General features: G+C 30.3%; 56 protein-coding genes and 1 pseudogene. 45 read left to right on the top strand and 12 right to left on the bottom strand.

All coding sequences use genetic code 11. The features are described 5' to 3' along the window. Positions 1 to 183: 183 nt before the first annotated feature. The 10 genes and pseudogenes from KPL51_RS18745 to KPL51_RS18705 all read left to right on the top strand — a co-directional run. Positions 184 to 714 (top strand): annotated as a pseudogene (locus KPL51_RS18745) (CatB-related O-acetyltransferase); the annotation flags it as partial. A 6-nt stretch (positions 715 to 720) separates the two neighbouring features. Further along, entirely contained in the window at positions 721 to 1458 is a 738-nt protein-coding gene (locus KPL51_RS18740) for an iron chelate uptake ABC transporter family permease subunit (protein ID WP_224854468.1), read from the top strand. Beyond that, the gene (locus KPL51_RS18735) at positions 1442 to 2083 is read left to right on the top strand and encodes a FecCD family ABC transporter permease (RefSeq protein ID WP_224854471.1); all 642 of its coding nucleotides are present in this window, start codon (positions 1442 to 1444) and stop codon (positions 2081 to 2083) included. Before KPL51_RS18740 ends, KPL51_RS18735 begins: the two co-directional genes overlap by 17 nt. After that, complete coding sequence (locus KPL51_RS23710; RefSeq protein WP_224854475.1) at positions 2053 to 2268, top strand: iron chelate uptake ABC transporter family permease subunit; 216 nt, start codon at positions 2053 to 2055, stop codon at positions 2266 to 2268. The genes KPL51_RS18735 and KPL51_RS23710 overlap by 31 nt, the downstream gene beginning before the upstream one ends. Before the next feature lie 492 nt (positions 2269 to 2760). After that, positions 2761 to 3330: a flavodoxin family protein gene (locus tag KPL51_RS18730; RefSeq protein WP_216164871.1), complete on the top strand. Its 570-nt coding sequence runs from the start codon at positions 2761 to 2763 to the stop codon at positions 3328 to 3330. A gap of 304 nt (positions 3331 to 3634) precedes the next feature. Continuing rightward, on the top strand, positions 3635 to 4165 hold the full coding sequence (locus KPL51_RS18725) for a sigma-70 family RNA polymerase sigma factor (RefSeq protein WP_216164868.1): 531 nt from the start codon (positions 3635 to 3637) through the stop codon (positions 4163 to 4165). Continuing rightward, positions 4166 to 4315: a hypothetical protein gene (locus KPL51_RS18720; RefSeq protein WP_216164864.1), complete on the top strand. Its 150-nt coding sequence runs from the start codon at positions 4166 to 4168 to the stop codon at positions 4313 to 4315. A gap of 61 nt (positions 4316 to 4376) precedes the next feature. Further along, entirely contained in the window at positions 4377 to 4565 is a 189-nt protein-coding gene (locus KPL51_RS18715; RefSeq protein WP_216164862.1) for an aspartyl-phosphate phosphatase Spo0E family protein, read from the top strand. A gap of 267 nt (positions 4566 to 4832) precedes the next feature. Then, complete coding sequence (locus KPL51_RS18710) at positions 4833 to 5294, top strand: hypothetical protein (RefSeq protein WP_216164858.1); 462 nt, start codon at positions 4833 to 4835, stop codon at positions 5292 to 5294. 222 nt (positions 5295 to 5516) lie between these two features. Beyond that, positions 5517 to 5711, top strand: a complete 195-nt coding sequence (locus tag KPL51_RS18705) for a hypothetical protein (RefSeq protein ID WP_216164855.1) — start codon at positions 5517 to 5519, stop codon at positions 5709 to 5711. A gap of 145 nt (positions 5712 to 5856) precedes the next feature. Here KPL51_RS18705 and KPL51_RS18700 read toward each other — a convergent pair whose 3' ends face one another. The 4 genes from KPL51_RS18700 to KPL51_RS18685 are packed head-to-tail and all read right to left on the bottom strand — an operon-like array spanning position 5857 to position 13653. Continuing rightward, complete coding sequence (locus KPL51_RS18700; RefSeq protein WP_216164852.1) at positions 5857 to 10257, bottom strand: coiled-coil domain-containing protein; 4401 nt, start codon at positions 10255 to 10257, stop codon at positions 5857 to 5859. Further along, the gene (locus KPL51_RS18695) at positions 10250 to 10966 is read right to left on the bottom strand and encodes a DUF6063 family protein (protein ID WP_244998139.1); all 717 of its coding nucleotides are present in this window, start codon (positions 10964 to 10966) and stop codon (positions 10250 to 10252) included. The genes KPL51_RS18700 and KPL51_RS18695 overlap by 8 nt, the downstream gene beginning before the upstream one ends. 12 nt (positions 10967 to 10978) lie before the next feature. Continuing rightward, positions 10979 to 12595, bottom strand: a complete 1617-nt coding sequence (locus KPL51_RS18690; protein ID WP_216164849.1) for a hypothetical protein — start codon at positions 12593 to 12595, stop codon at positions 10979 to 10981. 50 nt (positions 12596 to 12645) lie between these two features. Then, a complete protein-coding gene (locus KPL51_RS18685) occupies positions 12646 to 13653 on the bottom strand; it encodes a Wadjet anti-phage system protein JetD domain-containing protein (RefSeq protein ID WP_216164846.1) in 1008 nt (335 codons plus the stop codon). 216 nt (positions 13654 to 13869) lie between these two features. Here KPL51_RS18685 and KPL51_RS18680 point away from each other — a divergent pair, with 216 nt between their 5' ends. From KPL51_RS18680 to KPL51_RS18645, 11 genes are all read left to right on the top strand, one after another. Next, complete coding sequence (locus KPL51_RS18680) at positions 13870 to 14049, top strand: hypothetical protein (RefSeq protein ID WP_216164843.1); 180 nt, start codon at positions 13870 to 13872, stop codon at positions 14047 to 14049. Positions 14050 to 14144: 95 nt separating this feature from the next. After that, positions 14145 to 14387 carry a hypothetical protein gene (locus KPL51_RS18675; RefSeq protein ID WP_216164840.1) on the top strand — a complete coding sequence of 81 codons (243 nt, stop codon included), beginning with the start codon at positions 14145 to 14147 and terminating at the stop codon, positions 14385 to 14387. A 160-nt stretch (positions 14388 to 14547) separates the two neighbouring features. Then, positions 14548 to 14844, top strand: a complete 297-nt coding sequence (locus tag KPL51_RS18670) for a VOC family protein (RefSeq protein ID WP_244998138.1) — start codon at positions 14548 to 14550, stop codon at positions 14842 to 14844. Next, the gene (locus KPL51_RS23705; protein ID WP_224854479.1) at positions 14768 to 14926 is read left to right on the top strand and encodes a hypothetical protein; all 159 of its coding nucleotides are present in this window, start codon (positions 14768 to 14770) and stop codon (positions 14924 to 14926) included. Before KPL51_RS18670 ends, KPL51_RS23705 begins: the two co-directional genes overlap by 77 nt. A gap of 177 nt (positions 14927 to 15103) precedes the next feature. Next, entirely contained in the window at positions 15104 to 15238 is a 135-nt protein-coding gene (locus tag KPL51_RS24150; protein WP_263628384.1) for a hypothetical protein, read from the top strand. Positions 15239 to 15336: 98 nt separating this feature from the next. Then, a complete protein-coding gene (locus KPL51_RS23700; protein ID WP_224854482.1) occupies positions 15337 to 15594 on the top strand; it encodes a hypothetical protein in 258 nt (85 codons plus the stop codon). 149 nt (positions 15595 to 15743) lie between these two features. Continuing rightward, positions 15744 to 15986: a DUF4351 domain-containing protein gene (locus KPL51_RS23695; protein ID WP_224854485.1), complete on the top strand. Its 243-nt coding sequence runs from the start codon at positions 15744 to 15746 to the stop codon at positions 15984 to 15986. A gap of 558 nt (positions 15987 to 16544) precedes the next feature. After that, complete coding sequence (locus tag KPL51_RS18660; RefSeq protein ID WP_216164837.1) at positions 16545 to 16748, top strand: hypothetical protein; 204 nt, start codon at positions 16545 to 16547, stop codon at positions 16746 to 16748. 175 nt (positions 16749 to 16923) lie between these two features. Then, entirely contained in the window at positions 16924 to 17574 is a 651-nt protein-coding gene (locus tag KPL51_RS24395) for a DUF5412 family protein (RefSeq protein ID WP_216164834.1), read from the top strand. Between the two features lie 430 nt (positions 17575 to 18004). Continuing rightward, complete coding sequence (locus tag KPL51_RS18650; RefSeq protein WP_216164831.1) at positions 18005 to 18532, top strand: GNAT family N-acetyltransferase; 528 nt, start codon at positions 18005 to 18007, stop codon at positions 18530 to 18532. Between the two features lie 66 nt (positions 18533 to 18598). Further along, positions 18599 to 20581, top strand: a complete 1983-nt coding sequence (locus tag KPL51_RS18645) for a molybdopterin-dependent oxidoreductase (RefSeq protein WP_216164827.1) — start codon at positions 18599 to 18601, stop codon at positions 20579 to 20581. 491 nt (positions 20582 to 21072) lie between these two features. Here KPL51_RS18645 and KPL51_RS18640 read toward each other — a convergent pair whose 3' ends face one another. Continuing rightward, positions 21073 to 21471: a hypothetical protein gene (locus KPL51_RS18640; RefSeq protein WP_216164824.1), complete on the bottom strand. Its 399-nt coding sequence runs from the start codon at positions 21469 to 21471 to the stop codon at positions 21073 to 21075. Positions 21472 to 21840: 369 nt separating this feature from the next. Here KPL51_RS18640 and KPL51_RS18635 point away from each other — a divergent pair, with 369 nt between their 5' ends. From KPL51_RS18635 to KPL51_RS18610, 6 genes are all read left to right on the top strand, one after another. After that, positions 21841 to 22023, top strand: a complete 183-nt coding sequence (locus KPL51_RS18635) for a hypothetical protein (RefSeq protein WP_216164821.1) — start codon at positions 21841 to 21843, stop codon at positions 22021 to 22023. 31 nt (positions 22024 to 22054) lie between these two features. Beyond that, complete coding sequence (locus KPL51_RS18630; RefSeq protein ID WP_216164818.1) at positions 22055 to 23476, top strand: alpha/beta hydrolase; 1422 nt, start codon at positions 22055 to 22057, stop codon at positions 23474 to 23476. 208 nt (positions 23477 to 23684) lie between these two features. Beyond that, positions 23685 to 24545, top strand: a complete 861-nt coding sequence (locus KPL51_RS23685) for a tetratricopeptide repeat protein (RefSeq protein WP_224854491.1) — start codon at positions 23685 to 23687, stop codon at positions 24543 to 24545. Between the two features lie 44 nt (positions 24546 to 24589). Beyond that, positions 24590 to 24871 (top strand): hypothetical protein, encoded by a 282-nt coding sequence (locus KPL51_RS18620; protein ID WP_216164815.1) that lies wholly within the window; start codon positions 24590 to 24592, stop codon positions 24869 to 24871. An 80-nt stretch (positions 24872 to 24951) separates the two neighbouring features. After that, the gene (locus KPL51_RS18615) at positions 24952 to 25503 is read left to right on the top strand and encodes a Uma2 family endonuclease (RefSeq protein WP_216164812.1); all 552 of its coding nucleotides are present in this window, start codon (positions 24952 to 24954) and stop codon (positions 25501 to 25503) included. Positions 25504 to 25967: 464 nt separating this feature from the next. Further along, a complete protein-coding gene (locus KPL51_RS18610; protein ID WP_216164809.1) occupies positions 25968 to 26945 on the top strand; it encodes a DUF6155 family protein in 978 nt (325 codons plus the stop codon). A gap of 19 nt (positions 26946 to 26964) precedes the next feature. On the opposite strand, the gene KPL51_RS18605 is transcribed toward KPL51_RS18610, so the two are convergent. Both KPL51_RS18605 and KPL51_RS18600 read right to left on the bottom strand, forming a co-directional pair. Further along, positions 26965 to 27348, bottom strand: a complete 384-nt coding sequence (locus KPL51_RS18605; protein ID WP_216164806.1) for a polysaccharide deacetylase family protein — start codon at positions 27346 to 27348, stop codon at positions 26965 to 26967. 68 nt (positions 27349 to 27416) lie between these two features. After that, positions 27417 to 29444 (bottom strand): sigma-54 interaction domain-containing protein, encoded by a 2028-nt coding sequence (locus tag KPL51_RS18600; RefSeq protein ID WP_216164803.1) that lies wholly within the window; start codon positions 29442 to 29444, stop codon positions 27417 to 27419. 310 nt (positions 29445 to 29754) lie between these two features. On the opposite strand from KPL51_RS18600, the gene KPL51_RS18595 reads away from it, so the two are divergent. Both KPL51_RS18595 and KPL51_RS18590 read left to right on the top strand, forming a co-directional pair. Continuing rightward, entirely contained in the window at positions 29755 to 31116 is a 1362-nt protein-coding gene (locus KPL51_RS18595) for an NCS2 family permease (protein WP_216164800.1), read from the top strand. Positions 31117 to 31149: 33 nt separating this feature from the next. Further along, complete coding sequence (locus KPL51_RS18590) at positions 31150 to 32865, top strand: adenine deaminase C-terminal domain-containing protein (protein WP_216164797.1); 1716 nt, start codon at positions 31150 to 31152, stop codon at positions 32863 to 32865. 391 nt (positions 32866 to 33256) lie between these two features. Here KPL51_RS18590 and KPL51_RS18585 read toward each other — a convergent pair whose 3' ends face one another. Then, on the bottom strand, positions 33257 to 34087 hold the full coding sequence (locus KPL51_RS18585) for a MalY/PatB family protein (protein ID WP_224854506.1): 831 nt from the start codon (positions 34085 to 34087) through the stop codon (positions 33257 to 33259). Between the two features lie 366 nt (positions 34088 to 34453). Here KPL51_RS18585 and KPL51_RS18580 point away from each other — a divergent pair, with 366 nt between their 5' ends. The 9 genes from KPL51_RS18580 (at position 34454) to KPL51_RS18540 (ending at position 44200) form a co-directional block, all read left to right on the top strand. Then, on the top strand, positions 34454 to 34753 hold the full coding sequence (locus tag KPL51_RS18580; RefSeq protein WP_224854494.1) for a MarR family winged helix-turn-helix transcriptional regulator: 300 nt from the start codon (positions 34454 to 34456) through the stop codon (positions 34751 to 34753). A gap of 224 nt (positions 34754 to 34977) precedes the next feature. Further along, positions 34978 to 37062: a PD-(D/E)XK nuclease family protein gene (locus KPL51_RS18575; protein WP_216164791.1), complete on the top strand. Its 2085-nt coding sequence runs from the start codon at positions 34978 to 34980 to the stop codon at positions 37060 to 37062. Then, positions 37046 to 39280: an ATP-dependent helicase gene (locus tag KPL51_RS18570; protein WP_224854511.1), complete on the top strand. Its 2235-nt coding sequence runs from the start codon at positions 37046 to 37048 to the stop codon at positions 39278 to 39280. The genes KPL51_RS18575 and KPL51_RS18570 overlap by 17 nt, the downstream gene beginning before the upstream one ends. Further along, the gene (locus KPL51_RS18565; protein WP_216164785.1) at positions 39267 to 40016 is read left to right on the top strand and encodes a PD-(D/E)XK nuclease family protein; all 750 of its coding nucleotides are present in this window, start codon (positions 39267 to 39269) and stop codon (positions 40014 to 40016) included. The genes KPL51_RS18570 and KPL51_RS18565 overlap by 14 nt, the downstream gene beginning before the upstream one ends. Positions 40017 to 40291: 275 nt before the next feature. Continuing rightward, on the top strand, positions 40292 to 40624 hold the full coding sequence (locus tag KPL51_RS18560) for a DUF3784 domain-containing protein (protein ID WP_216164781.1): 333 nt from the start codon (positions 40292 to 40294) through the stop codon (positions 40622 to 40624). A 96-nt stretch (positions 40625 to 40720) separates the two neighbouring features. Beyond that, positions 40721 to 41404 (top strand): response regulator transcription factor, encoded by a 684-nt coding sequence (locus tag KPL51_RS18555; RefSeq protein ID WP_216164778.1) that lies wholly within the window; start codon positions 40721 to 40723, stop codon positions 41402 to 41404. Positions 41405 to 41525: 121 nt separating this feature from the next. Further along, on the top strand, positions 41526 to 42452 hold the full coding sequence (locus KPL51_RS18550) for an ABC transporter ATP-binding protein (RefSeq protein WP_216164775.1): 927 nt from the start codon (positions 41526 to 41528) through the stop codon (positions 42450 to 42452). Further along, complete coding sequence (locus KPL51_RS18545; protein WP_216164772.1) at positions 42449 to 43225, top strand: ABC transporter permease; 777 nt, start codon at positions 42449 to 42451, stop codon at positions 43223 to 43225. Before KPL51_RS18550 ends, KPL51_RS18545 begins: the two co-directional genes overlap by 4 nt. Before the next feature lie 33 nt (positions 43226 to 43258). Beyond that, complete coding sequence (locus KPL51_RS18540; protein WP_216164769.1) at positions 43259 to 44200, top strand: sensor histidine kinase; 942 nt, start codon at positions 43259 to 43261, stop codon at positions 44198 to 44200. 162 nt (positions 44201 to 44362) lie between these two features. Here KPL51_RS18540 and KPL51_RS18535 read toward each other — a convergent pair whose 3' ends face one another. Continuing rightward, complete coding sequence (locus tag KPL51_RS18535) at positions 44363 to 45043, bottom strand: hypothetical protein (RefSeq protein WP_216164766.1); 681 nt, start codon at positions 45041 to 45043, stop codon at positions 44363 to 44365. A 147-nt stretch (positions 45044 to 45190) separates the two neighbouring features. Between KPL51_RS18535 and KPL51_RS24145 the strand changes: the two genes are divergently transcribed. From KPL51_RS24145 to KPL51_RS18530, 3 genes are read left to right on the top strand one after another with little or no spacing between them, the layout of a single operon-like run. Then, positions 45191 to 45313 carry a hypothetical protein gene (locus KPL51_RS24145; protein ID WP_263628386.1) on the top strand — a complete coding sequence of 41 codons (123 nt, stop codon included), beginning with the start codon at positions 45191 to 45193 and terminating at the stop codon, positions 45311 to 45313. Continuing rightward, entirely contained in the window at positions 45300 to 45479 is a 180-nt protein-coding gene (locus tag KPL51_RS23680) for a PD-(D/E)XK nuclease family protein (protein ID WP_224854497.1), read from the top strand. The genes KPL51_RS24145 and KPL51_RS23680 overlap by 14 nt, the downstream gene beginning before the upstream one ends. Further along, positions 45442 to 45822, top strand: a complete 381-nt coding sequence (locus KPL51_RS18530; RefSeq protein WP_224854500.1) for a PD-(D/E)XK nuclease family protein — start codon at positions 45442 to 45444, stop codon at positions 45820 to 45822. The genes KPL51_RS23680 and KPL51_RS18530 overlap by 38 nt, the downstream gene beginning before the upstream one ends. A gap of 115 nt (positions 45823 to 45937) precedes the next feature. Here the strand turns inward: KPL51_RS18530 and KPL51_RS18525 are convergent, their stop codons facing one another. From KPL51_RS18525 to KPL51_RS18515, 3 genes are all read right to left on the bottom strand, one after another. Beyond that, entirely contained in the window at positions 45938 to 46153 is a 216-nt protein-coding gene (locus KPL51_RS18525) for a hypothetical protein (RefSeq protein ID WP_244998137.1), read from the bottom strand. 52 nt (positions 46154 to 46205) lie between these two features. Next, positions 46206 to 46571, bottom strand: coding sequence for a type II toxin-antitoxin system prevent-host-death family antitoxin (locus KPL51_RS18520; protein WP_216164760.1), 366 nt, complete (start codon positions 46569 to 46571; stop codon positions 46206 to 46208). A gap of 481 nt (positions 46572 to 47052) precedes the next feature. Continuing rightward, the gene (locus KPL51_RS18515) at positions 47053 to 47445 is read right to left on the bottom strand and encodes an RNA-guided endonuclease TnpB family protein (RefSeq protein ID WP_224854514.1); all 393 of its coding nucleotides are present in this window, start codon (positions 47443 to 47445) and stop codon (positions 47053 to 47055) included. 200 nt (positions 47446 to 47645) lie between these two features. Here KPL51_RS18515 and KPL51_RS18510 point away from each other — a divergent pair, with 200 nt between their 5' ends. The 4 genes from KPL51_RS18510 to KPL51_RS18495 all read left to right on the top strand — a co-directional run bounded on the left by KPL51_RS18510 (position 47646) and on the right by KPL51_RS18495 (position 50915). Next, on the top strand, positions 47646 to 47867 hold the full coding sequence (locus tag KPL51_RS18510; protein WP_216164754.1) for a hypothetical protein: 222 nt from the start codon (positions 47646 to 47648) through the stop codon (positions 47865 to 47867). Between the two features lie 229 nt (positions 47868 to 48096). Next, positions 48097 to 48507: a cell wall-binding repeat-containing protein gene (locus KPL51_RS18505; RefSeq protein ID WP_216164751.1), complete on the top strand. Its 411-nt coding sequence runs from the start codon at positions 48097 to 48099 to the stop codon at positions 48505 to 48507. A 201-nt stretch (positions 48508 to 48708) separates the two neighbouring features. Continuing rightward, positions 48709 to 49905, top strand: a complete 1197-nt coding sequence (locus KPL51_RS24390) for a DUF5050 domain-containing protein (RefSeq protein ID WP_216164748.1) — start codon at positions 48709 to 48711, stop codon at positions 49903 to 49905. A gap of 353 nt (positions 49906 to 50258) precedes the next feature. Beyond that, positions 50259 to 50915: a hypothetical protein gene (locus KPL51_RS18495; protein WP_216164745.1), complete on the top strand. Its 657-nt coding sequence runs from the start codon at positions 50259 to 50261 to the stop codon at positions 50913 to 50915. The last annotated feature ends 85 nt before the right edge of the window (positions 50916 to 51000 follow it).

The raw sequence follows: 51000 nt of genomic DNA, 5'->3' as shown, positions 1-51000 counted from the left end.
CAAAAATTCACCTTGGCTAATAAGTTCTTTTGGACATTAGTATAATCATACAATATGTACTTGCAAACGGATAGTTCGCAATCTTCATATAATATTCATCTATCGCAAAACTAAGATTGATGAACAATCGTTAGAAATGACGATATAAAATATGTGAACTTAATTATACAGGAGGTAAAATGCATTAAGAAAATTGGACCAAATCCAAATAGCATTTATCCTAATGAAAACATAAAACAAATTTGTTATATTAAAAATGTTATTAAGAATCCAAATATCCAAGTTGGAGATTACACTTACTATGATGATGTAAATGGTGCAGAAAAATTTGAGAAATACGTTACACATTATTATGATTTTTTAGGGGAGAAACTGATTATAGGAAAGTTTTGTGCAATTGCTAATGGTATTGAATTTGTAATGAATGGTGCTAATCACCGAATGTGTTCTGTTACAACATATCCTTTTAATATTATGGGAAATGGTTGGAAAAAAGCTACACCGAATATTGTTGACCTACCACTAAAAGGAGATACCATTGTCGGTAATGATGTTTGGATAGGACAGCATGTAGTTATAATGCCGAGTGTGCATATTGGTGACGGTGCAATTATTGCCGCCAACTCTGTTGTTACAAAAGATGTTCCTGCTTATAATATAGTTGGTGGAAACCCTGCTAAAGTCATAAGGAAACGCTTTGATGATAATTTAATCTAATATATGCTAGACTTAAAGTGGTGGGATTGGTCAGCAGAAAAATCAGGCTACTATGCAATATCTTCAGAAGTGCTTCCACAATATGCCGGCGATTATATGGTATTTTGTAAGAATTCTACAGGAGATAATTCATTCCAGAAAACAGATACTTATAAAAATATTCCAGTAGTTAAGAATAATGCAATAACTATCGTATTTATGCCTTCTGCCAATTATGTGGTGATTTTAATTTCCTGCTTTGTAGGTGCAGCAGTAGCAGTGCTTTTAGTTTTTGGTATAAGTGCTTCAAAAAAAGGCGGGTTCTCTTCCATTAGAATAGTTTTGGCAGGCTCAGCAATATCCACATTTCTATATGCAGTTGCCCAAGGGATACAGATTTATTTTAAAGTTTCAAGGGATGTATCGATGTGGACATCTGGGGGACTTGTAGGTACCTCATGGGAGCAGCTTGCTATAATTGTTCCATTTATTTTAGTTGGTATAACTATAGCCATAGTACTTTCCAGGCAACTTACCATATTATCATTAAGTGAAGAAGTTGCAATAGGGCTTGGACAAAAGACTGCCACAGTGAAAGCTGTTTTTTTCGTTGTAGTAATACTGCTGGCAGGTGCGGCTGTAGCCCTTGCGTCAAATTTGGTATTTATAGGACTTATAGTTCTTCACGTTGCTTATTTTGTTGTTGGAAGGGATTATAGATTTGTGATTCCTATATCCGCTGTATTTGGAGCTACACTTTGATACATTAGGTCGTATAATAAGTGCACCTTATGAGACTCCTGTGATTGCAATAATACTTAGTATGGGCATCGGAGCTTCCTCTCTTTCTTATGACAGTTTAATCCCAACTCTTTTAGGACGAGGCACCATAAAAGACCAGTTAGTATTATTTGAACTAAGACTTCCTAGAATAGCAATAACGGTACTAGCTGGTATGGTACTAGCATTATCTGGTTCAATTTTACAGGGCATAACTCAAAATGACTTAGCTGACCCTGGCATCATTGGAATAAATGCCGGTGCAGGAGTTGCAGTGACAGTCTTTTTCTTATTTGTACCAATAAATGCAAATGACTTCTCTTATTTGATTCCTTTTGTAGCCTTCATTGGAGCACTGATTGCAGCGGTAATTATATATGTACTATCTTATAAAAAAGATGAGGGGGTACAGCCCATAAGGTTAGTATTTTTAGGCGTTGGATTTTCAATGGCTTTATCAGGACTGATGATTGTTATAATATCATCGGCGGAAAGGACAAAAGTTGAGTTTATTTCTATGTGGTTATCGGGAAATATATGGGGAGTTGACTGGGTTTTTGTGCTGGCAATTCTCCCATGGTTATTGGTCTTATGTCTCCTCATATAGCAAAAGCTTTAGTTGGACATAGAAATCAAATGTATATTCCAATAGCAATTTTAGTAGGCGGTTGGCTGCTTTTATTTGCAGACACTCTTGGTCAGCATTTAATAGAACCTAACGGAATACCGGCAGGAATTGTTGTATCTATAATAGGGGCACCATATTTTATATATCTTCTGATGAAAAAGTAATTTACAAAACCCTAGAGATAAAATTTATAGATTTTTATGTTGATACGTTTCCTCTGCATTTTCTGGATACCATATTTACACGTTTAGCTTCTAAAGTATGTTAAATAATAGTAATATTACATAGAGAGTTATGACGTAGTTGTAAAAAAAATGTGTACTAAGAGGGGGCGATAATCTTGAAATTTCTTAAATCCTTCATCATTGTCTCCTTATATAAGCTGGTGTCGCTAAATTTAAAACTATATTCATTGTTTTTATATCTCATTTATAGTTTAATATATTTCTCATGTCGCAAACAAAATCTTTAAAAATATGAGTTGTTCATGAATTTTATGTAATATATGTAGGGTAAGGTTTGACGCTTACTACGCAACATTCTTACAGTATTCATCTATCACAAAAGATTCATGAACAATCGTAAAAAAAAATGCAAGTTAAGGGTCCAAAGGTGTATATTTTGAATCAGATATTTACTATAAATGGAGGTATTAAATGAAATATTGTATTCTTGTGGGAAGCCCACATAAAAATGGAAATACATCTAAATTATTAAAGCCGTTCATTGAGGAAATTGAACTTCAACAAGTCCAATATGATTTGATTTCGCTTTATGATAAACATATTGAACCTTGTACTGCTTGTCGGAACTGTCAAAAAGACTGGACGATTTTTGGTTGTGGACATGTCGATGATATGCAGGAAATTTTCGATATAATATATGGGTGTGATGTTATTATTTTAGCTACACCTATTTATTCATGGTACTGTACGCCACCCATGAAATCAATGTTGGACCGTTTGGTGTATGGAATGAACAAGTATTATGGTGATGAAAAAGGTCCCTCTCTATGGAATGGCAAAAAGTTAGCTATTATAACTACTTGTGGGTATAGACCAGAAGTAGGAGCTGATTTATTTGAAGAAGGCATAAAAAGGTATTGTAAGCACTCTCAATTAAAATATGTTGGAATGCTTGCTGAGAGAGATTTAGGGTATAAATCTGTCTTTATAACGGATGATAAAATTCAACATTCAAGGTCGTTTGCTCGACAATTAATATAAAATAGAGAGTAATATAATATGCTTCTCGACTCATAACTCAATTACTATTGTGTTACTTTCACTTTTGTTTCAAAAAAAGTCTAACAAAGACACTAGGCTATTTTATTTTACTTATCATATTCTATTACAAATTCAGACATATTTCTACACTTCCTCTTTATTACCTAAAATACTGTATAATAAAGCAAAATACAACAATTTTTTTGAATAAATTGTTGTAAAATAATCCTATAGAATTGTAACTTTTTACAGCTTATAATGCTCTAATTAGTGTTATAAGTATAAGAAAGGAGACATGGTGTAAATGGACCCCAATATAATAATAAAAAGTACTCAAGAGCAAGATGATGAAGAGTTTATTAAATTAATACACAAATGTAAAGAAAAACTGTATAGGATTGCCTTTGCGTATTTAAAAAATGAGCAAAATTCATTAGATGCTGTAAGTCAATCCATATATAAGGCGTACATGAACATGAATGAACTTAAAACACCAAAGTTCTTTAACACGTGGATTATTAGAATTCTTATAAATACTTGTAACTTAATATTAAAGCATGATAATAAGGTAATCTATATTGAAGATTACAACGAAATCAATAATATAAATGAAAGCTTAGACACAGAATTTAAAATAGATAGCAATATAGATCTATATAATTCAATTGATAAATTAAGTGAAAGGTTTAAAAGTATTGTTATATTGAAATATCTTGAAGATATGACTATTAGTCAAGTATCAGAAATTCTTGATTTACCAGAGGGAACTGTAAAAGTTTATTTGAGAAGAGCTTTAAAAATCTTAAAAACAGAATTAGGTGAGGAGTGTATGTAAATGCTTATCAAAGAGAAGAATGGTTTTGAAAAGATAATTATTTCAGATAAACTTGATAAAGTTGTTGAGAATACTATAAAAAAAGCAAAGTTAGATAAAAAAGAATATAAGATTAAGTTTAATTTAAATGAGTGCTATATGAACTGTTAAGCTCCCTAATCACCTTGGATGAAATGACATAAACAAATAATAGTATTACCAAGGAGAAATTATGAATAATGATATAGAATTAGTTAGAGACAAATTAGAAAAGTTAATAATAGTCACTCAAGGGGTTACTGATTGTAAAGTAGTTTCTTTAAGTCAAGAGCTGGACAAGCTAATTACTAATTATTATTTACAAAATGCACAAGATGGTGTATCTGTATCAATGGAAAAAAACGGCAATGAGAAATATTGAAACGTATCTTTCCAGTTGCATGGCAGCATATAAATTTCTATGGTCGCTATGAATTTAATACAAGTTCAGGTTCTATTAAAATGGATGCAATCATTCTAGAATTAGCTAAATTTAAGATAGTACCAAATGAGTAACTTACTTAGATTGATAGTATACAGTAAAATCAGATAAACTACAGTATTAAAATGCACTTGAAACCTTACTTATCATTAGATAATATTAGTATTTTAGTCTCAATAAAGTATATAACGGGGGGGGGAATGGCATATGGATGATAGTTTTTACAAACAAGAAACAGAGCAATTAGAAATAAGCTTAAAAGAAAGTCAAGAGAAAACCAACAACGTAACTGAATTAATTATTGCTAATAAGGAACTTACTTTTCAAATCAGAGAGAAAACAGACAGGGCAGCTGAGTTAATTATTGCTAATAAGGAACTTGTTTTTCAAATCAGAGAGGAAGCAGATAGGACAGCTGAGTTAATAAATGCATATAAAGAGCTTGCCTTGCAAAGCGAAGAGAAAGCAGATATGGCAGTTGAGTTAATTAATGCATATAAAGAGATTGCCTTGCAAAGCGAAGAGAAAGCAGATAGGGTAGCTGAGTTAATTAATGCATATAAAAAGCTTACCTTGCAAAGCGAAGAGAAAGAAAAATGGGCTGCCGAGTTAATAATTTGTAATAGAAAACATGGGAAATTAATATCTCCTACTTTTAGTAAACAATAATGAGGTTACCATTTCAGCTCATTATTTATAAATATTAAACTTTTAATTAATTGCCCTCTGACTTATACTCAAATGTAATTTGATGTCAATTTAAGTCGCTGGCTCCTCCTGAATTGGGACTAATGAGGAATTTATATCTATATACTTTGGAACGAATTATTACAAAATTTGGCTAAATTTTTTAAAGCAGGGATCCAATCATATGGTTTTAGAGACTTAGAAGTGAAATTATATCATCAAACACGAGTATTTAATTCTTCAGGTTATATTTCGCTATTAAATACATTTTCAGACCATAGAAGTATGGTGGCATCTACAAAGAAATTATTATACAGTGAAATTGAAAATGTTATTCTTCAAAATGATAATGGTTTAACTGTATATGACACGATTGAGTTATATTTGGCAAGAAAATAATGTTTTCTTATATTAATCAATTGCATGTTTGTAAAAAAATTAGGGGGATACATCGGAAAAGTTGCACTTGTGGGAATCTTGTATCTAATATTATAAAAATCCAGTAGACAGGGTAATATAACCGTCTACTGGATTTTTTTAGCCTTTAAAAAAGTTCCATTTGATCAATGGCTACTTCTTCCTCTAATTTAAATCTTGAAGCAATAATAGTTTCTATATATTCCTCGCCTTTAATATGCTCTGATTTTAAATACTTTAATCCACTTTTAAGTTTTGATGGTATTAAATCTAGCACATATATATTATCAAATCTGTTTAATACGGATTCTCCACCCAGTCCAGATAAACAAATAAGCTGCGTGTTGCTTTTTTTAGCTATATCCATAAGAGGCTTTAATAAATGTTCTGCATTGGTTTGAGCAAAGGGGTTATCCATTATAATAACTTTTCCATCTTCATTTCTTGAAAATATATCTGTCTCATCTCGCCTCATGTAGGATAACAAGCTTGATAATACTACAAAAGCAGAAAGGAAGCCTTCTCCACCTGAGTTTAGTGCAATCTCGTCCCAGCCCAACTGGATTTGTCTATCCTCTTCTATTTTGTAGAGTTTAACTTCAATATTACTTATGGATACAACTTCATTGTAAAGATCACGGGTGGTAATACTCTTTGATATTAAGTCTTCTATAGTTTCATTGTTTTGAAGCCTTTCAAGGGCTTTTGTTGTAAGAGTATCTAAAAAATCGTTAACTCTTAATCTATAAAGTTCAATGTTAGGTTCCCACTCTGGTAGTTTTATATTGAGCATCTTTACATACTTATCTCTTATTTTTATAGAAGAGTTATTATCAATTTTACCGATGTTAGTATGTACCTCAAGCACGTATTCGTAAATGCTTTGAGCCACATTATCTTTTTCCCTTGTTATTAAATCGATATCTGCCTGAAGTTTTTCCATTAATGCACTGTGAGCAGCCAGTGTTATGTTTAAATTTTCTATTACCATATCAGGCTTATCTACACTTGCTTCAATTATTTCTAAGGACTTTTTAAAGAAATCATCATTTAAAAATAGTGGTTTTCTTGATACTTTATTTATTTCAGTGCTTAATTGGAGACTTTTATTTGATTCTTCCACAAGTGAATATCTATAATCACGTCTAAGTTCTCCGCTATACTTGTTAAGTCCCTCAATTTTAACATCTAGGGTAAGACCAGTAGTTATAACAAAATCCTTAAACTCCTCTAGATTAGATAAATTACTTTTGAGCTTTTCTACAGTATTTTCAGAGAATGATTTCTCGCTCTTAACTAATTCTAATTCATGATTTTTCGTAAATGTCCTTTTACTAAAATCTATATCTAATATTTCTTCTTTTGGTTTTGGGGTTTCTTTATTAAAATCATCTTTTATCTTTTGTTTTAGAATTTCTATAGTTGTTTCAATTTTTGCAGAAGCTACGTTTAATGCATGCATGTTGCCATTAATTTTATCTATAGATTCTGTAAGAAGTTTTAATGATCCTTTTATTTCTTCTTCTTTAAATTTGTCATAGATTACTTCTCTATATTCAATTTCCTTTAAATCATATTCTTTTCCCATAGCGATGATTTCTTCTTCTTTTGTTTTAAATCTTTCATTTGCGCCTTGCAGACTTTCTTCTAAAAGTTGAATATCTGTGGAAATTTCTTTAGTTAAGCTATCGTACCTAGCTTCCAAATCTTCTATATCCTTTTCTAGAAGTACACCTTGATTATATTGATTGTACTTATTAAAATTCTCTACAAGTTTTTTCAGTTTTCCAGATAGGTCTCTAAATCCATCTAGAAGATTTGATAATGATTCTTCTAAAAGGGTTCTGTTTTTTTCACTATTTGTTTTATCCACAGTAAGTTGATTTATATTTTCACAGTGTTCATCTAGTTTTTTCTTATCAGAAGTATAGTTCTCATAACTTTTTATCAATGAATTAAAGTCTTCTATCTCTCTTTGTAAATGTTGCATTGCATTTTCTTCAAATCTTATTGTTTTGTCTGCTTTTTCTATAGTATTATTTATATCAATTATGGCATCACGAATATTATTAAACATGGTCTCTTTTAATATCAATAAATCTTCTTTTATAATCAAATTTTTCTCTAAAGAATCATAGGTTTCTTTATCTAAAACGGAAAATTGAACTTTACTCCTGTTTTTTTCATAAAACTCAATATCGCTTAGTTTCTGAGTTAGGATAGTATTTAATGAAGTTATTTCATCATGTTTTAAATTTAATAATTTTTTTAGTTCTACTTCATTTATAAGATTATTGTTAAAGGATACATAAAAAGTGATATCATTTAAATTGCATAAATTATTAACTCTTTCACTAGATTTATTGGTTAAGCTCTCCCTTTTTACTATAGGAATAGGATAAGAGGTAAATACACCTAGGTCCTGTTTTTGAAGTTTTATTAAATCCTCTGGCTCCATAATTAGAGAGTATGGCAGAAAAGGATTATTTTCTATGAATTTAATATTTTCACTTTCACTATAATTATTCTTTTTAAGCCAATCCATACCGTATATTATGCTTATATCTATTTGGCGAAGTTTTTCTTCCATGTCTCTTGGAATTTCTAGTGTTCTTCCAGTTTTAAGCTTTTTTTCTTCTTCTTGTAGTTTATTTAATTTAATAATAAATCTATTTTCTTCTTCTTTTAGAATTTTGATTTTAGAGTTAAACATATTTATTATATAATCTTTGTCAAAAAGTCTATTCTCATCTACATCTATGTATCTTATAATGTTTTTTCTGGTTTCTATTTCTTCAAGCAAAATGATTTTTTCACTTTTCATATTGGTTAGTTCAAAATTTATAGTGCTTATCAATGTCGAAACATCATCTTTTTCTCTTTGTTTGGCATTGATTTCAACAGATTTAGATTCATATATTCTTTTGTTTTTAATAATGATCTCATTTTTTTTACTTGAAATTTCACTAAATGATAAAGTTTCTTTAATTATAAAATCATTACTATAATATCCCATTAAGTTTCGTATAAAAGTTTTTTTGTACCTATTATTGAAATTTTCTTCACTTACGGAATATGAATTTATATTACTTTGCAAGCGGCCCATTGCTACACTTATTTGTTGAATAGTTTTATTAAAATCCTCTATTTCTTTTTTAGCATCAGATATATTTGTTTTTGTAGTCTTTATATTTTCATCACTTTCTTGTAAAACTTTTGAGGTTTCCTTTTGCCTTGTTTCATAATATTTCTTTAAGGTAAAACCTGTATTTTCTCTTTCAGGCTTCAAGTCCTTATTTTTTTCATTTGCAATAGCTATCTGGTTCTCATATCTTTGGACATCTTTTGATGCTTTAACATACTGCTCATATAACTTTGAGCACTCAAGTACTTGCTTCTTTTTTTGGAGAATAGATATATCCTTATTGATATTTAAGGCTTCTTGGTTTGCTTTTTCACTATCTATATTTATTTTTTTAGCTTTGCTTTCAAATTCATAAAAGTCTGTTGAGAGTTTTTCATATTTGATTTCTTTAATATAAAGTTCTATTTCTGAAATTTTTAGCAGAAGTTCCTGTTTATTATTTTCCTCTAAATTTAAACTATCTTCTAAATATTTTATAAGATTAGCTATTTTATTTTTTAAACCTTCACTTTGAATTTTATGCTCAACACATATTTCTGCTACTGAAAGTATTCCCTTTGCACATAACCTAAACTCTCCTATAGCATCTTTTTTCTGGATTTTAGCTTGATTATATCTATACTGGTATATGTACTTTTTAACTATTTCACTAAAATTCTTTATTTTATCTTCATCTTTATTAATCTTATCTTCCACAACTTTAATAAACCATTTTTCCACAAGGCCTGATACATTTTTTGATTCTTGAAAAAGTTCTGATAATCCTGATTCTTTCATGTTGATTTTTTTTATTATGCTTTCCCATTCTTTGTTATTTATCTTAAACTGCCTTAAATTATCAAAATAATTCTTAGTTTGCGCTGGGATAGTCATATCAAAATAATTGAAATTTATGTCTTTATCTTTTTTTAGCATCTCAAGTAGCGATTTAGTGTTACCAAAACTTTTAATTTTCTTAATGTTTTTTTCAATTTCAACTGCTGGAAAATTATTAATGTCATAATCACTGCTGTTTCTATACTCATGTATAAATGTTATTATATCTAAATCCTCTGCAGAGTCATCATCTGAGGATTGGGATCTTTTTCTTACCATCATACCAATAAGGACATAACCCACACCACCATCTAAAACCCACTCAGTTAAAATGTAGCTTGGAGAGCTGTTAGTAAAATAACTATTGAATTTTCTATCTTTTAGATCTCTATACCTTTTATTTACAAAAGGGGCCATCATAAGCTGGACCATTACAGACTTTCCACCACCATTTCTTAAACTCAAAAGGGTACTCTCGCCACCCATATCAAATGTCTCATCATCTATTTTCATCGAATTGTTATTGTAAGTAAAGTTTACAATTCTAAGAGCATTGATTTTACTCATCCATTTCACCTCCAAAAGCTGTAGCTACTCGCCTGTAGTTATTTTTGTTTAATATATTCCAATCCATAAAATTATCTAATTTTGAGGTTGTGGTTATCATGTCATCCACCGGCACATAATTTATAAGTCCTTGATTTTCTAAAAAGTTTAGTATAGTGTATATAAACCCTTCTTTAGTAGTTCTAGAAGTAGTTTGCTTATCTGAGCTTTTAAGCGCTTCGAAACGTTCTAGAATATTAGTATAGGCAATTCCTGTTTTAATTTGAGTTTCTTCTAAATCTTCTTTTTCCACGTTCTCTTTTAATCTATTACTTATTATGTTTAAAAGTTCTCCACCCTTTAAAAAATATTTGCACTTGCTTGTTTTACCTTGAGAACCATAAAATTCAACTAGTAGGGTAAGTATTACAAACTGTGATAGATAGTAATCCTTATCATTGCAATTAGATTTACAGAGTTCTTTTTTAAGCTCGCCTTTAGAGTACCCTAAAAAGTCGTTGTCCTCGTTAGGGATAAGATATATAACCCCACTGTACTTTTCAATCTTGCAGTTACAGGTTTCTCCTTGTTTTTTAACTAAATTCATTACTTCTTCACTCTCGGAATACATTCTAAAAAGATCTTTTTCTTTATCACTTGTTAGTTCTCCATTTTGAATCAAGTAATAAAATATTTTGTTACTAGCATTAATATCTTCTATATTGTACATAATTATCCATCACTACCTTTCCACTTTAAAAGAAACATTTGAACATATAACCGTTTTAACTATGCTATTATCACTTGGAAGTCCATAAAATTTAATTTTTTCTTCACTTTGCAATATTTTAGAGACATAGATATTTTTAATATCACTAAGTTCTATAGTTTCCTCCACCAAGTTTAATATAGTCTCATTTAATTCGAATTCAAATTTTTCTTTTTCTGATATAGTTTCTTCTTTTTCTTTTTTAAGTTCTGATATATCAATATGGCTATACTTTAAAAGTTCAATTATTATTTCTCTAAATATTTCAACGGTAGGTATTAATAATTCTTTAATATTAGGATCAGTTTTAACCTTTTGAGATATTTCTTTAAGAGATATTTCTCCACTCTCGCAGGCTGATTGTAAAATTATTTTCAAGGAGTTTTTGTATTTTAAAAGCTTTATTCTTGATTTTTCCCTTTTCTCCTGGATCCAGTGGCCTTCCTCAAAGGAAACTACTTCATCTTCTTCAAGTTCTTTTGCTTTTATAGGTTTTTGATACTGCAAACACTTATTAAGGTTATATATTTTATTAACAGGTGATCTATATAAAGGCCTAAAAATATAATCGATAGCATCTAATTTAGAACAGTCATTACTAATCACATCGTAGATATCTGTGCCAATATTAAATCTCTTTATAAGAGACATCGAAGCCATTTCCTCTAATTCTTTAGAATAAACACTTTTAAAATCAAAATGAGTATTTAATATCTTTTGTTGCTCTTCAATAGCCCGGCTAAGATATTGACCAATTATTCCTAAAAAATTTAAATTTTCAAGTTCTTTATCATTAAGTTTTTTAACATTTATGCCTTGCTCTTTAATCTCTTGTATTTTAAGATTAACCATAGTTCTATATTCATTAAATTTCTTTCTTGTGGCAGTTAATGAATCCATATTTCCTTCTAATAATTGCCTATATTCTTCTACAGAATAATTAAGAGCATTTTGCCTAATTGTCCTTACAGCATCATGCATTTTTTGAAGTTGTATTCGAAGAAGATTAAATATGTTTTTAATATCATCTACAGCTTTATCATAACTGGCCTTCTCTAGGTGAAGTTTGAAAATCATCTCATGTATGGTGAGCTTCATATTGCTTTCAATCTCTAAAGTAGATAAGAGGAGTGAATACCCATCATCTGTTAAATAATAAGAAGTCCTCTTTACCACGTCATCCACATAAACTATCTTATTAGAAATAAAACTTATGTATATATCCGTGTACTCTCCCTCTTTAAAATCAAAACCTTTAAAATACATTGCTTTACCTTCATCGCACAATACTACGTTTACTATGAATTCACCTAGGTCCTTACACTCCTCGTAACTTAGAGGTTTTTTGAAATACTTCATATTAATATCATCAATGAAACTACCTATACTATCCATAGTGCAGAATTCATCCTTTAAAGACTCCTCCATTATGTAAAGCATAACAGCAAAAATTAAATTCATGTATTCATGGGTTTCCTCAAAACCATAATTCTTCCATGTGTTTCTAAACATACTATTTTTACAAAGCAGAACATATGAACCAACCTTCTTCATTCTTATATCAAAATCTTTAAGAAAATCTACCCGCATTTTTAGCAATCCTCCTATGTACCCTTTTGTAAATATTACAAGCCGCTGTTTTAAAAATCGCTAATATTCAATATTTCCTGTGGAATATATTTATCTGAGGTAAGTATATCCATTATGACAGATCTATAAACAGCGTCAAATTCCAGTGCAAATACTTGTCCCATATGTCTATTTTGGCCATCTTTTGTATTTGGTAAACTTATATTTCCCTTGGTAAATTTATCTATCATAAACTCATAGCCTTTAATAAAGGGTTTTATATTATAATCATCTTTGAAAATTTTATATAAACCCTCATATATTATTATACCTTCATAATCCAAATCACCAAGATATAGAATTTCATTATTCTTATCTATAAGATAGGGCTCGGCACAAACATCAAAATCTTCAAAGGTCCTATAAATATTTTTACCTCCACCATATATTAATGTAGATATCTCCTCACCAAAAATTCTGTTACTTCCTTTGATAAGGTGTTTTCTCATACTATAAAATGTATCTTTGTTTTCAAGTATTAATATCTTTTGTGGTGAGTTTTTGCTATAAGAATAATAAGAAAGAGGCTCCGTAGTATCGTAAATGTTTAAAAATTCGATAGGTAAGTTAAGATTCTTAAGTATTCTTTTTCCACCTTCACGATTAAGAAATTTTTCTCTTTGCCAAATTTGAAAACTTCTTTCGTTGGCTGATACTTGTGTATTAAGTAAATCTATTGACTCATCAAGAAATTTACTTAGTGAGTGAATGAATTTCCTGTCATCTTTATACCTATCAATATTTTTAATATAATAAGTTTTATCTAACCGAATATTAATACCATATGATAATTCCTGGGTGTAAACAGATGTATCTTCACTCTCATCTATTATGGAATATCTATTATATAAAGAGGGCTGTTTACCGTTAAGCCTACTACTTTTTATAGGCATTATTATTTCATCATGGGTTAAAGTTCTAACAACCTCTGTTAGCTCAATATAATCTATTATGTTAAGGTATTGTTGTAATTCATCAATATCTATTCTTTTCTTATTGAGATTTCTTAAATTTTTCATTATTTTCTCCTTATATAAGCTAGTGTGGCTAATTTTAAGACTATATTCATTGTTTTATATCTCATTTATATTTTAACATATTTATCATGTGGAAACATATGTAGGAGTAAAGTTTGATTACTTTTAATCTTTACTATTATGTTATATAATGGTAGAAATGATTCAAAATTGTAGAATACTATGGTAAAACTATTAAATATAGAAAGGAGAATTTATATGGAAATGAATGGTCTTTCAATTATTATTACAGTTATTAATTTTATCTTATTATTTGCTACCATAATAGTGATATATAAAGCAATACGAGGTTTTAAAAATTTTATTAATAGAAATAAAGAGATGGATAAAAAGATAGATGTTATTCTGAATAAATTAGAAAATAAAGAAGATAATTGAAATTTAGAGTTAATTCGCAAATGTATTTAATGACGAACCAATAGTTGAACAAAGTTAAACATTTTAAAGTAGAGTATTTATAGAGGGGTGATATTATGGTAAACGTTCTTGCAGTTGCAGGTCCAAATTCAAAATATAAGTTGCCCTATGCTCAGCCAGCTGGATTTTGGGCTGGTTTATGGCATGGATTAATAGTACCTATTACATTTTTAGTATGCATATTTAACCCTAATGTACGAATTTATGAAACTAATAACAGAGGTCGTTTATATGATTTGGGATTTCTGATTGGGTCTTCGAGTTCAATTGGAGGAAGTAGTTCTAGAGCGGCGCAATAGATTTTCTGTTACGGAACATTCTTATAGTAGACTAAAGTGTAGCAACAGTAAAATAAAATGAGGATAATTAACATAATATGGAGGATCAGAATATGAAAAAAATATGTAATCAATTATCGAAGATACTCCTTCAGGAAATGCGGAAATTATATGTTTCGAATTGGCAGGGCAACAATTTAATGCAATAAGCGCAGGTCCTTATTTCAAATTTAACCCATCAATCTCCCTTATGGTAACTTGTTACTCTGTTGAGGAAGTGAATACTAAATGGAAACTATTATCAGAAGGTGGGACGGAACTTATGTCGCTTGGTGAATATCCATTTAGCAAGTGGTATGGATGGATTCAGGATCGTTATGGGCTGTCCTGGCAATTGATGCTTGTCGGACCAATTTGGTGTGTCCTGGCAGATTGTGCCGTCAAATATGCAAGAAGTAATGAATGGAACAGAAGATGAAGTTAAAAGAGTAACAGAGGCTTTTCTAAAAATGAAAAAATTTGATTTAGCTGTCTTGGAAAAAGCACGGTTAGGACATTAATTGAAGTCGTCGACCACACTCTAGAGATTAAAGAAATGGAACTGCTGAAATTATAGAAATATATTTTGGTAGTTTTTTTGTTATTCCTAATTATAAGAACAAATGTTCGCATACGTTTCAATATAATACAAATACTATAGACAGGTAATATTATGATATAATAAAGGAGAAACAGACATGGATTATGAAAAGATTGAAGATTCTGTACTTAAAAGTGCTATGGATTTTTTTCAACAAAATGCAGTTGATTTTTTTGGAATAAATACTAAGATAATAGCACCAGCACAAACGGAGTTAAAAGATATAAAATAAATACAAATTTTATGGATTATACTTTCCATACAGAAGATGGTAATTATCTTCATTTCGAATTCCAAACAACAAATAGGCAAGAGGATATAAGAAGATTTATGTTTTATGATGCATCTTTGCATTATAAAGGGAATAGAAAAATAAGAACTGTAGTAGTATATTCTTCAGATATTAAAAAGGTTGAAAGCTATATAGATGCAGGAAGTATTAAATATCATATAGAGGCCTATTACATGAATAATATAGATGGTGATGAAAAATATAATTATTTAAAAAGCAAAATCGACAATAATGAAGAACTTACAAATGAAGAAGTGTTAGCTTTAACCTTTATACCATTAATGAAGGGGAACTAACCAGAACAGAAAGAACCATAAGAAGTATAGAACTCGCAGATAAGATAAATATAAGTGATAGTAAATTAAAGTGCCTTGCAATGTTGTATGCATTGTTAGAAAAATTTGGAGATGCTGAAAGTAAAAAAAGATTTAAGGAGGTTTTTAATATGACAGAAATAGGGAAAATGATATTAGAGGATGGAATTGCAAAAGGAATGGAAAAAGGAATGGAAAAAGGTAGGAAAGAAGGAAAAGCACAACTTTTATTAAAACTGTTAACTAAGAGATTCAATAAAGTACCTAATGAATATAAAAATAAGATAATGGAATTATCAGATGAAACTATAGAAATAATAGGACTTGAAATATTTTACATGAAAGATGTGAAGGAAATTGAGAAATATTTTTAATAGGGCATCCTTGGTTCTGTGAGCCGAAAACTAATTAAATGTGTTAATAGTATAATTTTAAATATGAATTAGCTGGATAGGGATTAAGTGCCTATCCATACTTTTTTTGCATAAAAATAGCGAGACATTACTTTAATTTAGGATATGACAATATTCCCGTAAGTTAGCAACGAAAATGTGGTAGAGTGTAGTAAATTGGAATAGCGGGTGATTTTAATTTATATGATAAAATGTGTGAAACTAAAGGAATAAAAGCAACCGTATTGGTAGGATCAGGGAATGGAATTCGTAGGAATAAACATTTGCAAAGAATATTCGAAGAATTATTTAAGTTAAAGCTTAAGATTCCAGCACACGATTAGGTAGCAACTTATGGTGTGGCACTATTTTCTTTAGTAGCAAGTGAGGAGTATGAGAATATTAATGAAGCACAAAAGGTAATTCAATATCTATAGAAAGTAATATTTTTTCATAAATAATGGTATTATGTAAATATGATTAAAGAAAAGTATAGCGAATAAGAAAAATAGACAAAATAGAATTTTAGGAGGAATTACAATGAAATTAGGATTGAGAAAACCAAGTTTAAAGAAAATGATTAGTAGTAGGACGAGTCCTAAGAGAATAATAAAAAATAGCCTAGGTCTAAAAGCACCACGTGGCTATGGCTGGATTACAAACCCTAAAAAAGCTGCCTATAATCGTGTATATAATCGTACTAGTTTTAGTATTTTTGATGTATTGAAGAAACTTTTTAAATAACAATAATCGAATCTTAACTAATACCTGGGTCTAATCATGATGGATAATCTTTTCAAAATTAATATTAATATTTTATATAATTAAATAAGGACATAAATGTATTAAAAGGGTGTCATAAGCAATTTGATTTCAACTATGCTGTGTGCTTATTAATAGTATATAGGGAGGGCTAAATGTGCTAAAAAAACTAATTCATGAAAAAATTTGGATTATGGGAATAGTGCTAATAATTTGTAGTGTATTGACTTTAAATAGTTTTTATTTTATATCTAATGTTGTGCAAAATATTTATTATGGTATATATATTATTTTGTCATTTATGACTATTGTAATTATTCGTAAGCATTATTCTTTAAAAATTCATCATGGCTTTTTTATACTTTTCAATTTGTTACTTATATATATTGCATATATAACTTTTATAGCTGTACCCTTATTCTTGATATTCCCATCATTATTAATATTTCCATTGTTTTGCTCGGAAAAATCCCATGGAATATTTAAATTTTTTTCTACAATCTCATATACTTTGCTTTTAATTGCAATGGCACTTCTCTTGTTTGTGAGATTAATTTTTACATCTGTAACATTAGATAAAACAGTAGATTCACCAAATAATAAACAGATGATTGAAGTTTATTCTATAGACAATGGTGCTTTAGGTGGCTCTACTCGTGTATATTTGGCAGAAAAATATTGTTATTTATTTAAGAAAAATAGGTTTATTTACTCTGGTGATTACGGAGAAGGCAAAGATATTGTTAAGTGGATAGACAGTAATCATGTTCAAATTGATAGGAAGACTATAGACATTACATTCCGATAATATATTATATATTGTTCTTATAAATCAAATGAATTAATATGAAAATAAATACCAGAGGTTATAACTTCTGCTATTTTCATTGCTAAAATATATGTTGTTTTAATATACATTCAAGGCTGTTGGAGATTGTGAATTAAACCATAAATGAAGTTATGATAATGTATTTAAATTTAGTTAGAACCTTGTTAAATTTAACAAGATTTCAATTAAACAATTAACTGCTGTACCTATTGCTACACTGAAATTACTTGCTTTTATGGAGTTAAGTCTTAGTTAAGAATGCTGTCAAATCTAATTAGATTTAACAAAATGGATAGTTCTGTGATATGAAAATTAATGTGGTAATGGTAGGTATGCTTGCCTTTTTTGATAAACCAGCATCAATCTGTAGATAACCGTACGCAATATATTGATTGGGGGGAATACACATATGGATATCATTATTGAACTAGGAAAAGTAAATGATATTGATGAATTAGAACAGTTTTATAACGATTTGAATGACCATTTGGCAAAAGGAGTAAACTATCCTGGATGGCTAAAGGATATATATCCTGTCCGGCAAAATGCAATTGATGGAGTTAAACGTGGTAATCTCTATGTATCAAAGCATAATGGGAAAATCATTGGCTCTGTTATTTTAAATCATGAACCTGAACCTGCATACTACAATGCTACATGGAAATTTGAGTCTGACTATTCAGATGTTTTTGTTGTACATACATTTGTAGTGCATCCAAAGTTTTTGAAATGTGGTGTAGGCAAAGCATTAATAGATTTTTCTACCGAACACAGTATTAAGTTACAAGCTAAATCAATTAGATTGGATGTTTACGAAGGCAATATACCTGCCATTAAGCTGTATGAAAGATGTGGTTTTAAATATACCGATATAGTTGACTTGGGACTTGGAAGCTACGGATTGAATTGGTTTAGGCTATATGAAAAATTACTATAACATAATAATTATATACTTATGTAATTATTATGTCATAGGTGCAAAGCAACAATGGAGGTGTAATACATGGAAGAGAAAAAGATAAACTTTGGTTGCCCACTGGATTGTTTCGGGAATTGCTCTATGGTAGCAACATTGAAAGATGACAAAATTATAAAAATAGAAGGAAATAAGCATCATCCTTTAACTCAAGGGGTAATTTGTGTGAAGGGTAGAAAACATCTGGAGAGAGTATATCATCCGGATAGAATATTAAGCCCTAAAAGGAAAGTTAATGGCAAATGGGTGGACATAAGTTATGAGCAAGCACTAGATGAAATTTCTAGTAAACTCCTTTCTTATAAAAAAGAATATGGAGCTGAATCTGTACTCCTGTTCTCTAGTGGTGGTTATAGTGGGCTTAGTAAGTCTGTAGATGAAATGTTTTTTAATTATTATGGTGGAGTAACAAAAGCTATAGGTAGTCTATGCTTAGGTGCAGGTAAAGAAGCACAAAAAATCGATTTTGGATCTAATAAAGAGCATGACCCTAAAGATATACTAAATTCTAAGACTATTTTTATATGGGGTAGAAATCCTGCAGATACAAACATTCACCTAATGAAATATTTGAAAGAGGCAAAGGATAGAGGAGCAGATATTTATGTTATTGATCCAATAAAAACAAATACAGCTAAGGTAGCTTCAAAATATATTAGATTAAATCCAGGGACGGATGCTGTCTTAGCTTTTGGTATAGCGAGCTACCTTATTGAGAATGACTTAATTGATATAGACTTCATAGTGAACAATGTTAAAGGATACGCGGATTATAAGGAATATGTGAAGAAATTTAACTTAGATTATGTGCAGGAGATTACAGGAGTAGCTAAAGAGAATATTATTAAACTAGCAAAGGCCTACGCCGAAAATACACCTTCTTCAATTTATATTGGTTATGGACTACAAAGATATAGAAATGGTGGAAACAATGTGAGAGCCATAGATTCCTTAGGGGCCATCACAGGCAATATAGGAAAAAGTGGAGGGGGAGTTAATTACTATCATAAAACTATTAGTAAGTATGTAGTTAGCCATGTAGATAAAAGTGAAGAGCTCAAAGTGAAAAAGAGAAATTATATTATAGGTAAATTTGCTGATTTTATATTAAGTGCTAACAATCCTCCAGTAAAGTGTATGTTTATAAACAAAGGAAATCCACTGGTTCAAGTAGGAGATATAAACAAAACTCTTGAAGCTGTTAAGAAGATTGACTTTATTGTAGCTATTGATTTGTTCATGACAGATTCGGTAAGAGCTGCAGACCTTGTGCTACCAGCAACTAGCATCCTTGAGGAAGAGGACTTTATCTATACAGGAATGTATTCGCCTTATCTTAGCTATTCGGAGCAGGTTATAAAGCCTATGAACAACATCATGGGTGAATACGATCTTTTTAGAAACCTTGCTAAAAAAATGGAGCTAAAAGAGTACCCAGATATTGATAAGGAAGTTTTCTTTAGAAATGCATTAAAGCCTCTTATGGAGAAGGCTAATGTGAGCTATGAATACTTAAAGGAGAATTACTTTGCCCTAGAAGGGGAAGAAATACCTTGGAAAGATGGAAAGTTTGATACACCGTCGGGGAAATATGAACTTTACTCTGAAACTGCTAAAAGCCAAGGATTAAGTCCGTTGCCAGAATATATACCTATAAAGGAAAGGGATGAAAACTATTCACTAAGGTTATTGACACCACACACCAAAAATTCGCTTAATTCCCAGCATTTTGCCTTCGAAGGAGGAAAACCAATAGCTTACATAAATGAAAACACCTTAAAGCAGCAGGGCTTTGAAAATAACCAATTAGTAAAAGTAAAGTCAAAGTACGGTGAAATCGAAGCATATATACTTATAAGCGATATTGTAGGAGAAAACGTAATTATGATTTATGAAGGTATGTGGCATAAAAGTGGTTCAGTAAATATGCTGACAACTGATGAAGTAAGTGATATAGGGGATCAAGCCGCATACTATGAGAGTTTTTGTAGATTAGAAAGTAGGGATTAGTAGGAGGTTATTATCCTTTTGGTGAACACCGAGAAAAAGCTGTGAAAAGACAATTCACGGCTTTTTATAATGTTCATGTCTATTCCGCATTGTGTATGTGTACCACTGTGATGGTTGTTTAAAATGTTTAGTAAATTGTCCATGGACACAAAAGTATATGAAAAACAATATTGCTAAGTGTAAGTCCTTATTGGTATATATACCGATGAATATCGTTACCTCAATAGTAGTATTGACTATTTCTGTTTTACTTGTTTATATTTTTGGCCTGTAGATAATATAAATAAAAGAATAAAAAATAAGGAGCTCAAATATTTTTGTGTAGTAATTTTTTGTCGAGTGGGATGTGTTATCTAATACCACATGGTTTTTTTGTTGTTGCAGTGTTATCTATTTTTACAGCAGTAATAATGATGATAATAGGCTACATAAATAATGGATATAATTAAAAGTTTAATATGTATAAATAATGAGCTGAAATGGTAACCTCATTATTTTTTACTGAAAGTAGGTGACATTAATTCTCCCAGTTTCTTATTAGAAATGATTAACTCGGCAGCCCGTTTTTCTTCCTCTATGCTTTTCAAGGCAAGCTCTTTAGATGCATTAATTAACTCAGCTGCTCTATCTGCTTTCTCTTCACTTTGCAAGGCAAGTTTTTTATATGCATTAATTAACTCAGCTGCCCTATCTACTTTCTCTCTGATTTGAAAAATAAGCTCCTTATTAGCGATAACTAGCTCAGCTGCTCGGTCTGCTTTTTCTTGGCTTTGAAAGGCAAGTTCCTTTTTAGCGATAACTAATTCAGCTTCCCTTTCTGCTTTTTCTTCGCTTTCTTTTAATCTTATTTCTAATTGCTCTATTTCTTGTTTGTAAAAACTATCATTCATATGCCATCCTCCTTTAGTCACATACTTTATTCAGACTATAATTATTTATATTATAACTAATGATAAGTAAGTTTTCAAGTGTATTTTAATACAATAGCTTATCTGATTTTACTGAATAGCAAGAAGAAACTGGTTCCAGTGCGTAGTCTTTAACTAATTAAATACGTTAATAGTATAATTGCCAATATGAATTAGTATGGATAGGGATTATGTGCCTATCCATACTTTTTTGCATAAGATTATTGAGACACCACTTTAATTTATATGATAAAATGTGTAAAATTAATGGTATTAGAGCAACAGTATTGGTAGGCTCACGAATTGAAAATCGCAGTGTAATTCAATATTTTTAGAAGGCAATATTTTTCCTTGGCTAATGGTATTATGTTAATATGGTTAAAGAAGAGTATAAGGGAATTAGAAAATTTGGAGAAAAATTTAAAAGATAAAATTTTAGGAGGAATTATAATGAAATTAGGATTAAGAAAACCAAGTTTAAAGAAAATGATTAGTAGTAGGACCCCAATTAAGAGGTTTGGAGGTGAAAACTAGCTTAACAGTTATAAGGTTAAGCTAGCTTATTATGAGATTATTAGAAGGTATTATGTTTTTGACTGTTTTATTTACTACAGTTTTAGTATTAATAGGTGATTTTAAGAGGATAAAGATAGTTAAATACCTGCCTATATTGGGATTTGTAACATTTATATTTCATTTATTTATAGAAGGGGAGAGATGGCAATTATATCCGTTATATTTAGTGTTAATTATTTATTTTATACTAAGCATACTTCAATTTACAGGGGTATTTAATGTTAATAAGTTAAATAGTCATAAGAGGATAAAAGGCCTAATAACAGGTTTAATGATATTATTTTTAATAATATCAACTATTTTAGCATTAGCATTTCCAGTATATAAGATGTCTATTCCTAAAGGTAAATATAAAATAGGGACGGTATCTTTTGATGTTACGGATGAAAATAGAAAAGCTATATATAGTAATAATTTAGAAAATAACAGAAAAATAAAATTCCAAGTATGGTACCCAGCAGAAAATACTAAAGGGTTTAAACAAGTTCCATGGCTACAGGATGGGGATATAGTAGCTAAAGGGGTTTCAAAATTGATGGGCTTTCCTAATTTTATTTTAAGCCACACAAGTTTAGTAATGTCAAATTCTTATGCGAGTGTACCTATAAGTAAGAGGGAAGGAAAATATCCTGTGGTTATTATATCGCATGGGTGGACGGGCTTTAGAAACCTACATACCGATGTAGCAGAACTATTAGCAAGTGAAGGATATATAGTTGTGTCTATAGATCATACATATGGTTCTGCGGTAACCGTATTTAATGATGGAGAAGTGGCATACTTAAGCAATAAGGCGTTACCTAAAAGAGAGATAACTCCAGATTTTTTTAACTATGCGAATACATTAGTTAATACATTTGCAGGAGATATTAAATTAACCTTAGATACATTAGAAAAGTATAATTTAGGCGATGAAGACTCCATGTTTAAAGGTAAATTTGACTTAACAAAGGTTGGGTTATTAGGCCACTCCACTGGAGGTGGAGCAGTAGTTACTACTGCGTTGCAGGATAAAAGAATAAAAGCTGTGATTGGCATGGATGCATGGGTGGAGCCCAGTAAAGAAGATGATATTAAAAGTGGGCTTAATGTTCCAGCTTTATTCCTAAGAAGTGAGGAGTGGGAAAAAAGTTTAAACAATAAAAAGTTGTCTTTATTATTAGACAGTAGTAAGAATGTTAGGGAATTGTACCAAATTAATGGTATAAAGCATATGGATTTTTCCATGGTTTATATGTATTCGCCACTAAGTAAATACTTCAAGATAACTGGAAAGCTTGATGGTAGAATCGCAAGTGAAATTCAACAGGAATTTATATTGAATTTTTATGAGAAATATCTACATAACAATTCTAATGGTAATACTTTGGAAGTTTCAAAAAAATATGATGAGGTTAAGAAGATATATTAAAAATAAAACTTGCCACTTGCCATGTGGTTGGCACCATTTAACCATCCAATTAAATTTAGATGGTTATTTTTTATACAATCTCATAGTGATATGCTGATATATATATATATTTATACTATAATATACATATTAGTAAAATTACATTTGAAAGAATTAAACATGCAATTAAATCAATTTGGAAGATGAGAACGAAGAGAGGAGTAGTGTAATGAAAAACAATTCGATTAGTAATAAAGACTTTTACAATAATCCGCAGTTAGTTTCAAAGGAATTTATGGAGCTTGACGAAAAGATGCAAGAAGGATATCAATTTTTGATGGATAATAAACATGATAAAGCCGTTAAAAGTTGGATAGAGGTTTGGAATAAATTGATGGATTACATGAAAAATAATAATTTAAAGACATTTGCTAGCTTTGACAATATTTATAATGGTACTCAATTTGTAGTAAATTGGTTAAATGATTTTGAGAATTGCCTATGTAATATAGTTGCAAACGCTGCAACCTCTGCAAACGCTAATGATGGCGAGATATTAGAAGTTTATGGGAGTTTGCGTATCAGTATGAATGAACAAATTATAAGTTTTACAGATGATAGCGAAGAGTTAACCCTGGAAAATGCAAAACGAGCTATAGCAGAAACCCACTTTTATTTAGGAAACATAAAAAAAGGTGAGGAGTTATTTGAAAAATATTTATCGGAAAATCCAACATGGGGATGGGGTTGGATAGGATTGTCTGATCAATATTGGCTTATGAAAGCGATAAACCCTGATTTTTCTAAAGGTGAGGAAGTGCTTTTAAAGGCTCTTAATGTATCTAATTTAGTTAATAGAGAGGATGTAGAAGTAAGACTTTTAAATTTGTATAGTGAATCAGAGCAAAATGAAAAACTAAATAAGTTCGAGAAAGAAATAAACCGAAACATAAGGACGGAAAATAGTTTGGTAGCACCGGGGACAGTCAAATATGAAAAAAATCATGATATTATTAATAATAAAATAGGAAGAAACGAGCCATGTTATTGCGGTAGTGGAAAAAAATATAAAAAATGTTGTGGGAAGTAAAAAAGCATTAGATACCTACGAATATTAAATATAGAGGATTGAAGATGACTATGATAATGAATGGTTTTGAGAACATTTCATTAAAAGCGAATTGGCAAGGAGAAATTGCATCTATTCAACCTAGAACGAGAGTTTGGAGATATCTTACGCATAATAGAACACATTATCATTTAGGATACAATTTATTTATTGTAGGGCATAGCGGTGATGGTAAAAAACAGTTTATAGTTGCAATTTCCGAAAAACAGCAGTTAAAGGGTTTATTTAGATTAGGTGATGGATATCTGGATGAACTTTGCACTGAAGGTAAATATGAAGAAGATTAAGATCGTTTTGTATTCATCAATGTGTTGTGTAGTATGGTTATGATTTTTTAGAATAAATATGAATATTAGGGGTTGATAGTGTGATTCCAAAGGAAAATTCGATTGATTATGAAGAGTTTGAAAGAATGGATAGTGGAAATGAAAGCTTAGAATTTATAAATGGAATAGTGTATATGCAAGCAGCCCCATCTGTAGCACATCAAATTGTTGTCACAAACTTGTCTACTGAATTTGGGAATTATTTTAAGGGTAAAGATTGTAGACATTTTGTTTCTCCTTTTGATGTTATATTTGAAAATGAAAAAGAAAAAAGCAAGGGTCAACCAGATTTAATAGTTATATGCGATAAAAGTGGTCTTAATGAAAAAAATTATGTAGGTGTTCCAACACTTGCAGTTGAAGTGTTGGAACCATCTACTACTTCAAGAGATTATATAGAAAAGATGGATCTATATATGAGATTTGGTGTACAGGAATATTGGATAATATCACCTAGAAGTAAGACCGTTGAAATGTTTACATTACAACAAAATGGAACATACTCTGAACCTAGGATATATTCTAAAGATGATATTGTGAAATCACAAATATTTGAAGAATTTCTAATTAGTTTACAAGAATTGTTTATCTGAAAATAGGTTTTCAACCTTTGTAAGTAGCAACTTTCCGGAAAAACTAAAGTAGTAGTAAAAGGAAAACCATGCAGTTTTTTAAGTCGAAATGGTACTTGTAAGATTGAAAAATGCAAACCACACGGTTGTAGAGACTATCCCTTTACAAATAAGCCAGAAAGATTATTCAGTTTATATAGTATAATCGAATCTGCAAGTGTGTGCCCGGTAGTTTTTGAAATAATTGAAAGATTGAAGAAGACGTATAATTTCAAAAGAAGAAAAAAATAATAAAATTGTGTAATAGGACATTAAAATAATCTAACGAAAAAACTGTCAGAATACATCTGAAATAAATGTATTCTTGCAGTTTTTGTTGTTATAATATAAGTGGTTGAATCTATATTCACTATTGTGATAGGGATAAGAACTTGCCACTTGCCATGTGGGTGGCACCAAAAATACCTGAAATGGAGATGAAGAAAATGAAAAAAAATGAATGTTTATTAAGCATAACTAAACTAAAGAATATACTTAAAAAACAAAGTAGAGAAGAAATAATAGAATTACTTTTGGACAGTTACAAAGCTAGTGCGGAGGTAAAAGAATATATAACTATTAAATATGGAGATTATGATACAATTGAACAAATATTTAGAATTTATAAAAGTAAGGTTCAGGATATATTCTTTCCGAAAAGCATGGGAGCACAATTTAAAATAGGAGAAGCAAGAAAAATAGTAAATCATTTTAAAAAGTTGTGTTCAGATGAAAAACTTGTAATTGAATTAATGCTTTACTATGTTGAAATGGGGGTTAAGTTTACGGATACTTATGGTGACATTAATGAAAGTTTTTATAACAGTGTCGAGAGTATGTATGAAGCAGTAGTAAATTCTATTAATAAACATAAAAACCCGGAAATTTTTAGTGTATTGAGAAAAAGGTTAAAAGCAGTTGTGGATGATACCAGTGGAATAGGATGGGGATTTCATGATAATCTTGGCATCATGTATTTTGAAATAAAGTGGATTGATTTCGAAAATATTGATTCTGATGAGAATGAGCTCAAGCAGATAAAACAATATATAATAGATAGACTTAAACAAAGAAATGATCTTCCGCTTCCGGATGTTGATAAAAACATGAGTATGATTAAGATGATCGATGAAATTATCAATACAGATGATGTTTTTCTTGCAAAGATGGATGCACAGTTCAGTAGCTATAGCAAAGATGATGAATATAACTTCATATCAGATAAAACAGCATATTCTATAGAACTTATAGAACTCATTTTATGGCAAAAAAACTGTTATGAAATGTGTAATGATAATTGTGAATACGAAGGAAAATGCGGCAACTGTGGAAGTAGTGAGTTATATGTTAGAGAAGTACCAAATGAAGATTTTGAAAGCCGAGTTATTTGTAAAATGTGTGAGACAGAATTTATAAGAGAATAGGTTTTCATAATAATTAATCTTATAAAAAGTGTACATTATTTGCGATAGAATATAAAGCTGATGCAACAGTAATTTCATCAATTTTACCCAAAATATTAGAAAGTTTTTCAGTATAATAAGTAGTTAGTTGGGTGACGTTACACCATAACCAGCAGATTGTATGGTTCATATGAAATAAAAGAATAGATATTGGAGGGGCAGTTAAACAGGCTTTACTAACCTGTTCTTTTGTATATGTGGCTCCTGCATTTCCAAGGACATTAAAGTTTACTGCAGCCTCACCAATTTCATTTACAATTTTTACTGCTACCTCATCATAACGTACTGTGCCGGATCGGAAATACTTTGGTCTTCTTCCGGTAAGATCTTCAATTTTCTGTTCATTTAATATTACTTCATCCACTACTTCTCCAATATTCTGAGTTCCTGTAATACCATAAGCTGATTTGCCGTTTATTATGTTGACTACAATTACACTTTGTTAACAATCTTAGTTCCTAATACACTTATACCTTCTATAGTAATTTCGCTGCCTCGTCGTCCTTTATTGGCTTTTACATAACCTTTTTGAGCAAGGCTATCAAGATTTTTTCTAATATTAACTTCTGAAATATTATAGTAGATATTGCAAAAATAATTATGTAAACTGCGTCTTCCTGTATTTCGCTCACCATCTTCTTGACTTAAAAGTTTTAATAATAGATATTCTAGTAGGGTTATATCAGATATATCTTTATCTCTATATAGATATGATTTTTTTATAAGGTATTTTGGCATATTTTTAACAGATAAATTTTCCTTTGAAATAGTTGTCATATACTCTAAAGTATTAAACAATTCACGGATATTTCCTGGCCAATCATAATTATTACAAAATATTTGAAAGTCTTGTTCTATGGGATAATATTTATTAGAATTTGACATAAAAGTGTTGATTAAAAGTGGAATATCAGATACTCTTTCTTTTAAGGTAGGTATCTGTATTTGAAATACATTTATTCTATAGAAAAGATCCTTACGGAAAGTTCCTTCCTCAACCATGTTAAGTAAATCTTTATTAGTTGCTGTGATTACTCTTGTATTAATTTCTATTATAAAATCTCCACCGACTCTCATAAACTGGCCTTCTTGTAGAACTCTTAAAAGGCTAGCTTGAACTTTTAAAGGTAATTCACCTATTTCATCTAAAAATAAAGTTCCACCATTAGCTCTTTCAAACATGCCAATCTTCCCATCTTTTTTTGCACCAGTAAAAGCTCCTTCATCATATCCAAATAACTCAGATTCCAAAAGGTTTTCAGGGATACTAGCACAATTAACTGCAACAAAAGGTTTTTTGCTACGCAAAGAATGATTATGAGTTGCTCCTGCAAATAGCTCTTTTCCCGTACCGCTTTCTCCAACGAATAGAATAGTAGAGCATGAATCTGCAACTTTTTTACATATATCAACAGCTTCAGATAGTTTAGGACTTTTTCCAATAATATCATTAAAGGTATATTTAGAGAAATGTCCTTTACCAATAATTTTTTGATGTATTTTGTTTTGTGTTTTTAGTATGTTTGTATAAAGATTTATGATTATAATTTTTCCGTACAAAATTGAATTATATTCAATGTTTTCAATTGTAATAACAAGTTGTTTGCCTTTAAAATAAATTAATTCACTATTTAGAGTTGTATCTGATAAAAAAAACTTTAATTCCGGAAATTGATTAACTATATTTTCCAACTTATTACCTTGCAATAAATCGCATGGCAAACCTAATACTTCTGATGTTTTATTATTAATAAGAGTAACCTCATTATTTTCATCACACACAATAACTGCATCAGAAAATTTTTCTAGTAATATATTCCATTTAGTAGACAATACTCTTTTATCTTCAAGAGTAGCCTTTATACCATGCGAAAATGTTGGTGCTTTTAATGAATGTCTTTCTATTATTTTTTTCGATGCAACCTTATCAATCTCCATGATAGTGATAATATCCAGAATTGTAGAAATATCGAATTCCCTTTTGCCTATTATGACTAGTTCTGCATTTATGTCATGGATAAAATCATAATCCCTTGATGAAACAATATAATCTACTGGTGGATAACTTGCTATATTTTTAGAGTAAGGATAAAGAGTCAGTTGATTTATTCCTAGTTGAAATATTGTTGTTAATATTTCAAGGGTTGCATTGTCATTTACACTTACAATGAGAGCTTTTTTCCCCAAGGGAAGTTTTTTAAGTTTCTTGAAGCTTTTATTTGAAATCGTTCTTTTCATCATAAGTGTAGGGGCATTGCATTTAATATAAGGCATCATTTGAACTAAAAGATTAGGATCGTGACATAGAATTAAATCGGTATTTTTGATTGGATGTACAGGCCCATTAGTGGGGTAATAACAATCAATTTCGAATAGATTATCGAAAATATCAGTTAACTCTTTCTTAAGAAGAGGAGCGATTTCATCATTTAGAGTCAATAGAGTTATCTTTTTTTTCATAATATTCACTCCTTACTAAGTTTAATTAATTGTAGCATATAAAACAAATGGTATCAATGATACAAAAGTTATAGTTTTAATCCCATTAAATTAGATAAAACGGGGGGGAATAGTTTTAAATATTATTAAATCTTATGCAAATTAACCCATTGAGCCATATTTTATTAATAAAATTTACTGTTGGCATAAAATTTGCGTTATATTTACTGTCTAACCATAAAATCAGAAGGGAGGTAGATGCTGAATTCAAGTTAACTGAACAACAATAACTAAGAATCCTATATCTTATAAAATTAGAGGAGTGAAGAAAATGAAGGAAACGAAAAAGGCTTTAGTTAATAAGAAAAATCAGAGCTCAATTAGTACTTATCTAAATAAATTCTTTAAGTTAAAAGAAAATAAATCGAATATTAAAACAGAAATTCTTGCAGGAATAACTACCTTTGCAACTATGGCATATGTTTTAGCTGTTGTTCCTGGTATATTGAAATCTGCCGGGGCACCAGGTGGAGCTTCACTTACCATTCTCTTACTAATGATTTTTGCATGTACAATGGCAATGGGATTATATACAAATAGACCATTTGCATTAGCGCCTGGACTTGGAAGTGTAGCCATATTTGCAATCACAATGATAAAGGGTGAAGGAATTCCTTGGGAAATAGCCTCTGGTATGATATTTATTAGTGGAGTAATTTTTATAATTGTATCTTTTGGAGGCATAAGAGAGTTTATAGTTAAGCTTATTCCTGTTAGTATAAAAGTTTCCATAAGTGCAGGTATAGGGTTATTTATAAGCTTATTAGGTTTTAGAAGTGTAGGCATTATTGTTGCAGATTCCAATAAAAATGTATTAGCTTTTGGAGATCTTACCCAACCTGTTGTAATACTAGCAGTAATTGGTTTAATAATTATAATTGTTTTAGATGCTTTAAAGGTTAAAGGAAGTTTTATAATTGGTATTATTGTAACAACAATTATAGGTATACCTATGGGTATTACACAAATTCCTAATTCTTTATTTTCAATGCCAACAGGATTTTCAGAATTAGCTTTTAAAGTAAATCCAATAGGTGCATTAAATGTAAAGTATCTTCCCTTTTTATTTGCATTTTTCATTCCTGATTTCTTTTCAACTCTTGGTACAGTATTAGGTGTAGGTGAAAAGGCAGGATTTTTGGATGAGGAGGGAAACTTGGAGGGTATAGATAAATGCTTTAAAGTTGATTCTATTTCAACTCTAGTTGGCTCATTATTTGGCATGCCATGTATGACAACCTATTTAGAATCAGCAGCAGGTGTTGAACAAGGTGGACGCACGGGACTTACTGCGGTTACAACAGCTTTTTTATTCCTCCTTATGTTGTTCTTTACACCACTGGCTTTAATGTTACCAGTGTCAGCAACAGCACCAGTTTTAATGTTAATAGGTATGAAAATGTTATCAGGAATGCGCAAGATAGATTATGAAAATATAACCGAATATTTGCCAGCATTTATATGTATTACACTAACAATTTTCACTTTCAATGTAGGAAATGGTATATCAGCAGCCATGATTGTTTATGTCATTCTAAAAATTACAACCGGAAAAATGAAAGAATTATTGATTGGACATTATGTTTTAGCGGCTGTACTTGTATATTATTTCTATGTTATAGCGACTACTTAAATATAATTATTTTCATAAAAAAGGAGAAAAACAATGGATGTTGATTTATTAATAAAAAACATAGATGTTTTTAATTCATATTTTAAAAAGTTTGTAAAAGCTCATGTTTCCATATTAAATGGCAAGTTTTTATATATTGGGATCAATGAAGCCTATAAATTATGCCCTGCAAAAGTGATTGATGGTAAGGGCAAATATTTAGTGCCTGGATTAGTAGACGTACATATGCATATAGAAAGCTCAATGGCTACACCTATGTCATTTTCTAATGAACTTATTAAAAACGGGGTTACCACTGTGGTTTCTGAGCCACATGAAATTGCAAATGTTTTTGGAATTGAAGGTGTTAAAGAGATGATTAATGCAGCCAAAGAATGTGTTGTAGATATTTTTTATGGTGTCCCTAGTTCTGTACCGTCCACCTCCTCTAAGCTTGAAACAACTGGAGATGAAATCGGCTTAAAAGAACTAAAAGAACTTCTAAATGAAAAGAAAATTATTTGCCTTGGTGAAGTGATGAATTATATGGATGTAATTAATGATCCAAATTCTAAGTCAATTAGTTTTATTCAATATGTAAAAAATAACTACCCTAATCATGCTATCGAAGGCCATTGCCCAAAATTAATTGGTTTAGATTTAGCTAAATTTATATTTTATGGTGTTGATTCCGATCATACTCAGCACAGCGTGTCAGAGATTAAAGAAAGAATATTAAACGGTATGTTTATAGAAATACAAGAAAAGACTCTTACTAAGGATATAATTGAATTTATTATAGAAAATGAACTGTATGAACATGTTGCACTTGTAACAGATGATGTAATGGCGGATTCTCTTGTGAATAAAGGACACCTTAACAAACTTGTTAAAAAAGCAATAAGCCTGGGTATGAAACCTGAAAATGCAATCTATATCGCCACCTTCACTCCTTCAAGAAGAATGAAACTCAGCGATAAGGGTAGTGTAGCTCCTGGTAAATGTGCAGACTTTATTCTGCTAAACGATTTAGAAAAATTTTCAATATCTCATACATTTAAGGATGGGATAGAAGTATATAATAAAGATAAAGAATATGTTATAAAAGAAAACAAATTTACTTTCCCTGCTAAGTTTTATGAAAGTGTCCACTTATCAAAAATTGAAAAAGAAGCTTTACAGATTAAAGTAAACAAAGAAAAGCTAAAGGTAAAATGCAGAATTATGGAGGTAAAGGATACTACGACCTTTACAAGGGAAATATTTGATGAGCTAAATGTAGTTGATGGAATTGTCGATTGGGTCAATTCTCCATACTGCCTAATTGCAGTGTTTGAAAGACATGGAAAAAGTAAAAATGTTGCTCTAGGGCTTGTTACAGGAGATACCATAAAACATGGATCAGTAGCAACAACCTATGCACATGATCATCATAATTTATTAGTAATAGGAAAAAATCCGGATGATATGGTAAGGGCTGCAAATGCTGTTATTCAAAATCAAGGAGGCTATTGTGTTGTAAATAGTGGACAAGTGCTTGCAGAAATTGAACTGCCTATAGCCGGTATTTTATCAGATTGTTCTATGGACGAAATAGGTCAAAAGGTTGGGAAGGTAAGAATGGCTATGGAGAAATTAGGATACAATCACTATAACCCAATAATGTCTCTAAGCACAATGTCTTTACCCGTAAGCCCGGAGTTAAAGATAACAGACATGGGCTTGATAAGAGTTAGTGAAGGCAAAATTGTAGATGTTATTATTGAGTAAGTATATTGTTGATAACACGTATATTTGGGGATCATACAGCTGAGTGGTATTTAGATGGAAATCCATACGTATCAAGTAATAGTATTATACTGTGTACTAGATTATAAGGTGTTCAGGTTTTAAAAAAGTGAAAGCAATTTTGATGTATTTTATATCAAAATTGCTTTCGCTTTCTTTTGCTTTAATATGCATAGTATCCATGGATAGAGATTTTGATCTTGGGTGGAATAGGTGTATGGTGAAATAATGTTTTTTTAATAAGAAAATTGACTAGAATAAATGTAGAAGGCGGCTGGAGATTGTGAATTAAATACTTAACTGCAATATCTGCCGCTACACTGAAATCACAGGGTTTTATGAAGTTAAGGCTTAGTTAAGAATGCTGTCAAATCTAATTAAATTTACTTTGAAAGATTTCTTCCATTCTCTTTAATGCTTCAAGCACATTTGATTTTTGTGTGCCTAAATTAAACCTAATATAACCTTCTCCATCCTTAACAAAATGCGCCCCGTTTTCTACCAGGACTCCTGCTTTTGAGGCTAGAAGGTGTGTTATTTCTGTAGATGTTAGTTTTGTCCCACTTATATCTACCCATACAAGGTAGGAGGATTCCATTTTCATCACTTTAAACATTGGTATTTTCTTTTCTATATAGGATACAAAGAGCTCATAGTTTTCTTTAACATACGCATTTAAGTCATTAAGCCATGGTGTGCACTTCGTGTAGGCACAAATTAGTCCAATAATACCAAAAACATTGGGTGAAGTAATTGAATTCTGTTCTAGTTTTTTTCTAAAGCAGGCTCTTATATCCGTGTTAGGTATAATTGAATAAGAAGTTTTAAGTCCGCCTAAATTAAAGCCTTTATTTGGAGAGGTAAGTAATATTAGATTGTCTTCATATTCCTTTAGTTTTAAAGCAGAATGGAATTCACCGTAATGTATATGCTCTCCATGTACCTCGTCAACTATTAGTATGGTGTTATTCTCCTTGCATAGACTTGCAACCTCGCTCATTTCCTCCATACTCCAAATTCTCCCGGAAGGATTATGAGGGGAGCAAAATAAATATAACTTAGGTTTGAATTCTTTTAGCTGAGACTCTAATGTTTGAAAATCTATATAATACCTACCAGAAGTTATGATTAAGCTATTATAAATTCTGTTTACACCTTGTTTTTTTGCTGCTGAGTCAAAGGGGTCATAAGCAGGTGTATTCATTGTATGAATTGTGGTCATAAATTTCACAGATAAAAATTATAAAAATTAAGAACTAAAGGTAGCAAGAAGAAACTGTGTACAGTTTCTTCTATGGGTCTGGACAGCCACCTAAAAAAAAGGTAATAAAGCAGAGGCATACTTAGAATTAGCAAGATCAGTCGTTCTCTTTCGCCAATACCCCTGGGGGTGTTTATTTCTGACGAACCGTTACGGATGGAAATGAATATAACACATCTCTACGTACTGTGGTTGAAATCGAGGATTTATAACCTTAAGATATAAAATCATTGAAAGTAACTAACTTACGTAAATAAACATTAACTAATAATTAAATAGATGATTTAAATTAAGGATAGGAGCCTCATTATGAATGATAAATATATAATATATTTTATAAGCAAAACTAAGAAAAAAATGACTAGATTTATTGAAAAAGCATTAAAAGAAAAAGGTTTGGATGAGTTGGTGCCATCATATGGCAATATCCTTACAGTACTATTTAATAATAATGGGAAACTAAGTATGAAAGAAATAGGAGAATTAATAGGGAAAGATAAGTCTACGATTACTGCATTAGTCAATAAATTATCAAAATTAGGATATGTAAAAAAAGAAAAGTGTATAGAAGATAGAAGAATAACATACATAATTTTCACTGAAATATAAAGCAGTAGAAGGGAAAGTAAATGATATTTCTAAAAAAGTGAATTTAATAGCATATAAAAATTTTTCGAAAGAAGAAAAGGAAATATTTTTTGAATTGTTGAAGAAGATGAATAATAATTTTGATATAGAATAAAATATATCTTTTTAGAAGCCTTGCTAAAAGAATGGAGCTAAAATTGTTATAATGAAAATCATAAAATAATGAATTACCTGGAGTTGATATTATGAACTATGCACAGGCCTGCAATGAATTGGAAGAAAATAAATTCGCGCAGAAATGTATCTTAATTAAAGGAAATTCTGCAAGTGGTAAAACAACCCTTGCAACCACTAAATATAGGGATTTAATAGAAAATAAAAACATTAAAAGCTCAAATATATTATGCTTATTTATGAATAGATATCAAAATATTACATGGTCAAAAGATATGATTTTTAATACTACGTCAGAAATTAGAAAAAGTTCTTATTATGGATTTATCAGGAGGGAACTATCGCTCTACTGGCCTTATGTAGTAGAGAATTGCAAGGAAATTAAAATTAATATATTAAAGCCTGAGTTCGCATCTTTTGATGCTACAAATTATGCTATGAAAGCTCTAGTGGATCATTTCAAAAAAGCTAAGGGATACTTTCAAGATATAACGTCGACTTCTTCAAAAATAGCAACAGATTTAATTTCTAATATTAATAATGCTGCACTATCATTAGTGCCTTTTGAGGAAGTAGGAACTAGGCTTTATAATTCATTAGAAGTGAAGGATTTCTTAGTTAAAGAAACATATAATCAATTGGACGATGTAACTATGTATTATATCTCAAAATTATTACGTAATGGTGTTGTAGATTATGGTTTATCTTTTTATTTATATAATAATTATTTACTTCATGACTTAAGATATACTAGTCTAAATAATATAAAATATCTTATAGTAGATGATATAGATGAGGCTTCACCTGCAGAGCAAGAATTAGTATTTAAGATTATTAATAAGGTGGATATGGCATACTTGTTTTATAATCCGATTGGTGGTTTGTGTAGTTATTATGGAGCTAATACTGATTACTTTAAGAGCAAATTAAACATAGAATATCATGAGATTACCTTAGATAATCATTTTTGCTGCAATGATAATTTTATTAAGCTTGCTAGTGTAATAGATAACAGGGCGCACACTTCTTATATGGAAGACAAAATAAGTGAAGATGTCCCAGCTTTCATAGATATGTCATCAGAGTTAAGAGCGGAAATGGTCCAGAAAATAATGCTGAAAGTTGAAGAATTATTAAATCAAGGAGTTATGCCAAAGGACATAGCAATAATATGTCCATTTAATGATTTCATTATTTCATATGAACTTCACAAAAAAGCAAAGCAGTTAAATATATCAGTAATGGAAACGTCAAGTAAGAATAGATTTATAGACAATGAATATTTACACCCTTTAATAGTACTCGCAGTATTGTGTAATGATTATAAAAGCATAAGGTTAACAAAGGAAGATTATAAAAACTTTTTCTCTTTTATGTTAAGGCTAGATGCTATTCGGAGTTCTCTGCTTTATCCTTTTGCAAAGGAAGATGTGCTAAAAGATCTTAGCTCCGATATTGAAGATAGAGTAGGGGCCGAGGCAGCAAATAAATATAATGAGTTAAAGCAGTGGATAGAAAATTACAAGCTTAATTTAAAGGATCATAAGGGGACCCTTAGCGAATTTTTCAGAACTGCATTTTCACAGGTGCTTGTAACTATTCCAAAAGTTAAAGAACATATAGAGGACTATATAGGTTTATATGAAAGCTGCGAAGGTTTCATAAAAACTTTAGATAAATTAGAATTTAAAGGGGAATGTTCGCAGGTGCGGTTTATAGAATTTATTAGGCGAGAGGGAAGTGGATTTTATTCTATGAATGAGTTGCAGGAAATGTTGTTACAAGATAATAGTATAGTTTTAACATCTCCTTATACCTATTTGACCTCTAATAAAAGCTGCAAGGTTCAGATATGGACAGATATTAACAGTAATATGTGGTCCCCAAGAAATGCCTGCGAATTATCAAATTCTTATGTATTAAAGTCGAATTGGAATATTGATGATATGTATACTGAAAAGGAAGAAAATAATAATAGCTATGGAAATCTAATGTCTGTTACTAATTGCTTATTAAGAAAATGCAGAGGTGAATTATATATATATGGTAGTGAATATTCACTAAGTGGATTTGCGCAAGAAAGTAAATTTGCAGATATGCTTATAGAAATATTAAGTGAAAGAGGTGAAACTATTGACTGTGGAGATGAGGGATGAAAATATTAGTAACGAAGTTAAAGAAATAATTTATAGAGATGACCAATTGCCTATAATGCAGTATAGAGGAGGAACTATGGCAGTCCCAGCAGTTCCAGGAGCGGGAAAGACCTTCATAATATGTAATCTAGTATGTGAAATTATAAAGGCTAAGGTCCATAAACCTGGGAAAATACTTATAGTAACTTTTATGAATAGTGCAGTTAACAACTTTAAACACAGAATATCCACGGTGTTACAAAACAAGGGGATAAATGCAACTAGCGATTATGAAGTTATGACTATCCATAGTTTAGCACTGAAAATCTTGAAAGATAGACCAGATGTAATGGGGGTTAATGCGGAATTTCAAATATTGGATGATGTTAATAAAAGTTTATATTTAAATAGGTGTATATCAATGTGGCGAAGAAAGGGAGGAGAGGCTGTATTTAAGAGTATGATATCGGATAAATCCTTAAATAAATATCCAGGAAAACAAGATAAGTGGTGGAATGATTTTTTTATAACAGCGGATACGATTATAGGTGAATTAAAGATAAATGACATTTCTCCTGAAAAATTAAAAGAGGATGTAAAGTCATTAGATCAAAATAATATTTTAGTACATATATCTGAAATTTATGATGATTACACCAAAATCTTAAAAAGTGAGGGTTATATAGATTACAATGATTTGCTAATTCTTGCGTATAAACTTTTAAAAACTGATGACATAGTTAGAGAAAAGTTACAAAAGAAATATAGCTTTGTTTTTGAAGATGAATGTCAAGATTCTAACTTAATTCAAGGAAAAATACTAAGCTTAATTTCACGCAGTAGTGGCAATTTAGTAAGAGTTGGGGATGTTAATCAAAGCATAACAGGAACATTTACATCATCTGATCCTAAATTTTTTAGGGAGTTTTGTGGTAAGGCAAATAATGCCTTCGAAATGTTCAGAGCTGGACGTAGTACAAATAATATTATTAATTTAGCGAATGAACTAGTTAGGTATACAAACAATCAACATGGAGAAGAAAAGTGTAGAAGTGCATTAGTAGATCAAAACATTAAAAGTTTGAATGAGAAAGCTGAAGCCAGCCAAGATAACTACGGCATAAGCACTATGATATGTAATTCAAGAGAAGAAGAAACTAAAAAAGCAGCTCACGTGGCTATGAAATTTAAAGAAAAATTCCCGAGTAAAACCTGCGCAATATTAGTCCCTTTTAATAATCAAGTTAGGGAAATAGCAGATAATCTTAGATTTAATAATATTGAATGTGATGAGTTATCAAATAAATCAGATAAAAGAATTAAAGTTACAAGTACCTTAGGATATATACTGCAATTTATATCAAGTCCACAAGATAGTGTTATATTTAAAGATTTAATTAAAAATGTGTTTTGCCAGGAACATAATGAAGAAAGTGAAAAATTGCTGGATTTTATTTGCGGTTATGATGTTGAAAAGCTTGTATACCCCACTGGTGGTAAGATAAATGAAGCGGATATTCCAGGGGGAATATTAAACTCCAAGGTGTATAAACAATTTATAAATTCACTAGATTTAATTAGAACAATATTTGAATATCCTCAGACACATTTTGATAGATTAATTTTATATATTAGTGATGTTCTAAATTTTAGTATTGAAAATAGAGCAATGGCAGAGGCCGTTTCCTCTTATGTTAGATTTGGGTCTAAAGATAATAGTGGATTTTCATTAGGTTATGTTGCAGAGCAGTTATTAGATGGAAAGAATAGTATACTAGATCATATTTCAGGCATAATATACGACCTAGAAGGATATGAACCATCCCCTGATAGAATAACGGTATCTACTTGCCATAAAGCCAAAGGGCTGGAATGGGATTGTGTATTAATATTAAATATTACATCCTATCAATACCCTTATATGACAACGGATAAATTTAAAGAGTATTATTATTTAAAAGATGAATTTAAAAACCCAATTGTTCTTTGCACGTCTGAAATAGCTAAAATTCTAGGTAACAATATTTGTGAAGATCCATTAAAAGAAGCTAAAATACAAATAATAAATGAAAAAATAAGGCTTTTATACGTTGGGATAACCAGGGCCAAAGAATATTTGATTTTAATGGCAACGCAGTCTAATGAAGGAAAATGGAATGAGGATAAACCATCAAAGTATTTTTATGTTCTTAAAGATTATATAAATGCTCAAAAGGGGGCTTTAAATGTTAGACATTAGAAAATTAAATCATGTCTATTATAGTCAAAATCTTTTAAATACTTTTGCTAAATGTCCTTATAAATTTAAACTGAAATATTTGGACAATATCAGATGGAAAAAAGATTCGATAGATGATGAGGATTATTATGAGAATATGAACATGGGACTGGATTTTCATCTTATAGCTCAAAGATATTTTTCAAACATTCCTGTGGTTATAAATGATAGTAATACTAAATTGCTAGACTTTACAAATTCACTTCGAGAGAAATTTACTATTTTAGATGAAAATATATATTTGCCGGAATATGAAATTAAAATGAGAAAAGATAATATTAGGATTCAAGCAAAGTATGACTTAATAATTATTAAGCCAAATAACAAAATAGAAATTTGGGACTGGAAAACGGAGAATAGGAAATTAAATTACAGAGAAGTAACTAAGAGAATGCAAGCTATTGTTTATATGTATATATTAGGTGAAAGGTCTTTAGAAATATTTGATAAAGATATACCCTTTGAAAATATAAGTATGAAATTTTGGCAACCACAGTATAAAGAGGATATCATCACCATTAATTATTCAGAGGAGATTCATAGAACTCACGAAAAGAAAATTGTGGAGTTAATACTTAGGTTGGATAATTATGATTTCAATTTGAATTTTAATATTGAACTATATAGGGGGCAGTGCAAGTATTGTGAATTTGCTTGTGGTAGCCATGTGTGTGATGCATTTATGGACATGTTATAATAGTATACAAGAGAAAGTTCAGCTCGAAGATTTAAGTAATGATTCTTCTTCGGATGAAATTAAGCATATTGCTAGCGAAATAACGAGTATAGCTAAAAGAGAGATAATAAATACGCGTTTAGGGTTTACTACCCCTCTTGTATGTATTTAATAACATAATATTAGTGATAGATATTAAGTAAAATACCATATTCATAATTGTACCTAATATAAAACTTGTTACTAATAATAACTGTATTTATAAAGATTATAATAAGATGAAGGGGAGATCAATTATGATTATTGTTGCGATAATAGACGTACTCTTTTTTTCGATTTTAGGTATTTGTCTTATCTACGGAAAAGGCAGTTGGATGATTTCAGGTTACAATGCTATGAGTGAAGAAGAAAAAGAAAATTGTAATATAATGAAAATCTCTCGGGCAGTAGGAATTTTCTTGTTAATTATTGGGGGCCTTATAGGAGTTATGTGCTTTGTTGTTCAATATGGAATTAAAAATGATATTAAAAATATAACTGGTTATGCGGTAGGTCTGGTTACATTTGTAGCTATTGTGGGTAGCATTATTTTAATTATAATTTTACAGAAGTTTGATGTTGGATTTTGATTCGAGAACGATGGACTCGCCATATGTGACATCATGGAGATTGAGATGGAGATGGAGATGGAGATGGAGATGGCAATTTAGAAAGGAGTGATGAAAATGAAATACAAGATACTGATTGTAGAAGATGAACCAGATATAAATGGATTGCTGGCTAAGATATTAGAAAAAGCAGAATACCAGACTGTACAGGCTTTTTCGGGTACAGAAGCAAAATTATTATTAGAGAAAGAAATTCCAGACCTTATTTTACTTGACCTTATGCTTCCTGGAATATCAGGAGAGGAATTATTGCATGATATTAGGGAGAATAAGCATTATAATGTTCCTGTTCTGGTACTCTCAGCAAAAAATTCTTTAGGAGATAAAGTATCGTTGTTAAAGGCTGGTGCAGATGATTACATCACTAAGCCTTTTGAACCAGAAGAAGTGATTGCAAGAGTTCAATCGGCTTTAAGACGTGCAGGAAAAGAATTTGTCTCTAAAAAAATTCTAACATACAAGACCTTACAACTTTATCCTCAATCTAGAAAAGTAACAGTTGGTGAAGCGGAAATTGTATTAACAGCACATGAGTATGAAATTCTTTACCTTTTCATGCAAAACCCAGAGAAAGTGTATTCCAGAGAAAGGTTGTATGAATTGGTGTGGAATGGTGGATATTATGGTGAAAATAACACTGTAAATGTTCATGTTAGCAATTTAAGAAAAAAATTAAAAGAAGCGGGTTCCAAAGAAGACTATATCCAGACCGTATATGGCATTGGATTTAAACTCCAATAAAAAACTTTATGACTTCTTTAAGAGTTTTTTATGACTTATTAAAGACTGAACTGTTATAATATGGTTGTTCAATGAGGAAATCCAATAATTAATAAACTTATTTTTATATGGAGGTAGACAAATGAATGATTATGTTATAGAGACAAAACAAGTTACAAAGGCATACGGTTCCCTCCTTGCATTAGATCATGTAAATATTCATGTGAAAAGAGGAAGTATTTATGGACTAGTTGGTGATAATGGTAGCGGTAAAAGTACACTTTTAAAATTATTAGCTGGACATAGTTATGCAACAGAGGGAGAAATACAGATTTTTGGAAAATATGGAGAAAAGGAATTAGAGCGTACAAGGAAAAAAATAGGGTGCATGATTGAACAGCCGGGCTTTTTCCCCAACATGACCGTAGAACAAATTTTAAAGTATTATTGTATTCAAAAGGGAATTCCTGATAGAAAAAAAGTTGATGAAATGGTAAAACTAATGGGTATTACAGAAAAGCGAAACAGTAAATGCAGAAATCTTTCAATGGGGCAAAAACAGAGATTAGGGCTTGCGATTGCCATGATGGGAGAACCGCAGCTTTTAGTTCTAGACGAGCCTATCAACGGACTAGACCCTAGCGGTATTATCGAATTTCGTAATTTGCTACATCGCTTAAATGAGGAAAAGAACATTACAATTTTACTGTCGAGCCACATATTGTCTGAACTTCAACAAATTGCTACCGTGTATGGGTTTCTAAGCAAAGGCATTTTGATTGAAGAAATCTCGTCACATGCATTACTTGAGAAATGTTCGGATTGTATTGAAATAACAGTATCAGATGTGGAAAAATATTCTGTTTTATTGGAAAGAAATTTCCCGAAAGAAACCTTTAAAGTTCTTCCAGAAAACAACATTAGTATCTATAGACCACATGAGAAGGCAGAAGCTTACAGCAAATTAGCTTCTGAAAACGGGATTTATATAACAGGTATGAGAACAATTCAATCTTCTTTGGAAGATTATTATATGGAATTAAAGAAAAGAGGTGCAGAAAAATTATGAATTATATAAAAAGTGAATTTTATCGGGTATTCCACAGCAGAGGTATTTATTGTTTAACTGCAATTTTAGTAGTTTTGTCACTTTTGCTGAATGCTGTATTAGGCTGGTTTGGAAGAATGGATGGTTCAAGTTTTCCATACGATACAACTTCGTTTTCATATTCTAATTTAGTAGCAAATCCAATGCTTTTTTGTATTATGGGTGCTGTTATTGGGATTTTTCTGTATGAGGGGAACAAAAAATATGGCAATTTAAAAAATACGATTGCTTTTGGTATTTCCAGAAAAAACGTCTTTGCCGGAGAATGCATTGTAGCCACTGTTTCAGCTATCTTTTCTTTGATTATAGTCATAAGTGTTTATGTTATAAGTGCAGTTGTTTTTTTGGAACATATAGGCCCCGTAAATCTGATGGATTTACTTACAGAAATTCCAGCCGTATTTTTTATAGCTGAGGCATCGTTGATTTCGGGAATTGTATGTATAGAAGCATTTGAAAAAAATTCTATCGGAATTATCATTTGGTTTACAATTTGGTTTATTATTCCCAAGATCTTTTTTTACTTGGGTCTTCGTTTTGATATAATTCGTAAAATTGCTATGTGGATGCCCGATAATTTTTTTGGTATAACTGGAATGAGCGTCAATATGTCACAGAGTATTACTGCATGGGGTACAGCAGAGGGAATGGTTAAATGCTTAATGTCCGGCATAATTGGAATCGTTGTTTTTTCCTTATTGGGTGTCATATTACTTAGAAAAAGAGAATTGTAATTTATATGTCTTATTTTGCATAGGAGGAGCGAAATGCTGTATATTGTTTTAGCTATTATAGGGGGTTATTTTGCATTTCACTATTTTTCAATCCTATATGCGTTTCGTGAGATAACGAAAGATATGCGGGAAATACAAAAAGACCTTACCCAAAACCAAATTCTTCATTTGCCGATACCGAATAGGGATTTAGAGAAGGTTTTGTGTTCCTTTAATTTTACTTTGGAGGAAATCAGAAAAGAACGGCAGAATTATGAAAAAAGAGAAAAAGGGTTCCAGAAGCAAATAGAAAATATCAGTCACGATTTACGCACACCTTTAACTGTAATCCTGGGTTATTTAAAACTTATCAAAAAAACGGATAAAGAACTTAACATAGACAAAGAACTGGCAGAAGCATTAGAAATTATCGAGCATAAAGCGGAAACCATGAAAATATTGGTAACTCAATTTTATGATTTTTCCCGCTTAAATGCTGGAGATTATGGATTGACACTGAATAATGTGGATATTTCCAGAACTTTAAAGGAATCTCTTATGGGTAACTATAAGGTCTTGGAGCAATCGCATTTAGCAATAGAGGTTAATATACCAGAGCACCCGATATGGGTAATGGGAGAAGATTCCGCACTAGTAAGAATATTTCTTAATTTATTACAAAATGCTGGTAGATATGCCAATAGTTTTCTAAAAATCTCAATGAAAGAAGATGACGAAAATGTATTAATTTCATTCATCAATGATACCAATATGCTTTCTGAAGATGATATTCCACATTTATTTAATAGATTTTATATGCAGGATAGTTCCCGAAATCAAGGCGGTACAGGACTCGGGTTGACAGTTGCAAAATTGCTGGCAGAAGAAATGGGAGGAATATTGGAAGTTAGTATTGTTGATAAAGAATCGTTAAACTCTGAAAAGTATAAATTCACTATTTGCTTTGAATTGTGCATGAAAGTAACAAAAAAATGAAGAGGAACTAATCCATATCTAATGATATGGGATTTAATATATTTGAATCATATTAATGATTCAAAAGTAACACAACTACAATTGTGTTACTTTGAATGTATCATATACAATAAAATAAGTGCATCAAAATTATCATACATGAGAAGAGATTCTTAACTTTTATTATTTTGAAGATTGGTCTATGAAGGATTTTGCAATAGCTACTGTTTCATCCATAGAAAGCTCCTTGTCTGGGAGAAAAGTTATTAAATAATATACTCCATTTGAACACCAAATAAGTGGATGTGAAGTTTTAATATCCTTTGGTTGCTTAGTCATATCATTTTGAGTGAGATCATTCTGCCTTATCGAAGCATAAGATGGCATGGGAACTTCACACCAATAACCTAGTATGCCATATAAATCTACTTTTGTTGATTTATAAGAGGAAAGTAGATTTTTCATTTCATATGAATCAGGTCCAATAGAAATAAATAATTGGGTTTTATCATTAACATATTCTGCGCCAACACCCCTTGTTGGTTCATAGGTAGTTAGGCTGTTAAACAAAGCTTCATCATCAATGGCCTTAAGAATATTCGGTTGAACTCTTTGGCTATCTTCATAGGTTATTTTATTTAGTTGAATCAATTCGTTTTTATTAGTAAGCTTCATGTCACCATAAAGGTTTTTTGGAAAAAAAACTTGAAATACAACCTTTTTTGTGAGTTCATTATCACTTAGGAGTGTACCTTTTCCTGTTGTCGTAGATATAAATGTGGTTTCAGCAGCCTTTTCTACTACTTTATTTGTTTCATCTAACACAAAGATAGTTTTTATAGCAACAGATATTGTCCATTTCATTACCAATATCTGAAAGGTGCCAGTCACCTTTCAAAAATTGGAAATGAATTTTCAATTTTTGTTGCTACATTAAAAGAAGCTAAAATACAAATAATAAATGAAAAAATAAGGCTTTTATATGTTGGTATAACCAGGGCCAAAGAATATTTGATTTTAATGGCAACGCAGTCTAATGATGGAAAATGGAATGAGGATAAACCATCAAAGTATTTTTATGTTGTTAAAGACTTTATAAATGCTCAAAAGGGGGCTTTAAATGCTAGACATTAGAAAATTAAATCATGTCTATTATAGTCAAAATCTTTTAAATACTTTTGATAAATGTCCTTATAAATTCAAACTAAAATATTTGGATAATATCAGATGGAAAAAAGATTCAATAAGTGATGAGGATTATTATGAGAATATGGATATGGGACTGGAAAACGGAGAATAGGAAATTAGATTATAGTGAAGTAATTAAGAGAATGCAAGCTATTGTTTATATGTATATGTTAGGTGAAAGGTCTTTAGAGATATTTGATAAAGATATACCCTTTGAAAATATATGTATGAAATTTTGGCAACCGCAGTATAAAGAGAATATTATCACCATTAATTATTCAGAGGTTATTCATAGAAATAATGAGAAGAAAATTAAGGAGTTAATACTTAGATTGGATAATTATGATTTCAATTTGGATTTTAATATTGAACTATATAGGGGGCAGTGCAAGTATTGTGACTTTGCTTGTGGTAGCCATGTGTGTGATGCATTTATGCTTGCAAACATAAATTGACCACAATATATTTCTCTTATGGTTAATAATAATCAAGTTAAAATAGCTAGAAATTTAATAATATCTTTATCTTTATCATTATATTATCTAAAGAGGTTCTTATATAAGAATCTCTTTAGATATATTCTTGATAATTTTCACTTTGACTAAATATATATATCATTTTTATTACATTATTGCTTGAAACTCTATATATTAAAACATATTCGTCAAAAAACTTAAGTTTATAATTAAGTCTTCGCAATGTTTCTTTACTAGGATTGCTTGAACTAAGAGCATACAATGTTATTGTATCAACAGCATTAATATATGATTTTAAAAATCTTGCCATTCTTTGACCACTTATAATTTCTAAAGCATTAATAATTTTATTTATTTTCACACTATAATGAGGACTGTACGTTATTGTGTTGTGCATTTAAAATTCTCTCTTTCATTTGTTTCACAAAATCTTCATGTTTAATTGCTTTTTCATCGCTTTCATTTTCTGAAATTTCCGATTCAAGCAAACCTCCATAAATTCTTTCCACTGCAATTAATTCTTTTTCTACATTTGATAATCTAGATACTTCAGCTCTTAGTTTATCTAATTCATTTTGTTGTTTATCAAATTCGGCAATACTTAATAAAACCATGCTTCCCTTACCATTCTTAGTTAAAATAACAGGTTTATTTTTTGTTGAACAAATGTTAGATATTTCAGGGAATTTGTTTCTCAAATCTGAAACTGGTAGAATGTCATATAACATATATAAAATCTCCTTTCTTAATGCTAATACTATTATTATAGCATAATTATATCAAAATTATAATGCTATTATAGCATAATTTTATTATTATATTTTCTTTACACTAATAAAATTCAAAATAATCACAGTTATGACTTGAAATAAGATTTTCAATAGCAAAAACAAATTTCTAGTTTATTTAATTAGCTCAGAAAACATAGTGAAAAGTGGAAATTTTTACTTTCTATTGTCTAAAACGTTAGCTTGGTCGTCTACTATAGTCAAAAATAAAAGTATAAAATTTTGGCTTGAAATCTATAATTAGAATGCTTATTGAACTACCCATGATTAAAAGTCACGGGATTCCTGATTCATCAAACACAGCCTTAACTCTTGCGAGTTAATGGTCTAACATGTTTTCCTACAAAAGAAGTACTTTTGTTCTTCTACTAACTAGAAGACAGGCTCTTACCGATGTCCCAAGCGGCGCATCACGTATATATTACACTATACCTAATACTCTCATTCCTTCGCTACGTATGTTTAGTGAAGCGTTTATATCCCTGTCATGTTTTTGGTTACATTTGCTACAGGTCCATTCTCTATCACTTAAGGTCAGCATAATATTTTTAGAACCACAATTGTTACACAATTTTGAAGAAGCAAAAAATCTATCTACTTTAACTAATTGTTTACCTTGCCATTCTAATTTGTACTTTAAAAATGTTACAAATTTATACCAGCCTGCATCACTAATTGATTTTGCTAATTTATGATTCTTTATCATACCTTTTATATTTAAGTTTTCAACTACTATAACTTGATTTTCATTAACGAGTTTACGACTTAGTTTGTGCATGAAATCCTTTCTTTGATTAGCAACTTGTAGCTTGATTTTACATGAATGTAAAAATAAACACCCCAGGGGTAATTGCGAGGGAGGAACGACAGAGTTTGCTATTATTTTTAAATAAGTTTAACTAGTTTCCAAGGGAGTAATGCATATAATTCTTTTGCTAATTACTATGTATTTTATGGAATATATGTTATATTTAAGGCTATGAGGTAATCATAAATAATGAGGAGGCATTCACTATGACTGATTCAGTAAATAATAACTATAGAGACGGTAATGATGAAAATAAGAAAATAACTATAGATTTATCTCCCAAAATATTAAAAGACGTGTCCATCCTTAGTATTATACTAATTATTTTTTCTGAAACAATGGATTTAATTTTCAATAATTTTTTGGATTACCATACGCTCATTCCATTAATTCTTTTATTTATGTTTTGTGAGTATTCCAGAAAATAAAAATAAAAATAAACTATAAAGTATGCATAAAATTAGTGCATATTCTCAATCAGACACCGAAAATAGCATATACTGGCATACATAAAGTTAAGAATTACGGTATAGGCTAGTTATAGGTGTCACTGAAACTCACATTCATTTAGGAATGGGAGTTTCAGTAAAGAGATGTTGTGATGTTAAATAATTTTAGGAGTAAGAATAAAAATACTTTTATAATTTTTGTCTTTTAATGAATTCATATGCTCCAGATTGGGCAAAAAATAGTTATTTAGAAATAATCAGTTATATTAAATCGATTTTTTGGAATAGAAAACTTCAGTGGAGTGTAAGTCCGGCCTGTTCTATACCTAATTATAATGAAGGCACAGATAGCTTAATTTTACATGAATTTAAAAATAAACACCCCAGGGGTATTTGCGAGGGAGGAACGACAGAGTTTGCTACAAGAATATATGGTGTAAATCGATATGAAACTTCTATTAAAGTTGCTCAGCAATTAGATAAAAGTACTGAGATAGCAGTAGCAACAGGGGAAGATTTTCCTGATGCCATATCAATATCCTCTATTGCAGCGCAAAAGGGAATGCCTATTTTACTTACTGGAAAAAATAACTTACCTAGTGGCATAGCACAATATTAAAAAAATAATGATATAGAAACTACCTATGTAATAGGAGGGAATGATGTTGTAAGTAATGGGGTAGCAAGTAACTTCCCAAATGTACAAAGATTACAAGGTAATGATAGATTTGATACTAATGTAGCAGTTCTTAATAAATTTTCACAGGAATTAGATTTTGAATCTATTTATGCTACAACTGGTAACGACTATCCAGATGCGTTGGCAGCTTCAGCGCTAGCATGTAAGTCAAAATCACCAGTTTGCTTAGTAAGTAATGGATCAATAGATAAACTAAAAGGTGGTATAGCATCAAAGCTTCAGGACACAATGGAGGTAAAGGCTATTGAACAAGCAGATGTAGTTTCTGAAGATATTGTTGAAGAGTTACTACAAAAGTATGGAAATACCAACGGAAACTTGAAGAGTGGAAATTACCAAAGCTATACTAAACAAGTGGGTGGTTATGTAACTACCCAAGGTGCCTTTGACTATTATTTTTTTGATGGTGGAGAAAGGTATAGTAGAATTCCTAGTGGACTTTACAAAATAAAAAAAGATGGAACTCAAAGTATACTATTAGATAGGGAGCCAAATATAAATCAGCTTCACATAAAATCCAATATAAATGTTTTCGGAGAATGGATTTATTATGAGGACGTTATATCTACAGTTGATGGTGAAGATGATGTTAAAATTACAGAAGGAATTTATAAATTAAAAACAGATGGAACAGGTAAAACAAAAATATGTAGTGATAATGCAAGAGAAATGATGGTTATAGGGGACTGGATTTATTACTGCAATTATACGGACAAAGGGAATCTATACAAAATTAAGGTGGATGGTACCAATCGAACTAAAATAGCCAATGATAAATGTTTTAGAATAAACTTTTCTGGAAACTACATTTATTATCTTAAATATGATGATGTTGGTCAGTCAATGATGACTATTAATCTTTACAGAATAAAGTTTGACGGAACGGATAATATGCAAATACCTTGCGATGATAAAATCCTGTTCCTAAATGTTGAAGGAGATTTTATTTATTACTCAACTTATGTTGATGAGAAAGATCATCTAAAGGGAGTGAGTATATATAAAATGAAAACCGATGGAACTGAAAAAGTTAAGTTATGTGATACTGAATATAATTATTTTTCCAACTCGTTTAACATACTAATTGGAAATTTATATTATTGGGGCGTGAGTAAGGTTGAAAACAAAAGTCTAGAGACTATTCTATATAGGATATCCAGTGATGGTAAAACCCAGAGCACCAAATTCCATGGAGCAACTATAAATAGCTGGATTGTAAGAAATAAAGTTTATTATTATACGGAAGATAGTATTTATAAATACATTTATAAAGTTAATTTTGATAAACTAAAGCAGAGTTTTCTTCCAATGAAATAGAACGTCTTAACTATAAAAATCTGGATTATGAACATTTACGTTATTATAAAAAAGATATATTTATATATAAAAATAAAGAATACATAGTTTGTAATCACTGATATAGCATTCAAAGGGATAAATTTATTAAATGGGCAATTGGAAAGTCTGCATAAAAATATTAGGATTGATTTGTGGGTTAAGTAGGATCAAGACATAAGTTACTTGTATAGATGAAATGGTGGATAGGTATTTAGTGCCTATCTATTGTTTTTTGTTGTTAATAGCAATAAGAACAAATGTTTGCATATAATCCGAAATTATACTAATACTATAAACAGGTAATATTATGATATAATAAAGGAGAAACAGATATGGATTATGAGAAGATTGAGGATTCGGTTCTTAAAAGTGCTATGGATTTTTTTCAACAAAATGCAGTTGATTTTTTTGGAATAAATACTAAAATAATAGCACCAGCGCAAACGGAGTTAAAAGATATAAAAATAAATACAAACTTCATGGATTATACTTTCTACACAGAAGATGGTAATTATCTTCATTTCGAATTCCAAACAACAAATAGGCAAGAGGATATAAGAAGATTTATGTTTTATGATGCATCTTTACATTATAAAGGGAATAGAAAAATAAGAACTGTAGTAGTATATTCTTCAGATATTAAAAAGGTTGAAAGCTATATAGATGCCGGAAGTATCAAATATCATATAGAGGCCTATTACATGAATAATATTGATGGTGATGAAAAATATAATTATTTAAAAAATAAAATTGACAATAATGAAGAACTTACAAATGAAGAGGTGTTAGGTTTAACCTTTATACCATTAATGAAGGGAAAACTAACCAGAACAGAAAGAACCATAAGAAGTATAGAACTCGTAGATAAGATAAATATAAGTGATAGTAAATTAAAGTGCCTTACAATGTTGTACGCATTATTAGAAAAGTTCGGAGATGTCGAAAGTAAAAAAAGATTTAAGGAGGTTTTTAATATGACAGACTGTTAAACGTCAAATTATAACTAATTGAAAAGTCATTTTATTTCTATTATTAGTAGGTGATTTACGTCAAATTATACCTATGAAATCACTT

Source organism: Clostridium bowmanii (genome assembly GCF_018861315.1).
Classification (GTDB): domain Bacteria; phylum Bacillota; class Clostridia; order Clostridiales; family Clostridiaceae; genus Clostridium_AD; species Clostridium_AD bowmanii.
The sequence above is the reverse complement of the archived record's forward strand: the minus strand, read 5'-3'. Positions and strand labels throughout refer to the sequence as shown.

What these genes read in the sequence shown, in the direction of transcription:
- KPL51_RS18740 (WP_224854468.1), top strand. Translation starts at nt 721, where the DNA reads ATGCTAGACTTAAAGTGGTGGGATTGGTCAGCAGAAAAATCAGGCTAC.
- KPL51_RS23710 (WP_224854475.1), top strand. Translation starts at nt 2,053, where the DNA reads ATGGTTATTGGTCTTATGTCTCCTCATATAGCAAAAGCTTTAGTTGGA.
- KPL51_RS18730 (WP_216164871.1), top strand. Translation starts at nt 2,761, where the DNA reads ATGAAATATTGTATTCTTGTGGGAAGCCCACATAAAAATGGAAATACA.
- KPL51_RS18725 (WP_216164868.1), top strand. Translation starts at nt 3,635, where the DNA reads ATGGACCCCAATATAATAATAAAAAGTACTCAAGAGCAAGATGATGAA.
- KPL51_RS18720 (WP_216164864.1), top strand. Translation starts at nt 4,166, where the DNA reads ATGCTTATCAAAGAGAAGAATGGTTTTGAAAAGATAATTATTTCAGAT.
- KPL51_RS18715 (WP_216164862.1), top strand. Translation starts at nt 4,377, where the DNA reads ATGAATAATGATATAGAATTAGTTAGAGACAAATTAGAAAAGTTAATA.
- KPL51_RS18710 (WP_216164858.1), top strand. Translation starts at nt 4,833, where the DNA reads ATGGATGATAGTTTTTACAAACAAGAAACAGAGCAATTAGAAATAAGC.
- KPL51_RS18700 (WP_216164852.1), bottom strand. Translation starts at nt 10,257, where the DNA reads ATGAGTAAAATCAATGCTCTTAGAATTGTAAACTTTACTTACAATAAC.
- KPL51_RS18695 (WP_244998139.1), bottom strand. Translation starts at nt 10,966, where the DNA reads ATGTACAATATAGAAGATATTAATGCTAGTAACAAAATATTTTATTAC.
- KPL51_RS18690 (WP_216164849.1), bottom strand. Translation starts at nt 12,595, where the DNA reads ATGCGGGTAGATTTTCTTAAAGATTTTGATATAAGAATGAAGAAGGTT.
- KPL51_RS18685 (WP_216164846.1), bottom strand. Translation starts at nt 13,653, where the DNA reads ATGAAAAATTTAAGAAATCTCAATAAGAAAAGAATAGATATTGATGAA.
- KPL51_RS18680 (WP_216164843.1), top strand. Translation starts at nt 13,870, where the DNA reads ATGGAAATGAATGGTCTTTCAATTATTATTACAGTTATTAATTTTATC.
- KPL51_RS18675 (WP_216164840.1), top strand. Translation starts at nt 14,145, where the DNA reads ATGGTAAACGTTCTTGCAGTTGCAGGTCCAAATTCAAAATATAAGTTG.
- KPL51_RS24150 (WP_263628384.1), top strand. Translation starts at nt 15,104, where the DNA reads ATGGATTATGAAAAGATTGAAGATTCTGTACTTAAAAGTGCTATGGAT.
- KPL51_RS23700 (WP_224854482.1), top strand. Translation starts at nt 15,337, where the DNA reads ATGTTTTATGATGCATCTTTGCATTATAAAGGGAATAGAAAAATAAGA.
- KPL51_RS23695 (WP_224854485.1), top strand. Translation starts at nt 15,744, where the DNA reads ATGACAGAAATAGGGAAAATGATATTAGAGGATGGAATTGCAAAAGGA.
- KPL51_RS18660 (WP_216164837.1), top strand. Translation starts at nt 16,545, where the DNA reads ATGAAATTAGGATTGAGAAAACCAAGTTTAAAGAAAATGATTAGTAGT.
- KPL51_RS18650 (WP_216164831.1), top strand. Translation starts at nt 18,005, where the DNA reads ATGGATATCATTATTGAACTAGGAAAAGTAAATGATATTGATGAATTA.
- KPL51_RS18645 (WP_216164827.1), top strand. Translation starts at nt 18,599, where the DNA reads ATGGAAGAGAAAAAGATAAACTTTGGTTGCCCACTGGATTGTTTCGGG.
- KPL51_RS18640 (WP_216164824.1), bottom strand. Translation starts at nt 21,471, where the DNA reads ATGAATGATAGTTTTTACAAACAAGAAATAGAGCAATTAGAAATAAGA.
- KPL51_RS18630 (WP_216164818.1), top strand. Translation starts at nt 22,055, where the DNA reads ATGAGATTATTAGAAGGTATTATGTTTTTGACTGTTTTATTTACTACA.
- KPL51_RS23685 (WP_224854491.1), top strand. Translation starts at nt 23,685, where the DNA reads ATGAAAAACAATTCGATTAGTAATAAAGACTTTTACAATAATCCGCAG.
- KPL51_RS18620 (WP_216164815.1), top strand. Translation starts at nt 24,590, where the DNA reads ATGACTATGATAATGAATGGTTTTGAGAACATTTCATTAAAAGCGAAT.
- KPL51_RS18610 (WP_216164809.1), top strand. Translation starts at nt 25,968, where the DNA reads ATGAAAAAAAATGAATGTTTATTAAGCATAACTAAACTAAAGAATATA.
- KPL51_RS18600 (WP_216164803.1), bottom strand. Translation starts at nt 29,444, where the DNA reads ATGAAAAAAAAGATAACTCTATTGACTCTAAATGATGAAATCGCTCCT.
- KPL51_RS18595 (WP_216164800.1), top strand. Translation starts at nt 29,755, where the DNA reads ATGAAGGAAACGAAAAAGGCTTTAGTTAATAAGAAAAATCAGAGCTCA.
- KPL51_RS18590 (WP_216164797.1), top strand. Translation starts at nt 31,150, where the DNA reads ATGGATGTTGATTTATTAATAAAAAACATAGATGTTTTTAATTCATAT.
- KPL51_RS18585 (WP_224854506.1), bottom strand. Translation starts at nt 34,087, where the DNA reads ATGAATACACCTGCTTATGACCCCTTTGACTCAGCAGCAAAAAAACAA.
- KPL51_RS18580 (WP_224854494.1), top strand. Translation starts at nt 34,454, where the DNA reads ATGAATGATAAATATATAATATATTTTATAAGCAAAACTAAGAAAAAA.
- KPL51_RS18575 (WP_216164791.1), top strand. Translation starts at nt 34,978, where the DNA reads ATGAACTATGCACAGGCCTGCAATGAATTGGAAGAAAATAAATTCGCG.
- KPL51_RS18565 (WP_216164785.1), top strand. Translation starts at nt 39,267, where the DNA reads ATGTTAGACATTAGAAAATTAAATCATGTCTATTATAGTCAAAATCTT.
- KPL51_RS18560 (WP_216164781.1), top strand. Translation starts at nt 40,292, where the DNA reads ATGATTATTGTTGCGATAATAGACGTACTCTTTTTTTCGATTTTAGGT.
- KPL51_RS18555 (WP_216164778.1), top strand. Translation starts at nt 40,721, where the DNA reads ATGAAATACAAGATACTGATTGTAGAAGATGAACCAGATATAAATGGA.
- KPL51_RS18550 (WP_216164775.1), top strand. Translation starts at nt 41,526, where the DNA reads ATGAATGATTATGTTATAGAGACAAAACAAGTTACAAAGGCATACGGT.
- KPL51_RS18545 (WP_216164772.1), top strand. Translation starts at nt 42,449, where the DNA reads ATGAATTATATAAAAAGTGAATTTTATCGGGTATTCCACAGCAGAGGT.
- KPL51_RS18540 (WP_216164769.1), top strand. Translation starts at nt 43,259, where the DNA reads ATGCTGTATATTGTTTTAGCTATTATAGGGGGTTATTTTGCATTTCAC.
- KPL51_RS18535 (WP_216164766.1), bottom strand. Translation starts at nt 45,043, where the DNA reads ATGAAATGGACAATATCTGTTGCTATAAAAACTATCTTTGTGTTAGAT.
- KPL51_RS23680 (WP_224854497.1), top strand. Translation starts at nt 45,300, where the DNA reads ATGCTAGACATTAGAAAATTAAATCATGTCTATTATAGTCAAAATCTT.
- KPL51_RS18530 (WP_224854500.1), top strand. Translation starts at nt 45,442, where the DNA reads ATGAGAATATGGATATGGGACTGGAAAACGGAGAATAGGAAATTAGAT.
- KPL51_RS18525 (WP_244998137.1), bottom strand. Translation starts at nt 46,153, where the DNA reads ATGGCAAGATTTTTAAAATCATATATTAATGCTGTTGATACAATAACA.
- KPL51_RS18520 (WP_216164760.1), bottom strand. Translation starts at nt 46,571, where the DNA reads ATGTTATATGACATTCTACCAGTTTCAGATTTGAGAAACAAATTCCCT.
- KPL51_RS18510 (WP_216164754.1), top strand. Translation starts at nt 47,646, where the DNA reads ATGACTGATTCAGTAAATAATAACTATAGAGACGGTAATGATGAAAAT.
- KPL51_RS18505 (WP_216164751.1), top strand. Translation starts at nt 48,097, where the DNA reads ATGAATTCATATGCTCCAGATTGGGCAAAAAATAGTTATTTAGAAATA.
- KPL51_RS18495 (WP_216164745.1), top strand. Translation starts at nt 50,259, where the DNA reads ATGGATTATGAGAAGATTGAGGATTCGGTTCTTAAAAGTGCTATGGAT.